The organism is Shewanella fodinae (genome assembly GCF_014651955.1).
Taxonomy (GTDB): Bacteria; Pseudomonadota; Gammaproteobacteria; order Enterobacterales; family Shewanellaceae; genus Shewanella; species Shewanella fodinae.
In genome coordinates this window covers 398,594-443,318 of sequence record NZ_BMXW01000001.1, presented here as the reverse complement: position 1 = coordinate 443,318, position 44,725 = coordinate 398,594, and the positions used below count along the sequence as shown (strand labels likewise).

Sequence of the window (44,725 nt, the reverse complement as noted above, 5' to 3'; positions counted from 1 at the left end):
TACTGCGGCAGTGTGATTGCGGCTCACCGAGCCAGCGGAACAAACTAAAACAAGCTAGCTGGAGCGATGACTACCGTGAAAAAGTGTTCTTTGGTTAGAAATTGCTCAAAGTGTGCTCCGACCCTAGAGTAATGAAGCTGTGAAATTGAAAATTGCCGGTTATCCAGGACGAGTCTACTATGGGAAAATAGATCCAGGAAAAACAGATACTATAAGTTTAGACTTTTCTGACCTTTATGAATCAAATGAAGTCCAAGAAATGGAACTTTCAGCTTCTAACTATGCTGAACGGTTATTATCAAAGAGATTTTCTGCATTTGGGGCGGCATTGACCGATTATTTTGATATAACTAACGATACCTCCAAAGAAGAAATGATGAAATTAATGTTTCAAGCATCATTTAATGTGCCAAGAATAATGGGGTATATTCTTCATACATTGTTCTTAGATAAAATATCAAAAGGACAAAAAATAACGTTAGCATCTATTCGTTTAGCATCAAAAAAATATTATGAAAATACAATAGAAAAATATTTTGACCGATTAAATCGTTATGCTTTAGAGCCATTTGAAAATAAATTGGACAGGCACAATCAAAATGAACTATTACGCTGTTTGATTAATGAAGCTAAAGATGTTCGAAAAAAAATAGTAGCAGGTGAAGTCGGGGGCGGTTACTTCAAAGATTTGGTTGGTATTCCTCCCACGAGCCATTTTACAGTTACCCCAGAACTTGAAGATGTATTCTCTTCTTTAGAGTCAAATTTTTTGGTTTCTCGTTATAAAAGTATGCGCGATAAAAATGGTAATGATGTGATTGTTTATGCATTTTTCTTAGGACTATGTGAAAGCGAGAGAATGGCATGGGGTTACCCTCAAGGACGCCCATTTAGACATTATTTTCAACAACGCTGCTTTGAGTTTACGCGTGCGGCGAGGCGTTTTTTATCACAGAATCAAACTATTAGATGCGATACTTGTTTTACTTGCCATCCAATGGATTTAAAACCAAGTCTTGAGCTTTATAAATGGAGATGCCCTGAATGTAATGAAGGAACGTGCTCTATAGTGAATCTTGCCGATGATTTTAAAGAAGAATTCAAAAAATTGGATCAATCTATAATGTTAGAACCTGTTGAACTAGAAATTATTAATGTTCTTAAAGATGAAAATAAGAAGATGAGAGCTGGTGAAATTGGTCTGTTAATAGATGCAACTCATCAACTAGTTGGTCGTAGAACAAGTAAGTTAAGGGATCTTGGTCTCGTTGATAAAGAGGCAGATATTAATGATGGGAAAATGAAAAATGAGCTTACTGATCTCTGCGAACAAACATACTTTTAGTAAGGTTCGCTTTACATCGGCATGACTTGTTAGCAATCCACTGCAATTGACGCAGTTAACACTGGCAGTTGTTGTTCAAAGTAATTTGCACGCTTCACTTCCTGTTAGTGCGCAATTGAGTGGGGCGTTAACCCATAGAAATTTTTATCCGAAAATGTTGAGTTAGAGTTAAGGCTTTAACACGGAAATATGTCCAATAACGTGCGTCGACGTTAAATCCTCACGCACGCTACAATGGCATTGCCGGATTGTTGATCCCACGGCATGATTTTGTCGTAGTCATGTTCAAACATATGCACTTCAAAGTAAGGCTGTAGCAGTGCGATTAAGTCGGCAAAGCAGAATGCCACCATGGGATGTTCGTCATGCCATATCTGGGTTTCGCTGGCGTTAGATTTCTCAATGCTGAGTTTGAGTGACTGCATGTCGCCAGCGCCGCTATAAAACCAACTGGAGCGGAAAGAGAATAAGTCGTCTGCGTGTTTGGTGCTGTGTTTAACAAATAACGCATTGTTTATTTTGTCTTTTGCGACCACATTGAAGCAGAAAATGCCACCGGGGTTTAATGCTTGGTGAACGTGGCTAATACATTGTTGCAGCTTATCGAGGCCGCCGTTGTAGTGGATGGAATAGAGAAAACAAGTAATCAAATCCAGCGGTTTAGCTACTGCAAAACTGCTCATATCCTGCCGGATAAACTCTGCCTCTGGGCAACGCTCTGCCGCAATATCAAGCATTGGCTGGTTAATATCCAGTCCACAACTTTGAAAGCCATAATCGATAAAATGGCGTACGTGCGGGCCGGTACCGCAGGCTAAATCGAGATGGGTATTACCGCCGTTGCCAAAAATTTGGTGGAGCCTGCGAATGCAATGACTTTGGGCTTGATAGTCGATATCGACACACATTAAATCGTAGTAGCCGGAAAGATCGTTATAGAGTGCATTGGCAGACATATTGGCCTAGGTATTTCAGCGGAAATTTTTTGGGGTGGCGCATAGTAGAGCAATCTGCGCGTTTTGCGAAGCAGATATGCAGAACTCACGGTTTAGTTCGCCGAATCGGTGCTATAGCTGGCATAAGATGCCAGCGATTATGTTATTGTCTTGCGCGTGCCAAGTAATGAATGATGCCTGGCATGCTGAAAGCAAAAGAGTGGCCGGCACCACTCTTTTTCGGCACATAAGTGTTAGACAAATCAGCGTATTAACCGGTTAGCCCAGCCAAGCTTTGGCCTGCACATCATCTTTTAAGATAAGTGACACCGTATCTTTGGCGGCGGCTTCGATAGGTAATTCTCCTGTCATCAGCACATCATCGCGGAACCAATGCAGCGTGATGGATGTTCCGGGCTGATAGCGTTGCAATGCTTGCTCAAATTGCGTGCTGACTTGCAGGCCATCGGCCGCAATCAGTAGGTCTTTGGCACTGAGGCCAGCTTTATGAGCAGCGGAGCCATTGCTGATACTGGTCAGGCGGATCCCAATGCTTTCCGCCTTATATTTAGCGCCAAAACCGACGGTGAGTCCGTCGATGTTGCCACCACCTTGATCGCTATTACCACTGCTGGTACGCAGTTTCAGTTCAACGCCAAATTGCGCGAGCAGCGAGGCCAGTGGTAAATCTTCTGTTTGGTGGAGCCAAGCAAATTCTGCAGTAGCATCACGGCCCAACAACTCGCTGTAAAGTTGCTGGTGGCTGTCATCAGCGGTGCCAAGGGCTTTTTGACCAAAACGTTGCCACAGGAGGCGCATCAGGTCATCCAACGATTTTTTGCCATGAGTTTCTAATCTCAGGGTTAAATCGAGGAATAAGGCAAATAACGCGCCTTTGGTGTAGTAGCTAACAATCGCATTGCCCGCATTTTCATCCTGTTTGTAGAACTTAGTCCAAGCATTAAAACTGGAATCACTCAGGCTCTGTAGTAAGCGGCCACTACCGCGATAAACTCGGGTAAAGGTTTGGCTGAGTAGTTCCAGATAGCCTTGTTTGTCAATACAGCCGCTGCGGTAGGTCATCAAGTCATCATAATAGGAGGTGATGCCTTCATAAGCCCATAACTGGCGGGTGTAACTTTCAGCTTGTAACTGATACGGCATAAAAGCCGCAGGTTTAATGCGTTTGACGTTCCAGCTATGGAAATACTCATGACTGCAGAGTGTTAGATAGTTGCGATAGTCCTTATCCACTGGCGCATCCACTGATTGTGGCAGTTCATGGCGGGAGCAATGCAGGGCCGTGGATGCTCGATGTTCCAAGCCTCCAAAGCCGTCTTTTAGCACTTGGGTCATAAACAGGTAACGGTCAAACGGCGCTGGCGTGCCAAACAGTTGGATCTGGCTTTCACAGATGGCCGTTAAATCAGCCAGCAAACGCGGCATACAGCAGTAATGACGCCCGGTGAGAATAACATCATGACGTACGCCGCAGGCATTAAAAGTACCTATAGTAAAGGTGCCCATCTCTACCGGATGATCGATAAGTTCATCGTAATCCGCTGCACGAAAACGGCCAAACTGCCAGTCGTCGCCACTAACACGAGGTAACATGGTGGCTAGTTGCCAGTCTACTATTCCTTTGGGTGGCAGAATTTCAACTTCATGTGTTTGTTGCTCGCGACCAGCCACCGCCAGAAAGACGCTACTGCCGTTGAAAAAACCGTGAGTTTGATCCAGGTGGGCGGTGCGTACCGATAAATCCCAGGCATAAACCCGGTAACGCAGGTGCAGCACCTCGGCGCTAGAACTCACTTGCCAGCGTTGCTTGTCCAGTTGTTGTAGCGGCAATGGCCGATTGATTTCATCAAATGCACGGATATCGATAAGATTTTTGGCAAAGTCACGCACCATATAACTGCCGGGCAACCAAGCGGGCAGCCACAGCTGTTGCACCGGGGCGGGTTTATCAATACGTAACGCGACTTCAAACAGATGGGCCACCGGATCGATGGCGGTAATCTGATAACGGATCATGGGACGAGAATGTATGTGGGCTTAAGATGATGCCATGCTGCCAAAAATGCCCGCCGCCAGCAATCATCATTGCAGATTTTCAATGTCTTATACTGTCCCGCTATGCTGCCAGTGTCGATGCTGTTGCTGCTGGTTTACAGCGTTTATGCGGCAATTAGCAACTTCGAATCGGGTTTGGGCACTCCATCTGCGATTGCTTCGGTTATAATGGCTAAACAGTGAAAAACTGTGATATTAAGGCTTTGAAAACAACACACCGGAGAGTGGACTATGGCCGAAGAAACCCTATTCAGTAAAATTGTACGGCGTGAAATTCCCGCCGATATCGTGTATCAGGATCATCTGGTCACTGCCTTCAGAGACATAGCGCCTAAGGCCCCAGTGCATCTGCTGATTGTTCCTAATCATGTGATCCCTACCATTAATGATGTGAAGGCATCTGACGAACAGGCGCTGGGACGAATGTTTACCGTGGCTGCCAAATTGGCTGAAGAAGCCGGCATTGCTGAAGATGGTTACCGTCTGATTGTTAACTGTAATGAATATGGTGGTCAGGAAGTATTCCATGTGCATATGCATCTGCTGGGCGGTGAGCCGTTAGGACCGATGCTCAGTTGCAAAAGCACCGACAAGAGCGATAAATGAAGACCAATCCAGAATTTTTTCCAATGACCGGCTTGGCGACCCGGTTTGTTAATCAGTTAGCCCAGTGTCGCCGCCTGGGGTTGCAGGTACATGAGGCCAGCGAACATCATGTGCTATTGGAGTTACCCTATAACGAGGCGTTGATTGGCTATCCCGACACCGGCGTGTTACATGGCGGTGTGATCACCACCTTGATGGATACCGCCAGTGGTTGCGCGGTCGTGTGTGCAATCAAGCAAAAATTTGCTTCATTAGAGATCTCCCCCACGCTGGATCTGCGGGTGGACTATATGAAACCTGCGCAACCTCATAAACCCATATTCGGGTTTGCTGAATGCTACCGTTTATCCTCAAGTGTCGCTTTTACCCGCGGTTTCGCCTACCAGGACAGCATCGATGATCCAATCGCGCACGCCGTGGGCAGTTTTATGCGGATTAGCCCTGAAATGATAGGTGACGCGTTCCGACAAGCATTAATGGGGGATGAGCAGTAGCCATGAGCGAGAACAAACCTCAGATAAGCGATGTCAAAAGTCTGGTAGCCAAAGTTGCTGAAACCAACGATTTTAACTATCTGCTGGAACATGTGCCCTATGCCCGATTTATTGGCATGGAGGTCAATCGTTTTGGAGACGAACTGGTGTTTCGGCTGCCAGCAAAAGATGACAACATCGGTAATCCGGTACTGCCTGCACTGCATGGCGGCGTGATTGCAGGCTTTATGGAAATGTCAGCCATCATCCAGTTGATGGTGTTTATGCAGACCAGCAAGGTGCCCAAAGTGGTCGATTTTTCTATCGATTATTTACGTGCGGGGTATCATAAAGACTCTTTTGCTGAGTGCTATATCACTCGCCAAGGACGACGTGTGGCTAACGTGCATATCAACTGCTGGCAGACTAATCGCAAACAGCTGATTGCCACTGCGAGGGCGCATTTTTTGATCGATTGATGAAGGAGTATCTAGAATGAAAACAGCTGTGCTGATGACAGTGGCGTTGCTGACACTTGGTGCCTGCGCAACCAATACTGCCGGGATTTATGCAAATTCACAGGGCGTTAACCGGGTTGATAATGTCAGCATTGGTCGCAAGGTGAGCCTAGAATCGATAAAAGCCTATCCAGATGGTGGTCAGTTGAGTGGCTATGCTACCTTACGCAGTCATACATCTTATAACCTGAATCTACAATATCGTGTGACCTGGTACGATGCCAATAACAACAGCATAGATGCTGAGAATATGAGTTGGGTACCCGTGACATTACATGGATTTCAGCAGGTACAAGTTAAGTCTACCGCACCTAACGGGCGTGCCAGCTGGTTTGATATTCAGATCAGAGAGATTATTCCTAACTGATCGTGACGCCTAACCCAAAAAACGTGGCCATTGAGCCACGTTTTTTATGCGGTTACTGCGTCCAATAGGAGTTATAACACTAATGTTGCCGGGTGTTGTTCTGTCAGCACTAACTGAGCCGTTGGCACGGCGCGGATAGTAACGCCAAAGCTGGTAATCGCCGGTAGCGTGCAATTGTGATGATGGCGGATACAGGCGGCATCGGCATGGGCTTTATCCAGTGTGGTATGGGCATCGGCTACCAAGTCTACTGAATATCCCAGAGCCGCCGCACGGCGTACCGTGGTGTCTACGCAAAACTCTGTGGCAAAACCACAAATGACCAAGTGATCAATGCCGTGTTGATCCAGCAGCGGTTTTAAAATGGTGTTCTGGAACGAATCCGGTGTGCTTTTCTGAACAAATTGATCACCATGACGCACCAATAAATCCAGTTGCAACTGCCAGCCATCGCCGCCAGGCTCCAGCCCCGCACGCTGATGTTGAATAAACACCACCGGGTAACGTTGCGCGCGCGCCCATTCGGTGACTGCATTGATGTTGTTAATGGTTGCCTTAGCGCGATAGGGCAGTGGTTCTTGCTCGAAAAAAGCGCGCTGTACATCTATAACCAATACCGCTGTTTTCATCTGATGATTTCCTTTCGGTCAGCCACAATGACTTGCCATTGATGGCCAACCTGCTTTGCTGGGGAGATTGTCGGTGCGCTGAGTCGCACACGGTTGTCCAAATTACCCGTATGACCACAGAAAATTTGCGCTACTGGTCAAAAAAACAACTTGGTGGCTGCAGTATTTTGCGCGGCGTGAACTGCAGCCGGATTACTGTAAGTAAAATGTTACCTAAATCACAGTGTCACTTATCATAGTGCGCCGTTCTGGCAGCAACCGCAGTAGCAGCGCTAGTGCGGATACCAACGTGGCAAAGGCTATCACGGCCTGCCAACCCCAGTGGCTAAATAGCTGGCTGGCAACCAGACTGCCGCTGGTCATGCCGATAAATACTCCGGCTAGCAGAATGGCATTGGCTCGACTCATCGCATGGGGGGCGGTGTTGTAGATGATGGTCTGATGGGAGATCAGACACATTTGCACCCCCATATCAAAACTCACCGTCAGCACTGCCAATATTGGCAAATACCACGTGGTGTTAATCGCACTTCCCGCAAACAGCATCAGTAAAAATGATACGCCGGTCAGCAGTGCCCCAATCCGTGTCATGCGCTGTGGTCCAAAACGGTCGGCCGCTTTACCAAAAAAAGGTGCGGTTAATGCGCCAACTGCACCGGCAAGACCAAATAGGCCAGCGGCACTACTGCCTAGATGAAAATTCTGATAGAGCATTAATGCCAATGTGGTCCAGAAGGCACTGAAGGCGGCGTTTAGCAGTCCTTGTGCTACGGCGGCTTTCTGCAATTTGGCATGAGTCGCCAGTAAACTAAACATAGAGCGGTATAACTCACCAACACTCAGCGTACTGGCGGGGGTAAACCGCGGCAAGGCGCGCCATAGTAAAATCGTCACCAGTAACATGGCTGCAGCCGCGGCGAGATAAACACTGCGCCAGCCGAACCATTCACCGATAAAACCACTGATCACCCGTGACAGGAGTATCCCCGTCAATAATCCGGTCATCACTTGTCCTACAACTCGACCACGCTGACTACTGTCCGTCATGGCCGCCGCCGCGGGGATTACATCCTGCGCCATGGTGGCGGTGATCCCTACGATAAAGCTGGCCACTAGCACTAGTGCCAAACCTGGGCTAACTGCGGTAAAGGCCAATGCAGTGGCTAACGCTAGACCTTTAACGAGTATCACGCGGCGCCTGTCAAATTTGTCTCCGAGCGGGATCAACAACATTAGCCCAAGTGCATAACCTGCCTGTGTCAGTGTTGGTAATGTGCCAACCGTAGCGCTGTTCAGGTGAAAATTGTTGCCGAGCAATGCCAGTAATGGTTGACAATAATACAGTGAAGCAACGGCCATCCCTGCGGTCAAAGCCAACATGAAGATCAAATAACCGGGAATAGCCGGTTGTTGGGTGTTATGTGTATCGTGCATGGATTTCATCATGGTATACCTATTGATTTCGATGGATGTGATGATAATCCGGTGATATTTGCTGTGTAGATGGCTGACTGGTAATCTTGATATACGTAATGTGTATAAAACTGCTGGCGTGTTGTCTGACAACAAAAGGAAGTGCAATCATGGTCATTGCTAACGTACCCGACCGCATCGAGCTGATGAAAACCTTTATCCGGATTGTAGAGGCGGGTTCAATGTCTGCTGCCGCCAAACAGATGGCAACCACTCAGCCAACTATCAGTCGCCGTCTCCAAACTTTGGAACAACAGTTAGGCCTGAAACTGCTGCACCGCTCCACTCATCAGTTCCGTTTGACGGAAGTGGGGGAGCGTTATTATGCGGGTGCCAAAGAATTGGTGGAACGGTGGGACAGTTTTGACAGCGAGTTGACTGGGGCCATTAAGGCTCCAGAAGGCATGTTGCGAGTAATTGCGCCGCATGCTTTTGGACAGGATGCACTGGTGGCACCCCTAGCAGATTTTATGCGGCAGTATCCTGATGTCTCGGTACAATGGCTGCTGCATGATGACCGTGCCATCAAGGACTTTATTGCTTCGGATATTGATTGTGCCATCCAGGTGGGGGACGTGAGCGATGCGAACATGGTGGCGATTAAACTGGCCGAAGTTCCGCGCATCCTAGTGGCGTCATCTGCGCTCGCGGCAGACTGGGGGACGCTGACGCATCCGCGACAACTGGAGCAGAAGCCTTGGCTGGCGCTGCAGACATTTTACCGCAATGAACTGATACTCAGTCACCAAAGTGGTGAACAGTACACCTTGAAACTCACGCCCAGATTCTACACCGACAGCCTTTATGCCTTGTGCAGCGCGGCCGTCAACGGGTTGGGTATCGGTGTTGGCTCAGAATGGCTAGTCGCAAAAGATGTGCGTGCGGGACGGTTGCAACAGCTATTGCCCGGCTGGCAGGCGCCGCCATTACCGGTTTATATCATCTATCCTTACGCGCGTTTTTATCCGGCGAAGCTTCGGTTGTTTGTGGAGGAGATGAAACGGCGGATGCCGCATATCATCACCGCCCTGACTGCCAGTGAATAAACGGCAAACGGTGTTCATCACTAGCGTTGATAGCGGGCTTTTCGCTCGGCCGTATAGTGCCACCAAGGGGCGGCATCCTCACCATCCACAAAGCGGGTAATGGCAATAAATACGTCAAGCACACAAGGATCTTGACGTTCCCCGGTCAATTCACATAACGCCAGATATAACGCGTAGGGATCGCGTCCATGCAGTTGTTGCGGCGTGCTAATGCCCAATCGTTGCAGATCGCCCGCCATGGCTTTGCCAATATTGGGCAAGTCGGTCAACTGTTTTACCTGTTCACGCACCACTTTTGTTGGATTCATGTTTCATCTTCACCGTGAGCGGATGACCGCGGTGGTTAGCTTTCTCGGCGTTGCGGCCACTTGAAAATAGCGCCCGCGCTGAGTGCTTATTGCCGCGTCAGCGTATCACATGGAAAAACACTGGCGCTATGGTGAGTTAATGGTCATTTGGGTTAACGCCTGCTGATCTGCTTGCCGCAGATAGTCCTGCAAGGCCGTCAGCAACAATTTCAAGGCTAATGGCTGATGCAAGCGACTGCGATAAATACCATAGATCCCCAGTAATTGTGGCGGGTAGTCGCCAAGCAGCGGAATTAGCTGACCACTTTGGATATAAGGCGCGGCATCTAACGTTGGCAACATCGCAATACCTGCATCATTGAGGATGGCATCCAGTAAAATGGAAGACTCATTGACGCACAAATTCCCTCGAATTGCCGCATCAATGGGCTCGCCATTTGGTGCTGTAAACGACCAGTAACCATCAGAAAAGTTACTATAGTGCAAACAGTTATGGTTGATTAACTGTGCGGGTGTTTGCGGCGAGCCATATTCGGCAAGATAGTTGGCACTGGCACATAGCACCGAACGGCAGTCACCCAATTTTCTGGCAATAATATTGGGATCTAGCTCGTTAGTGATGCGTAGCGCCAAATCGATTCGTTCCGCTACCAAGTTAACGTTTTGATTACTGATCTGTATTTCCACTTTCAGGGCGGGATGTTGCTTGAGAAACTGCTGCAACAGCGGATTCAAAATCCGCTGCGCGGTGAAATGGGCGCAGGAAATACGCAAGGTTCCCGCCACCGTTTGTTGCCGTTCCACTTGACTGATCCCTTCGGCGACTTGCAGCAGCGCTTGGGTTTGTAATAGCAGTTGCTCGCCTGCAGGCGTTAAGCTTAATTTGCGCGAGGAGCGATGCAACAAGCGCGTTCCGGCCCAGTCTTCCATTTCTGCTAAATAGCGACTGATCATCGGTCGCGACATCCCCATCGCCCGCGATGCGGCACTTAAACTACCCAATTCACAAATACGATTAAATACCTGCGCAGCGGTGATCCTGTCCATTCATCTGCTCGATTTAAGAAACAAACTATGTCTTATTATGGGGATTTTGTTGCTGAAAATGAAACTTAAAATAGCAGCATTGATTGAACGCAGGAGATTTCATGATGACTACAGCAACACAATTCACTTTGCACTGGATAATTGACCCGCTCTGTGGCTGGAGTTATGGCGCTTTACCGCTGCTACAAGCCACAGCCGCTGCATGGCCGAGCCACAATGTTTTGCACTCAGGCGGCTTGTTTATCGGCTATAGCCGCCGTCGAATCAATGCCGACTGGCATCAGCATGTCAGTGAACACGATGCCCGCATTGCGGAACTGACCGGGGCCGTTTTTGGTGATAATTATCGTGAGCACTTGTGCCGTGATCAGTCGGTGGTATTGGATTCACTGCCCGCCAGTGCGGCGATGCTAACACTGCAACAGCAAGATGATGGCGATGCGTTAGCGTTTCTGGCGGCAGCGCAGCACGCTTGGTATGTGGAAGGCAAAGATATCACTCAGCCTGCGGTATTGAGCGCCTTGGCTGCAGATTTGGCGATAGACACTGGACGGTGGCAACAAGCCAGCAGTGATGCGGCTAAAAAACAGGCCACGCAAGCAATTGAGCAAACGCGGCAACTGATGGCACAGCACGGTGCACAAGGGTTCCCCAGTCTATTGCTGCAACGCGGTGAACAATTTATCAATGTGCCGGTTAGCCGTTTTTATGGTGAGCCAGCAGCCTTAGTTAAGCAACTGCGCCAATGGTTATCGGCGTGAGCACAGCACCATCGAAAGGAGTAGCAAATGAAACATTTAGTTAAACTGTGGTGTGTCGCCGTTGTCGGATTACTGGCGAGTGTTGCCAGCGCCAATGGCGCGACATTGCAATTACAAACGTACAACCCCCAGCAGAATGGGATATTCCCCATCAGCTCGACTTTGATTAGTGGACCGCATGAAGCCATGCTGGTGGATGCGCAGTTCAGCACCCAAGATGGCGCTGCACTGGTAAAGCTCATTAAAGCAAGTGGCAAGCATTTGACCACCATTTTGATCACTTGTGGCGATCCTGATTTCTATTTTGGTTTGCAGCCGATAGTAGCGGCGTTCCCAGAGGCCAAAGTGGTTGCCACTCAAAAAGTCGTTGACCATATCAATGCCACAAAAGCTGCCAAAATTGCGTATTGGGGGCCGCTGTTAAAAGCCGGGGCTCCAAGCAAAATCATTGTGCCGCAAGCAACAGATGAAACGCAGTTTACGGTTGACGGTGTAACGGTAGAGCTGCACAAAGGCAATGATTATGGTGCATTTTTGTGGATACCGCAGAACCGTACAATTTTAGGTGGCGTTGGGGTGGTGTCTGGTCAACATGTGTGGACCGCAGATACTCAAAGTGTGGCTGCAAGACAAAGCTGGCGTGATGATCTTGATGCCATGTTAGCGCTTAACCCCGTAAAGGTGATCCCTGGACATTATATTCACACTATGCCAGCGGGGGTGAAGGCGCTGGAATTTACTAAACAGTACCTGCAAGATTTTGATGCCGCACTAAAAAGTGAACATGGTTCGGCGGCGGTAGTGGCGGTGATGAAAGCCAAATATCCCACTTTGTCTGGTGAGCAATCGTTGGAACTTAGTGCTAAAGTCAACACTGGCGAAATGCAGTGGTAGTTCAGTGTGGTTGACGGTTGAGACCATTGCTGAGTATGTAAGCAGAAAGCGCACTTAAAGTGCGCTTTCTGCTTGATAACCTATCTTAGGACAAGACGACCACTAGTGCTTAGGTGTTCAGCGCTTGATCCAGATCGGCGATGATGTCATCGATATGTTCAATACCAATGGACAGGCGGATCATCTCTGGTTTAACGCCAGCCTGTAATTGCTCATTTGGTGCCATCTGGCGATGAGTGGTTGACGCCGGGTGACAGGCCAACGTCTTGGCATCACCAATGTTCACCAAACGTTTAATCATCTTTAACGCATCATAGAATCGTACCCCGGCCTCGTAGCCATCTTTTAACCCAAACGACAAAATGGCGGACGGGGTGCCGTGCATATATTTTTGCGCCAGCGGATAGTAAGGCGACTCTTGTAATCCGGCGTAGCTTACCCAACTGACTTTAGCGTGATCTTTAAGAAACTGTGCAACTTTGGCGGCGTTGTAGCAATGGCGCTCCATCCGCAGTGGCAGGGTTTCCAATCCTTGCAACAGTAAAAAGGCATTCATGGGCGATAGCGTTGAGCCAGTGTTGCGCAAAGGTACGGTACGGGCGCGGCCAATAAAGGCGGCGGCACCGAACGCTTCAGTATAAATCACTCCATGGTAAGACGGCTCTGGTTGATTGAACACCGGGAAACGGGCTTTGTGTTCCGCCCACGGGAATTTGCCTGAATCGACAATCACGCCACCTAAGGAGGTGCCATGACCGCCAACGTATTTGGTGATGGAATGCACAACGATATCGGCGCCAAATTGGATGGGTTTGCACAGTACCGGGCTGGCAACCGTGTTATCGACTATCACGGGCACGCCTTGTGCGTGCGCCAGTTTGGCAATGTTTTCCAGATCGGCAATATTACCAGCAGGATTACCGATGGATTCACAATACACGGCTTTAGTCTGGTCATCGATAAGCGCCGCGAGGCTCTCAGGCTTATCGTCTTTGGCAAATTTTACCTTGATACCAAGGCTGGGCAGCATATGGGCAAACAGGGTGTAGGTGCCACCGTATAACTGTGGTGTGGAAACAATGTTATCGCCGGCCTGAGCCAAGGTCAGAATGGCATAGTTGATTGCCGCCGCGCCAGCACTAACCACCAGTGCGCCGATACCGCCCTCTAGCGCTGCCAGGCGTTGCTCTAGCACATCATTGGTTGGGTTCATCAAGCGCGTGTAAATATTGCCAGGAACCGCCAGATTGAACAGATCGGCGCCGTGTTGGGCATTATCAAATTCGTAAGCGACAGTTTGGAAAATCGGCACCGCCACCGATTTGGTGGTGGGGTCAGTGTGATAGCCATAATGGATGGCAATGGTTTCATCTTTCATGAGGCAATTCCGTTAGCTATGAAGCTGTTATAAAAGCACATTAGCTGTATGCCGGAAAGAGGCCCATGTGCAAAAATCAGCAGGTTATCCTGAGAGGAAAGATCAAGGCTTAAAATATTGTCCCGGCGTTTTGCCAAACTGCTCGCGAAAAGCTGACACGAAGGCTGATACTGAGTCATAGCCACAATCCAGCGCGACGGTGGTGACTGCTTTGCCTTCCCGCAGCGCTTCTAGTGCTTTAAATAGCCGTAATGCTCGACGCCACTGCCGGAAGGTCATGCCGGTTTCTGCTTTGAACAAGCGACTGACGCTGCGGTCGCTCAGTCCTAGTTGCGATGCCAGTTGCGCCAGAGGAATTTGTTCATCTGCCGTTTGCAATTGCTGACACAGTGCCTGTAAACGGCGATCTTCCGGCATCGGCAGTTGCAATGGCGCTGATGGCAGTTGCGCCAATTGATCCAATAGCACTTGTGCTAAGCGGGCCGCCGGGGTGTCTGGCGCATATTCGGCGGGACTGGCGCTGAATTGAATTATCAGTTCACGCACCAACGGGGTAATTTCACATACCAGCGGTTGCTGCCAGCGCGGTTGTGCCAGTTGGCTGCTGTCAACATAGAGACTGCGCATCACCGCCGCGCCACCTGAGACCACTTCGTGCTGTTCCTGCGCGGGTAACCAAATCGCGTATTGTGGCGGTGCTACATAACGGCCGCGACGGGTATTGACCACTAAAATGCCGGACAAAGCATAAGACAGTTGCCCCCAGGGATGACTGTGCCATTCTGTCTGACTGCCGTTGTCGCTCCAAGATTCGGCTCGTGCATAAATGGGACGCGGCAACTCAGATAAAGTCGGGATCAAACGTTTTTGTCTTATTTTCGACATTCTATTGGTTTTTACCGTTAGCCGGAAAATAACAGCAGTTTACCCTATGGCGAGTGATTGTGCCTCACCCGTGGCATATGCGTTAGACGTTCTGTTTGGACAATGATTATGAAACAGCTTGATGCGTTGTTGAAAACACTAAAGAAAGAATGGTTCCTGTTAGGAATGGTGGTGGCGATTGCCATAGCCGCCATGTTACCTGTGCCTGGTCACTCCGGTGGGGTGTTGCATCTGGAAAAGGTGACGGCTGTGGGCATTGGTATTATCTTTTTCCTGCACGGCATTGGTCTGTCGCCAGCGGCTATTCGCGCCGGGCTTAGTAACTGGCGTCTGCATCTTTTGACTCAAAGCACCACTTTTATCCTGTATCCGGTGCTATGGCTGTGCTTCGCTTGGTTGTTTAACCTGTTGTTACCTGCGGCCTTGGCGTTGGGATTCTGTTATCTGCTGGTGCTGCCGAGCACTATTTCTTCATCCGTTGCCATGACTAGCGTGGCTCACGGCAATGTGCCAGGAGCGATTTTTAATGCCTCGCTGTCAAATGTTATCGGCATTTTCATTACGCCATTGTTGGTTAGCTGGTTTATGGATGTTGCGGGTGGTTCATTGGATCTGACCCACACCATTATCAGCATCGCCGAAATGCTGCTATTGCCGATGTTGGCTGGGCAACTGTTGCGGCCCAAACTGCTGGGCTGGGTCCAACAACATAAATCCTTTACCGGTAAAGTTGACAAGCTAGTGATCCTGCTGATTATCTACAACGCGTTTTGTGATTCGGTGATGCAAGGCATTTGGCATGATTTCTCCGTGCCGATGCTTGCCACCACTATAGTTTTGTGTGTGCTGATCCTGCTGCTGGTGGTATTTCTGTTACAGCGGCTGACTAAAGGTCTGGGGTTCCCGGTGGAAGATGAAATCGCTGCGCTATTTTGCGGTACTAAGAAGACCTTGGCGGCTGGCGTGCCGATGGCTAAAGTGATTTTTGGTGCCGATCCACGGTTGGGAATGTTGTTATTGCCAATTATGTTATATCACCCGCTGCAGATTTTTTACTGTGCGATTTTGGCCAACCGTTATGCCAAGCGGCCACAGTTGGCAGTCGCATAAAATTGTTGAATATCAGTAGCAACATAGTTGAATAACACTAACTTTGAGGTAAGTATTGGTGCGCTATGCGCCAGTCGCTAGACTGCTCCCGCTTCTTTTAAGAAGGTAATCAACAAAGGATTATTGTATTCATGAAACTTTACTTCGCTCCTGGTGCTTGTTCTCTGGTACCGCATATTCTGCTCGAAGAACTGAATCTAACTCACGAGTTGGAACAGGTGGATTTGAAAGCCAAACTCACTAAAAGTGGGGCAGATTTTTTAGCCATTAACAGTAAGGGATATGTCCCAGCATTAGCGCTGGATAACGGCCATGTGCTGACGGAAGTTTCAGTCCTAGCCCAATACCTATGTGATCAGCGGCCAGAGGCTGGGCTAATTCCGGCCAGTGGTGAAGCGCGTTATCAACTATTGAGTCTGCTGGTGTATATCTCTACCGAAATTCACAAGCCTATGGGTTCTTTATTTAATCCTAATGCCAGTGAGGATGCCAGAAAGGCGACTCAGGCATTGTTGACCCGTCGCCTTAACTGGATTGCTGCCGAACTCGGTGATAAAAACTATCTCACCGGAAGTTATAGTGCTGCCGATGCTTATTTGTTTACCGTGCTCAATTGGGCGCGACTGGTGCACTTTGATATGACGCCATGGCCAACGCTTCAGGCGCTCGGTGCTCGTGTTGCACAGCGTCCCGCGGTACAACGGGCGATGCAAGCGGAAGGTTTGCTGTGAGTTGACGCCGTCACGCGTAATGCCTGACAGTGGTGGCTATGATGAAAGCAGTGGCAGTTTCCACTGCTTTTTCATTATTTATTACACAGTTTTTTGTTGTATGAGAATAATCTAATTGTATGATTCTTGTTACAATTATCTAAAATACGACAGTATGTAATCGTGTTAGCTTAAAGCTTTAGGGTCATTTTAAGCAGGAAGGAACTATGCTGCGCATCCAATCTTTAAGCAAAACCTACAGCAACGGTGTTAAAGCCCTAGACAATGTCACACTGGACATTCCCAAAGGGATGTTTGGCCTGCTGGGCCCCAACGGCGCGGGGAAATCCTCCTTGATGCGCACTATTGCAGCGCTACAGCCCGCCGACAGTGGTAGTGTCTTTTTCGATGATATTGATGTCCTGCATGAGCCGCAGCGGCTGCGGCAAACACTCGGATATCTGCCACAAGACTTTAATGTTTATCCGCGTATCAGCGCCTGGGATTTACTGGAACATCTGGCACTGCTTAAAGGTATCAATCATAAAGCCGAGCGCCGGGAAGTGGTTGCAGGCTTGCTGGCGCATACCAATCTGTATCAACATCGAAATAAAGCCGTGAGTGGTTTTTCCGGTGGTATGCGGCAGCGTTTCGGAATTGCTCAAGCCTTGCTCGGCGATCCTAAACTGCTGATTGTGGATGAGCCCACCGCGGGGCTGGATCCAGAAGAGAGGAACCGCTTTCATAATCTGTTGGTGAGCCTTGGTGAAGATAAAGTGGTGATCCTGTCGACCCATATTGTCGATGATGTCTCGGAGCTATGTGCCAACATGGCGGTGTTGGCTGGGGGGCAGATCCTGCTGCAAGGGGAGCCTCATCAATTGCTGGAATCGTTGCAGAGCCGTATATGGACCAGAACTGTGACCCAGGCCGAAGCAGCTGAGCTGGAACAACATCTGCAAGTTATCTCTAAACGGTTACACGGTGGCCGCACCGTACTCAATGTACTGGCCGAGCAAGCGCCTGCAGGTTTTGCGGCGGCTACTCCCGGGTTGGAAGATCTGTATTTCTCAACACTGCATCGTCATCGCAGTGCTGATAAAGCCGCCTGAGGAGGTACATATGTTGCTCGCTCTGTTACGCTTTGAGTGGCGCTATTACCTGCGTCAGCCTTCTTTCTATGTGGTAGCTCTGCTACTGTTTTTTGTCAGCTTCTTTGCGGTTGTTTCAGAAAATGTTCGTATTGGCGGCGGTGGCGAGGTACTGAAAAACAGCCCGTTTGCCATATCCCAGACACTGCTGATCATGGGCATTATTGGGATGTTCGCGGTAGTGAATTTCGTCGGCACTACCGCCGTGCGCAATCAACAGTATCAGATGGAGGAGATCCTCTACAGTAAACCGCTACGGCCGTTGGCATATCATCTTGGACGCTTTATCGGCAGTTATCTGGTGGTATTGGCCGTCTTCGCCTTTGTGCCATTGGCTATGTGGCTCGGCAGTTATATGCCGTGGGTTGATGTCAGCCGTTTTGGCCCAAACCATTTGCAGTACTATCTGGTGCCGTTTTTGACCTTATCCATGCCGACGCTGTTGCTGCTATCGGCACTGTTTTATGCCATGGCTAGCCGTTTTCGCTCGTTGATGGGGCTGTATCTGACGGCGGTTATCTTGTTTGTGCTGTACAACCTCAGCGGTGAAATGGCCAGCCAACCACAGTATCGCAACATCGCGGCGATTCTTGATCCCTTCGGCTTGCGCGCTTTTTCTGATGTCGCCCGATATTGGACCATGAGTGAAAAAAACACGCTAGTAGCCGGATTACATGGTGTATTGCTGTTAAACCGAGTGCTATGGCTGGTGGTGGCGCTGGCGTTGTTGTTGCTAAGCGGAATTTGGCGCTATCCGCAGTTGGCGCAGAAAAAAGAGCGCAAATCCAAAAAGATGGATACCGTCCCCACACTACAACCTTTGGCGCAATTGCTGCGGCCTACCGCACCTTCGGCGCTCTTACAGTTCAATACCCGCGTTAAGTTTGAGATCCGTCAGGTGTTGCTCAGTGCTTCTTTTATGGTGTTAGGTGCCATAACCGTGTTTACCCTCGGTAGCCAACTGCTGGGTGACTATGGTTGGTACGGCACCTCGGACTGGCCAGTCACCCAGATCATGGTGGATAACATCACCGGCGCAACCAGTATGCTAATGGTGTTGGTGCTCATTTATTACAGCGCTGAAATTGTCTGGCGTGAGCGCAGCTCCGGTATGGGCGATATTATCGACGCGCTGCCGGTGCCTAACTTGGTATTTTGGGGCTCTAAACTGTTGTCCACTTTGCTGGTAATGGTGTTGCTGTACGTGTTGGCAACCGCTACCACCATCGTATTCCAGCTACTTAAAGGACAGTACACGCTGGAATTGGCGCAATATGCTATCCGTCTCGGCTATTTCAACCTGTTGCCGCTGTTTCTGTCGGTAATCTTAGCGTTTTTCCTGCAAGTGGTGAGTCCTAATAAGTACGCGGGAATGGGGCTGTTTATTGCCTATTTTATGACAACTCTGGTGATGGCAAATTGGGGGCTAGGACATTCACTGTATAACTTCGCGCTGTCACCTTTTATGCGCTATTCCGACATGAATGGTTATGGCTGGAGCCTTAAAACTCACACCCTGTACATGATTTATTGGGGCGCATTTAGCCTGATCCTGTTTGTGGTGGGATATGGGTTATACCATCGAGGCCCGCAGCAAAGTCTGCGTTATCGATTGGCAATGTTGGGCCGACAACTGGGAACCACGGGTAAACTGGCTATCGCTACGGCGGCGGTGCTGTTTGTGTTAATGGGCAGCTATCTTTTTTATCAGACCAAAGTTGTCAACGATTACATTACCTCGGAAACGCAGATGGATCTGCAGGCCGACTATGAAAAACACTATAAACAATATGAATCAATGCCAATGCTAACAACTACGGCAGTGAATGCGGCAATTGATATTTTCCCTGAGCAACGGACGATCAAAGCCGATATGTCGATACACTGGCAGAATCGTTCTGATGCGGAAATCTCCCGTATTCTGATAAATTTGCCCTCACACACCAAAGCGACCGATCTGCAAATTGATATTCCAGGTGCCACACTGGGTCAGTTTGACGATAAATACCGGGTCGCCTGGTTAACATTTGCTAAGCCGGTGGCCCCCGCCAGTACTATCGATGGTCATATTCGATTGCTGCGTAAAACGGTGGGGATTGAAGAAAGCGACTTCGATTACGAAGTGGTGCATAACGGTACCTTTATCAATAACTGGAGCTTGCTGCCACGTTTCGGCTACAACGCCGGTTATGAGCTGGATGATCGCCATGAGCGTGAAAAACGCGGGCTACAAGATAGACCGCGAGCACATAAACTGGAAGATAGCCGTTTCTATACCCAGAACTTCTTTGGTGTTGATGGCGGTTTTATCGATTTTCAGGCAACGGTTTCTACCTCCGCCGACCAGTTTGCAATAGTGCCAGGATATCTGCAAAAAGAGTGGCAAGAAGACGGTCGCCGTTACTTCCATTATCAGATGGATAATCCAATGGTGAATTTCTACTCGATTCTGTCAGGGCACTATGCACTGAAAAAACAGGATTACAAAGGGATTGCCATTGAAGTCTATTATCATCCGGCTCATGGGTGGAACGTTGACCGAATGATGGAAGCCGTGCGTGATGCTATCGATTATTACAGCCAGGCATTTGGCCCGTATCAGCATCGGCAACTGCGGATTATTGAGTTTCCGGGGTACCGCTCTTTTGCTCAGAGTTTTGCCAACACCGTGCCTTATTCCGAAAAAATTGGGTTTGTTACCGATTTGCGCGATAAGGAAAAAATTGACCCAGTGTATTATGTGACCGCCCACGAAGTGGCCCATCAATGGTGGGGACATCAACTAGGGGCTGCCGATGTACAGGGCAGTGCGGTATTGTCCGAAAGTCTGTCGCAGTACTCGGCACTGATGGTGCTGCAGCATAAATATGGCGCAGAGATCCTGCGTAAATTCCTCAAATATGAGCTGGATCGATACCTGCGTGGTCGTTCTGCCGAGCAGAAAGAGGAGTTGCCGTTATTGCGCACAGAAGGGCAGGATTACATCCATTACCAGAAAGGCTCGGTGATTATGATGGCGCTGGAAGATCACCTGGGTGAGCAGCATCTTAATGACAATCTAAAGGCATTTTTGGAGCGCTATCGCTATCGTAACGATCCTTATCCGACCACGCTGGATCTGCTGACATATCTGAAACGTGATACCACCGCAGAGCAGTCACAGTTCATCGATGAATCTTTCCGCGATATCACCTTGTATGATCTGCGCTTAACCAAGGCCACTGTTGCGCCGTTGGATAATGGTAAGTTTAAGGTGACTATGAATATTTTTGCTCAACGTAAAGTGGCTGATGGACAGGGTAAAGAGACCGAAAAGCCGCTGAATGAAGCGATTGATATTGGTGCCTTCAGTGCTAATCCAGACAAACTGCAAACACCGCAACAGGTGTTGCTGTTACAGAAATATCCACTGCACAGTGGTGACAATCATCTGGAGATTGTGCTCGATAGCAAGCCAGCGTATGTGGGCGTTGATCCCTATGTGAAGCTGGTGGATCGCGATGCGGCAGACAATATTTACAAGCTCTAACTGCTGAGTGTGGTTACACGTTAAATCCCGGTAACTCAACGGTTACTGGGATTTTTATTGATATGGATAACGCGCAATATCGTGTTGAAGGCGCTTGAGCTACGCGCACAATTTGCCTAAGGTGGTGCATCTGAATTGCCATTAATGGGGATGAAAATGGATAGTCGATTGGCAATGCAACTCAACGCCTGGCTGGAGATGGACCCGGATCCAGAGACTCGTAATGAATTGCAACAGCTAGCGCAGCAGGGCAATAACAACGAACTAGCCGCGCGCTTTGCTGGACGTTTGGCCTTTGGTACCGCCGGACTTAGAGGCGAGGTGGGCGCTGGCCCTAGCAGAATGAATCAGCTAGTGATCCGTCAAACCGCGGCGGGGCTTGGACAGTATCTGTTGCGGCAGGTAGCAGATGCTAAAAGTCGTGGAGTGATTATCGGCTATGATGGTCGCTTGGATTCAGCACGCTTTGCGCAAGATACTGCCATGGTGCTGACTGCCTTAGGTATTTTGGTGCGGCTTACCCGCCATGTTTGCCCAACGCCATTGGTTGCTTATGGCGTTAAACACTTCAATGCGGCGGCTGGCGTGGTGGTGACTGCCAGCCATAACCCGCCACAATACAACGGATTCAAAGTGTACTGGGGCAACGGTGCCCAGATTATTCCGCCGCACGATGCTGGGATCGCGGCGTGTATCGAATACGCTGCTCACCAGCAAGTGACGGTACAATCATTGCTGGATGCCGAACAGAACGGGCAACTGCAATGGCTGGATGGTGATTTTTTCGAGAGTTATCGCGAGGCTATTTTGAACGCGCCATTATTGCAGTCCCAGATGGCGGACCACAATATTGGAATTGCTTACACGGCGATGCATGGCGTGGGGGCTAAGATGGCTAAAACTCTGTTAGCGGATGCGGGGTTCCGTCAGGTATTTTCCGTGGCGGCGCAGGAGCAGCCTGACGGCCATTTTCCCACGGTGAATTTTCCCAACCCAGAAGAACCGGGCGCTATGGATTTGGTGATCACCGAAGCGCATAAACATCAGGCGCTCCTGGCCTGCGCTAATGACCCCGACGCCGACAGGTTTGCTGTGGCCGTGCGCCGAGCCGACAGCTACCAGATGTTATCCGGCGATCAGGTGGGCATATTGCTGGGACATTATCTGCTTAACAAAGCCCCCGCCTATCAACGCTTGGTGGGCACTACCATCGTGTCTTCGGCACTGCTTGAGCAGATTGCTAAGGCAGCCGGTGGCGTTTGTTATACCACGTTGACTGGCTTTAAATGGCTCGCTAATGAAGGCATGAAACAGCAACGCCAAGAGCAGCAATTCCTGTTCGCTTATGAAGAAGCCCTCGGTTATACCGTGGGTAGTCTGGTGTGGGACAAAGATGGATTATCCGCGCTGCTGGCTTTTGTGCAGATGACGGCCGAGCTGACGGCGCAGGGAATGAGCATCTGGCAGCAGTTAGAAGCCATTTATCGTGAACATGGCATGTATCTCAGCCGTCAGGTGAGCATCGCCTTAAAACCAGACACCCCGGATATTGGTGCTTGGTTGCGGCAACATCCACCTGCTTCTGTGGCAGGAATGACTGTATTATCAATAGCCGACTTAAAAAGTCGCCAGCACACTTTTGCCGATGGTCGGGTGGAATCTATCGCGTTACCTGCCAGTGATGTGCTGATTTATCATCTGGAAAATGGTGGCCGAGTGATCGTGCGTCCCTCTGGCACCGAACCCAAAATTAAATGTTATTACCAATTAGTAGAGCAATTGGTGGCACAGGATGATATGACCGCCGCTGAATTGCGTGGCAACGCACGCATGGAGGCTTTTGTGCAGTTGCATCAGGCGTCATTGCCCCAATAAAGGGCGTATTGCGCAAGCACTAAAACGCCGACATAACGTCGGCGTTGGTTAGCAAAGGTCAGATTATTTTTTACAGCTGGAAATACCAAACGGTACATAGAGTGGACACCAGCCAATAGCCGCTGTCATTAAGGGAATGATACCGATAATTCCCCACCAGGATTGGTAATAATAGCCCGCTGCCATAATGGCCAGACCGATAATCACCCGAATGATTTTGTCAGTTGTCCCCACATTACACTGCATAGCGATTCACCTCTTAGCTCATGGCTCATTCTATGAATGGGCAATTGTTGGAAATCTTTGACTAAGAGTCATTATGCGACCTGCAACAGTAAGTTACCATCACTTGATGCAGATAACCTACAGCACTTTCACACAGTTTCGGCCCTGTTCTTTGGCCTGATACAGCGCCTTGTCTGCTGCCTTGATGATCTGTTCTGCTTGCTCTCGGCCTTGGGCTTTTTCTGAGACACCAATGCTGACGGTGATCTGCACTTTTTTCTGTCCAGCGCTTGCACTCTTGCCGCGTTGTTCGGCTGTGGCTGTTTTGCGGCGGGAGCGGTCTCTAACGATAAATGGGGTATTGGCAATTAATTCTCTGATTTCATTCAGGTATTCTGCCGCCTCTTTCTTACCCATACCGTGAAAGATGAAGGTAAATTCTTCGCCGCCATAACGGAACACTTCACCGCCACCACCTACCTGGGCGATTTTGCTGGCCACCATTGCCAGGACATCATCGCCCACATCATGACCGAAGGTGTCATTGAATTTCTTGAAGTGGTCAATATCCAGCATTGCCAGTGAGTAGTGGCGAGACAACCCGGCTAGGCGTTCAAACAGCTTTCGGCGACCATGCAGCCCAGTCAACTGATCTCGATAGGCCAAGTCATGGGAGGTTTTGATGCCGGTCAATAGCGCAATGCTCAGGGCCGCTGTCGCGAAAATACTGGAAATATAGAGAATATCTAGGCAATACAATGGTACGGTGTTAGCCAGCATAACAAAGAATAGGCCGATTTGAATCGTGCCCTTACGCCACAGGCATAATCCTAGGCTTAGTATCAACATCGTCAGTGAAAACAGCAGTCCATTGACGCTGACCACTATTTGCGCATAACTGCGGGGTGCAAAATAGCGATCCAGCCACGCAACGATATTGGCTCCCTCCAGCACGTAAAATGCAGCGGCTAATCCGGCCACCATTAGCGCCAAGCTGCAAAGCACAAAGGTATTGGGATGGGTGAGCCCACGCTCGGTAACCAGTTGATTGCACAGCATCATTAACGGCATGCTGAGCACCAGCAATGTATACACGTAGCGAACCAGCTCAGACGTGATAGGGGCCTGTAGATAGCTGCGGATCAGCAGATAATTGGCTACGGTCAGCAGTATACTCAGTAGTAACTGACGTTTGGAAAACTGCAGTGCAATCAAGGTTCCAATTGCGCCTAGGGCGTAAGGCAACCACAGCAATGCTGTCAGCCATTCACCGGTAATTCTGTCATTAAACAATACCGCAATGGTCGCAGCGACCAAGATAAGCAACGGCGGAAAAAAGCCGTTGATTAGGTGATTCTGTGCCATTGATATGTCATTAATTTGTGCATGAATAATTATCGGAATTTACCGTATGAGCCTCGGCATTGTATCCGACCCAGATGTTTTTACTACTTTTAATCCTTGAAAGCATGGGCTAAATCCGATAAATCACAGGCGGCAGGTCGTTAAACGCTGCCGCCTGAGCTCCGAACATCAGAGAATGAACTTATTGACCTCTCGGTTAATGTCGGTACCAAGCTCCTTGAGGGTAATCGCCGCGGCGGAAGCGGTTTCGCTGCTACGGGACATCTCATCGCCCACTTCGCGAATGGTTTCTGTGTTGCGGTTGATTTCTATAGTCACAGACGCTTGCTCTTCGGCGGCAGAGGCAATTTGTGCCGCCATATCATTAATATGGCTGACGGCTTCATTGATCTGCTGCAGGATATGACTGGCAGCTTTGGCATCATTGACACTTTCCGAGGCCATATCGCCGGCATGGGTCATCGCAGTTACCGCTTTCGCTGTGGTTTGCTGCAGGATTTCAATGGTGGCTTCAATCTCTTTGGTGGAGTCGTGGGTACGTTTTGACAATACCCGTACCTCATCTGCAACCACAGCGAAGCCTCGCCCATGTTCTCCGGCGCGGGCCGCTTCAATCGCTGCATTCAACGCCAACAGATTAGTCTGATCGGCTATGCCTGCAATGGTTGACAGAATCGAACTGATCTCTTGTGAGTGGCGGTGTAATTCATTGATGATACTGCCGGTGTTGCCAAGATCATCCGCTAGCGCTGAAACCGAATGCTGACTTTTATCCACCTGCTGCCGCCCCTGTTCGCTGAGCGAAACGGTATCCATTGCCTGATGCGACGTCGATTCGGCATTGCTGGAAATTTCCTGCGTTGCAGATGCCATCTCGGTGATGGCAGTGGCCACCATGTGTAGTTCAGATTGATGCTTCTGTACCCGCTGGTGCTGCTGGTGGGCAGTAGTGGCGGAGGATTCTGCTTCCTGTTGCAGTGAGGTCGCCGTCTGTCGCAGGTTGGAGATGATACCGTGTAATTGCGCGATGAAGCGGTTAAAACTGCCGGCCAACTGACCGATTTCGTCATTAGCATTGATGGGAAGACGTTTGGTGAGATCACCGTTGCCTTCCGCAATGGCGTTAAGGTTGCTACGGATTTGCTCCAGATCGCGGAACAATACGCGGGTCATCAGCACCATGATGATTATTGCGAGTAACAGCATGCCGATGCCAATAGCCACCTGTGTTATAAACTGCTGGTGCACTGGTGCCAGTATCTCATCCCGATCCATCACCATGACAAACGTCCAGCGAGTCCCCGGAATTTTCACGGCATACAGCAGACTGTCCTGAGCGTTAATGTCAGCGCGGACAATCGCGTGCCCTTGTATTAATGCTTGGATTTTATTCGGAGACAGCTCTGTAGAAAACTCTGAAGCCGGTTTGCGGCGCCACTTAGCGTCAGGGTGGGCAATCAGTTGGTCGCTGTCATCAATAAGTAAGGCGTAACCTTTGCCGGGGATTGCCAACTTGCCGATGGTTTCGGTGAGCGTATCCAATGTCAGATTGCCCCCAATAATACCGATTAACTGATTATCACGGTGTACCGGATAGGCAATCGTCACCACAAATTTGCCGGAGGTCAGGGAGGTGTATGGGTCGCTGATGAATAAATCATTATCTCTCACCGCACCTTCATACCAGCTGCGTTTACGGGGATCGTAGTTTTGCAAGATGACGTTGGGGTCATTTTGTAACATCTGACCATCGGTCGTCCCGAGGTAAGTGATAATAAAACCAAGTGCTTGTTTTGTTTGATGAAGGATAATGTGTGGCGCAATTTCCGGGTGTTCACTCAATGTGGTTGCTGTTTTTTCTATCGCCTGGACTCGGTCATTCATCCAGCTGCTTAGATTGACAGAAACTGACTGTGCAAACCCGTCAATATCGGTGTTGAGCGTATTGTTAATGGTCTGATCGAGTGACGCCATACTTTGCCAAATCAAAGCAAAACTCATGACTGCCAGAAGCAGTGCCGAGGTCAGCGTTATTTTGATCCTTAAAGGCCAGTTATTGATGAAGGACAGCATACAACTCCTTAATCCTGCTGAATGATGGGATGCGACATAAAAAAGATTTCAGTAATGCAAGGAATACCAAGTGATGTTGTAACCGGGTTTCGGTCGGATATTCGAAATCTATGTCATTAAGATAAGGCGACTATCATAGCAGTTAACTTTAGAAAGTTATGATAAATAACTGGTAAGCATTAGCTGATGGCTCTGGAATTGGTTAATTATTCAGCGAAACGTGCCATGTGCTACTAGCATTGGGATGGCGCTGGTTTCCCTCAGCGTCTTTGCTGCTGGCCGCTGATTGCTGGCGGCGGAGGCTTAATTGCTCCGCCACTGATGACCACGGCAATCGCTGGCAACAGCTCGATAACCGCTGGCGTAGCTAGATACTGGTCGCTCAGTTAATCAGCCACCAGTAAGTTGCAGTTGTTGCAGGATCTCTTGTTGTTGTTCCGCCAGTTGCTGTTGTTCTGTCAGCACGTCGCGGAGGATTTGCTCCGTGGTCAACGGGTTCGCCAGTACTACGCGGAAAACTGTTACCGTTTGACGCTGGTAACGCGCAGGCTGCAACCGGGTTCGGGAAACAAAAGATTTCCCCTGTTCACGTTGGTTTTTCTGTACTAATTGTGTCAGATCGTTTAGCAAGTTGTTGAGCAACGCCACTTTATCCCATTCACCCTTGGTTACTGCAGCACTGAGCGCAACTTGTAGCTGTCTTGGTACATAGCGATACGTCAGCAGGCACAATTCCGGGGCACTTATCAATTCAAAATCTGGATGCGCAGTAATTAATCCGGCAAAGAAACGGGCCTTTTCCAGAGAGTTATTGATCAAAATCTCATAGCCGTGGCGGCCGATAATATTCAAGCAGGCGTGCACTAGCATTGCCATACCAGGCCGGGAACCTTCCAACGTTTGTGAGCCAAGATCTTTGGAACCACGGCGCAGGATATATTCGGCATGGTGCACAATGGCACGGGCGAGTCTGGGATCTCGAAATAGCACCATGCCAGCGCCCATTGGCACATACAGCTGCTTGTGCGCATCAATGGTGACTGAGTCCGCGCGCTCAATCCCATCCAGTAAGTATCGATATTTGGACGACATCAAACTGGCGCCGCCCCAAGCCGCATCGACATGAAAGTGGCACTGGTATTCGGCAGCAAGGTCAGCCAACTGGTGCAGCGGGTCGATATTCCCGGTTTCTGTGGTACCGGCAACACCAACAATTGCCATGATGCGCACGCCTTGTGCCGTCAGCCGTTCGGCGGCTGCGCGCATTTGCGCTACATCCACTTTGTTGTCCGCATCGGTTGGGATTGACACAATATTCTGGCGGCCAATGCCCAGCAAGTCAGCGGCTTTGCCGAGGGAGTAGTGACCGCGTTCAGAAACTAGAATGGCCAGATCCTGCCAACCATAATGGCGCAGAGCCGCCATCAGTCCGGCGCTGGTAACCCCGGGAAATTCGCCATCGGCTTGCAGTAATTGGTTACGGGCAATCCATAACGCGGTGATATTGGCAACCGTGCCGCCGGAGCAAAACGCCCCTAGCGCGTGCGTAGCGCTATGCATCCATTGACGGTAAAACGCGGTATTTTCACCATAGACCAAGTGGTGCATCATCCCCAGCACCTGACGTTCTAGGGGGGTAAACGCCTTAGATGTTTCGATTTTGACCAGATTCTGGTTGAGTCCCACCATAACTTTGGACAGTGGCAAGACAAAGTAAGGCATTGCTGACGTCATATGGCCGATAAAGCTAGGTGCGGCAGTATGTACCGAATGTGCCACCAGGTTTTGCATCATCTCTTCGGTATAATCAGACACAAACGTGGGTTCAGTCGGGATGTTGTAAGCCTGAAAATCCTCTTCAATCTCGCTCAGCGGTTTCTCCAGTGCCACAATGCTCTGGGTCAGAAATCCCGCTAAATCCTCAGATAGCGCGTGTTCAATCTTACTTAAAGTCGATTCTGGCGCTTCTGGAACGGTAAAGATGCGCATCATGCTCTGCGCTGAGGCGGTTGCCTTGCGAGGCTTGTCAGTCATGGATGGTCCAGATCTCACATTACAAGAGCCAGCCAACGGCAGGCGATATCTACTTGGGGTGCTCACTTTACTGCAAGCAGCATAAGGCGACAAGTTCTGGCTGTCAGTGCCATAAACACAAGCGCCTCTAGCCGATGCTTACTAAGCCGCCGTTGCCTATGCCGTTTGCCTTCACGAGCTCATTTTTTCGACCAGATAATCCACGAATACACGGATGCGGGCGGGCACATTGTTACCGCCGATAAACACGGCGTGAATCGCCTCTCTGTCCTGCGGGTTGTAGTCTTCAAGCAGTGCAACCAGTTGGCCGCTGGCCAGCGCCTGTTGCACATGAAAGCGGCCAACGCGGGTAATACCGATACCTTGTTGCGCCAGTTCTACTAAGGTTTCGCCGTTGTTTGCAATAACGTTACCTCTGACGGCGAGCATAAAATCCTTACCGTTCTGGCGAAACGGCCAGCCCGGCTCGATCCGGCGAAAGTTAAAATCGAGGCAGTTGTGCTTGGCCAAATCGGCTGGCGTTTGTGGCTCGCCAGCTTTAGCCAGATATTCGGGGGAGGCCAGTACTACGCGGCCGGTATCGCCTAAACGGCGGGCATGTAAACCGCTGTCTGGCAACTGGCCAAAGCGGATAGCCACGTCAACCTGACCGGATGCGACATCCCGGAGTTGGTCTGATACATCAATCTCCAGCGTAATATCGGGATAGCGCTGCAAAAACTCTTTTAACAGTGGCACGATTGTCAGGCGGCTATGTGCGGTCGCTGTGGTGACTTTGATCTTGCCACTGGGGCTGCCACGGTTAGCGATGGTTAGCTCGGTATCATCCAAATCTTTTAAAATCCGCCGCGCAGCTAACGCGTAAGATTCGCCTTCGCTGGTTAAATGCAGGCTGCGGGTGCTGCGCACGATAAGGCGCACGCCAAGGCGTTTTTCTAGCCTCGTCATCATGCGGCTGACGGCTGAGGGCGTAAGCTGCAGTTCACGTGCTGCCGCACTTAAACTGCCTGTACAGGCAACCGATAAAAAGGTTTCCATTTCTGCTGTTCTGTCGGTTTTTATTACGCTCATAAGAAACCCGCTGATAGTGATTAGCCTATTTGTGTACTGCTTATTTGTGATTCAGGCACAAAGCTGAATGTCTCTGACGCTGCTTTTTCTCGGTTTTTAACATGAGTATATTCTGCTGCATCACAAATTAGCGAGATTTAATTCACGAGACACAGTATGAAAATCAATTTTCCTTTATTCGCGCTAGCGCTAGGGGCCTTTGGCATCGGCGTTACCGAGTTTTCCCCTATGGGTATGCTGCCGGTGATTGCTACTGACCTTGGCGTATCTATTCCAACCGCCGGTATGCTGATCAGCGCTTATGCTTTTGGTGTATTGCTGGGAGCCCCTTTAATGACGCTGGCATTTGCCAATATGGCACGGCGTAATCTACTGCTGTTGTCGATGGCGATATTTACCGCTGGTAACCTGATTTCGGCAATGGCCGACAATTATAATGTGCTGCTGTTGGGGCGAATTATTACATCGTTTAACCACGGCGCTTTTTTTGGTGTCGGGGCGATCGTTGCGATGAATGTGGTGCCGCCAGAAAAACGCGCCGGGGCTGTAGCCGCGATGTTTTCTGGTTTGACAATAGCGACCATCGGTGGCGTGCCGTTGGCCTCTTATATTGGTGAAGTGATTGGTTGGCGCCCGGCTTTTTATGGTATGGCTGTTATTGGCCTGATGACCATGTTGGCGCTGCGACTGTCGTTACCGCCTATGGCCAATAAACAAAAAGCCAATGTGCGTAATGAGCTGCGGGTGCTGGGTAAAAAGTCGGTGCTGGTTGCCCTGTTGCTAACCGTAGTTAGCTCCAGTGCGATGTTCACCGTGTTTACTTATATCGTGCCTATTTTGCAGCAGGAGACTCAAGCTTCTACCTTTTTTATGACGGCAATGTTGGTGCTGTACGGTATTGGCTTGGCAGTGGGCAATCTTCTTGGCGGTCGCTTTGCGGATCGTTCAATGGATTTAACGCTTATCGTGTCGTTAGTGGCGGTTATGCTGCTGTTGGTTGTGTTGGCTATCACTGTTGCCGTGCCATTAATGGTTGTGCCGCTGATTTTTCTGTGGGGTATTGCCAGTTTTGCGTTGGTGCCACCACTGCAGGCTATGGTAGTGCAGGAGGCAGCAGAAGCGCCCAGCCTGGCATCCGCGATGAATATAGGTGCATTTAACTTGGGTAACGCATTAGGCGCGGTATTGGGTGCGCTGATGATAAGTGCTGGCTTTGGCTTGAGCGCCGTGCCACTGGCCGGTGCGGCTACCGCAGCGGTGGGGTTGGTAATGGTATTGTGGTTCAGGTATGGCCGGCGACAAGGGCCAGCAGTTGTTACAGCAGAGCAAAGCGCCGCAGGCTAACAATATTGTTTAAAAAGTAAAAAGCCTGAAAAACAGGCTTTTTAGACGTTTGACGTGGCTTAATCTTAATTGCCGCTATGTGCGTGAACTTGAATGGCAAACCTAACGATGATGAACCATCTCTGCCCAACTGGTGTATATCGAAAAGGTAATCTTAGTTTTTGTCTTGTAGGCCAAGCACCCACATAGCAGCAATATTACTGGCGGCCCTATGCAGGTTGGGGCGGGCATTGCGTAATGCATGTTCCAGATCTGTGGCGGCCGGGATGATATCGAAAATGGCTGCCATGCCTTTCTCTAGCACTTTTTCTGCGCCGTCGCCTAGACAACCCGCTATGCCTATCACCGGCAGTTGCCTAGCTTGTGCCAGCCGCAACACACCCATGGGGGTTTTGCCGAAAATTGTCTGGCCGTCAATGCGTCCTTCACCGGTGATCACCAAATTGGCGCCCGCCAGCTTCTCATCCAGTTTGACGGCTTCCATGACGATATCGATGCCTGGGCGCAACTTGCCACCAAGAAACGCCATCACCCCCAGTCCCATACCTCCCGCGGCTCCTGCGCCAGGTTGTTGCCGCAGATCGGCAAAACCGCTGCGAGCCAGAACATCGGCATAATGGCTCAACGCTTGATCCAAAGTGTTTACCATGGCTGGCGTCGCGCCTTTTTGTGGACCAAATACTGCGGAGGCGCCGCGTTCACCACACAGCGGATTATCAACGTCACAGGCGACTTCAACAGTACACTCGGCCAGCAAAGGTTGCAGCTGTGACAAGTCAATGCTGGCAAGCTGCGCCAGTGCACCACCGCCAACGGCTAAGTCGTTGCCTGCTTTATCTAGCAAGCGGACACCCAGCGCCTGAGCCATGCCGGCACCACCATCATTGGTAGCACTGCCTCCCAGCCCCAAAATGATATGACGAATGCCGCGGGCAAGGGCATCGTTGATCAGCTCACCAGTACCATAGGTGGTGGTGATCAGTGGGTTACGGTCGGCAGCTTTCACGTGATGCAAACCCGAAGCCGCAGCCATTTCGATCACGGCAGTCAGCGGTGTTCCCGCAATCTGCCCCAGAATACCGTAGTGGGCACTGACTTTGTTGCCTAGTGGGCCGGTGACTGACAATTCAATGATGCTGCCATTGGTGGCATCCACCATAGACTGCACCGTGCCTTCACCGCCATCGGCAACCGGCACTTTTAGATATTCGGCATGGGGTAAGTGCAGTTTAAACGCCGTTTCAATCTCGGCGGCGACTTCCATAGCACTCAGACTTTCTTTAAAGGAATCCGGAGCGATGACTATTTTCATTGAGTGTTCCTGTTACAGCAGACTGCCGCCCTGATGGACGGCAGCAAATCGGAATATTTACAGCAGTACTAAGCTGAGCAACCAGACAAAAATAATGGTTACAATGCCCTGTACTAAGGTGGCCATGGTCTGAGCCTTGTAGGCTTGTGACACGCTCATGCGACTGAACTGAGTAACCACCCAGAAGAAACTGTCATTAGCATGAGACACTGTCATGGCCCCAGCACCAATGGCCATCACAGTCAGCACATGGCCCATTTGCGAACCTAAGCCAATGGATTCTAGCATTGGCGCAACCATCGCAGAGGTAGTCACCAGCGCCACAGTGGAAGAACCCTGCGCGGATTTCAGTGCCGCCGCCACAATAAATGGCATAAAGATGCCAATCCCCAATGCCGACAGGGTAGTACCCAGATAATCACCAATTGGCGTGGCTTTGATAACAGCACCAAAGGCGCCGCCAGCACCGGTGATCAACAGAATGGGGGCTGCACTGGTAAGACCTTCAGAAATCCGTTGTGAGAACTCTTTCATACGGTTTTCTGGTTTGAGCAGCAACAGCGACAACAGCAGACCTATCATCAAAGCATTCAACGGTTGTCCCAAAAAGTGCAGCAGCGCAAATACATTACCAGTACCAAAAGGCTTGGATGGAAAGGCGGCAATTGAACCGATACAAATCAACAGAATCGGCACAAAAATAGGGGCAAAGGAAGCCAGCGCGCTGGGCAGTTTGCCGTAAGCAGCTTTTACTTTCTCAAACTCTTCTGCCTGATGCACCAGTTCTTCGGCACCTTCGCCCTCTGGTTCATCTTTCATAAACCGGTTAGCCCATAGCAATCCCGCAAGTGCAGCGACAACGGCGACTACTAGGCCAACACCGATAACCAATCCCAAACTGTCTTCCAGTCCTAGGTTTCCCGCTGCTGCGATAGGCCCAGGTGTTGGTGGCACAAAGGTGTGGGTTGCATACAAACCGGTTGCCAGTGCCACGCTCATGGCGACACTGGACACCTTCATGCGACTCGCCATCGATTGTTTAAGACTGTTCAAAATAACGAACCCGGAGTCACAGAATACCGGGATTGACACCATGTAACCAATGATGGACATAGTGAGGGTCGGGAAGCGGTTACCCAGCAATTTGATCACCGAGTCGGCCATAGTGATGGCGGCACCGCTTTTTTCCAGAATAGTGCCGATGATTGTCCCCAATACAATCACCAGACCGATATACCCTAGAATACCGCCGAAACCTGTACCTATGGTTTTGGCAATATCCTTGAGTGGCAGACCGAAGCACAGTGCAGCGATAAACGTTGCCAGCAACAGCGTTAGAAACGGATGAAGCTTAAGTTTGGATGTAGCGATCACAATGAAGATGATCACTCCCAGTAATATCAATACCAGGTTCATGATGGTCCCTTAATTTTTTGTTATTCGGGTTTATCTTTAGGCGTTTATATCCTGGCGGCCAACAGGCACAAGGACTCCGCCATTATGCGGGACTTGGGGCTGACAAGGCTTTGGAAATGATCACGGAAATTATTGTCACAAACGACATTTTTTTGGTCATTTGCACAAAATACTAGGATTGTAGGCGTTCCAGTACTTCGCCAAGATAGAGCTGTAATAGCCCATCCAGTGAGTTGAGATCAATACCGGTAATCTGGGTGATTTTTTCGAGGCGGTAACGCAAAGTATTGCGATGAATATACAGTGCATCGGCACAACGCTGCTGGTCACCAAAATGCTGCAGATAGACTTGCAGTGTCTTGGTCAAAACACCGCGCCGATCGCGTTTTTGCAGCAAGCGGAATGGAGCCGCTAGCTCTTGACCCCGCCAGTCATCGCCCAGTCCAGAGAGCAGCACTGGCAACGCATGATCTTGATAAAGATATTTAGTTTGCTCCGGTGCCCGCCGTTTGCCGAGTGCCAAGGTTTCACAGGCGGTGCGATAGGATCTGACAATACCGCCAGCGCCGGGAAAATAATGCCCCAAGGCAATTTTTAGTCTGCCCTTGGTGTCCGCTGGGAGCCGAGCCAGTAACTTCTCAATACGAATGTCTTCCAGTGACGGGTCCCAACTGCAACCATCGAGAAATGCAGGTTTAAGAATGACTAACTGATCCAATGCCGTCAGCGCCACCAGATTGTTGCGTTGTGGATATTCCAGCAGTAATTGAATATCGCGCAGACTAGTGTGCTGCAGTTCATGTGCTTGCAGCTCAATAACCGCAGCTACCCGTGGCACAGTTAAATCAATCTGCAGCTGTTTGGCCCAGGTTTGCATCTCCTCGGGGTAGCTGCCCTCATGACGGATCAGCTGCAAAATAAACTCTTCGCGCTGGCGTTTACGCCACTGCTCCACTTCCAGGGAGTTGGCTTGTTCCACCATCATCTCCGCGGTCATTTTCAGCAGTTCCCCGAATTGCATTAGTTGCGCTGGTGCGCCGGTAATCCCCACTACGCCAATGATTTGTCCGTGATAATGCAAGGGCAGATTGATACCGGGTTTGACGCCATGAAGACTGTGTACACCGCCATCATCGATAACCACTGTGCGATTCTGGCTGATGGCCAGTAATGCGCCTTCGTGAACGGTATTGATACGGCTGCTGTCACCAGAGCCGAGGATCACTCCCTGACTGTTCATCACATTGATGTTGTGATCAATGATCCGCATGGTGCGATCGACAATCTGTTGCGCGGTTGCAGCATCAAGGAAATACATGGGGCTATCCGTTTATCAGCGCAGCTACCCGCTGCTGCAATAAAGGTAACAGGGTTTGCTCAAACAGTGGATGCTGTTTCAGCCACAAACGATTTCTGGGGCTGGGATGGGGCAGTACCAGCATCTGTGGCCACAACGATTGCCAAGCAGCAACCGCCTGTGACAAGTTAGCTTTTGCTAGCGGATTGCCGGCCAAGTGCCAGGCCATGGCATACTTCCCCAGCAGTAATGTCAGTTGAATATTGGGCAATGACGCGAGTAGTGGCTGCCGCCACGCCGCGGCGCACTCAGGTCGTGGTGGTAAATCACCTTGCCGTCGACCATTTTTTTCTTGGGTACCAGGATAGCAGAAACCCATCGGCACCAGTGCGAACAAGTCGGGATTGTAAAACTGCTCACGCGTGACACCTAACCACTGTCGTAATCTATCACCGCTGACGTCGTCGAACGGCCGTCCCCGCTCATGGGTAATCCGCCCGGGGGCCTGGCCTGCGATGAGAATTCTAGCGGGAGCCGCAGCCTGCAAAATGGGTTTCGGGGGCAGTGGCAGATGTGACTGGCATAAACGACAATCATTAATCTGTTGCAGTAAAATCGCCGATGCGGCTATAACCATTGTGGATTTAGCTTCCTAGCAGCAATTGCCACAAATGATAGAGGTTGTAGAGGCACCAACCTACACTTAGTAGCAACAATATCCAACGCATAACATGAAACAATATTGATGGTTTTGGCTGTTGATTAAGTGAAAACCAACCGATTAACAACGTCAAAATAACTAGCGGCCAGGCGAGCAAAGACAGCAATAACAAAAAGACACTGGCGCTCAGTAACACCCAGCCCGCATGATTACCACTACGACGAGCCGAATTCTGCAACTGTAATGGCAATAAGGCCAATGAGGCCGCAATAATAATTAACCCCAAATTCAGCGTGAGGTAGGCCGTTGAGCTGTTATCTTCTAGGACCATCACCGCGGCCAGTATCGGCATTAGCAATGACAGCGTGGTATGAGTGGTAACAAAACGTCGGCTGCTGTATTGACCATTGAAGTAAAACAGCAACTGCAAAGCCAAATTCACAAGTGTGAATCCGCCAAGCCCCAAGATGACAAAGACACTGGCTAAAACGCCATTGGTGGAGTCTGCAAAAACTGGCAGTGTTATGGTTGCCAGTGAGGCTCCTATTGCCAAGCGTCCACATAAAGAAGAGCTGAAATTCATACCGTAAGGTGTTTGTTATAAATGATCCGCCATACCATGTCGTAAACGGACGCGAGTTGCAAGGGCTGTTTGAAAGTGTCGAACACGAATACCACTAATTAACTAAAAAAATTGGGCGGGTCCCTCCGCCTGAGTATCACAAGGTAAAGTGGCATCGGTATCTGTCGTTGGAACAGATAGTAGATATAATGTTAATAAAATGTAATTTACTTTGGTTGCGGTGGCGAAGCAAGTGAAATCTGCTGTTACTGTGAACTGACAAGTGAAAGGGATAGGTGAGATGCCACCATAGAAAAAGCCCGCATTAAGCGGGCTTCAATCATTGTGGTTGCTTGGGACTAAAGCTTGTAGTTTACGCTCAACATGACTAAATGCGCGGTGTAGTCGTGGCTGAGATCGCCAAAGCTTATCAGATTCCAGATCCCATCAACGGCCAGATCGTTAGCGGCATCGTTGTCTTCATACTTCACCATCTTGTAATCAAGGCGCAGTGCAACTTTCTCAGTGGCTTGATACTGGGCGTAGGCATTGACATCCTGCTCTTTAGCAAAGTAGTCGCCATAATCCCCGGTCACACCCTGACGTACTTTGGTTGTTGAATCAGATTTTGAGTAAGTGTAATCCAATCCCAGGCGCAGTTTTTTCTCTAACAGATTGTCGTAATAGACTCCTGCACCCACAACATCCACCTTGTCTTCAGTATTAGCAAACCAGGTCGCAACAGTGCTGAAGTTGGCGGCACCCGCTTGTTCATTCTTGATGGTCTGATGGTTGTAGAACAGATTCAGATTAAGGTCTTCCAGTATCTGATAGTTCACGCTGGCGTCATAACTGACTTCACGGGATTCTGTCAGCCCGATAACGGTGTCACTGTAATCATCCAATGCATAACGACCACCAAAATCGATAGTCAGGTTATCCAAGGGTGAATGTGTTACCCGCGCTTCCACCATTTTACGGTCACGATTTGCCAGATAATACTTACGCAGTAATGGATTGGTTTCAGAGGATGTCCATTGTGAGGCTTCATAATCGGAGCCATCACGCTTGCCATAGCTGCCTTTGAGCGACATATTCCAGTGTTCCAAGGCACTAACAGCCAAGCGCGCCCACACGCTGTTCTCATCGGTGACTTCACGATCGCTGTAATTGCGTTCGTCACGGCGATAATCATAACCACCGGTCAGTTTTACCCCAGAAATAATCCGGTAATCAGCGGCCAATTTGCCTTTCTGAACAGTAGAGTCATAAGGTGTATTGTAAACGGCGTTACCGGTGACGTTATTAACGCTAATCTGTGTCCATTCATAAACATCAGTCTGATTGTCACGGTCATAATAGTTGTAACTACCGGAAATCCGCAGATCATTGCTGATACGTTTTACCGCACGGATATCCATACCTGTGATGTCCACTTCAGCATCCAGATTTGTCTCAGGTAATGCGTAGTTATAACCAGAAGTAACAAAATCCTGATCCTGAGTCATGCGGCCCATCATCAGCCGTCCACTCACAACACTGCCATCGGCGCTATACTGACCACTTAGCGACACAGTATGGGCATTATTATCGGGATCAAGCGACTTATAACCTGCCGTTGCACCGCCAAAGGTTGGGGTGTAGGCGCTGTCAAAGCCCAAGCTCTGATCATCGTTACGGAAAAACGAGCCGTTGTAGGTTAGGGCGGTAAACCAGTGATCGCCTTTGAGCTTGATACCAGCTTCAACGGTGTCGGTACTGTAATCTACCGGCTCGGGGAGCATGGCTGATTGATTGAAGATAGTGCCGGAGGTAGTTTTTACCCCCGATTTGTCTTCACGCTGATAATGCACAAAAGTGCTCCACAGCTGATCGGCCTGATACTCAAAACCGAGTCCGTAACGTTTGCGTTTCAGTGACAGTTCAAAGGGTGACAAGCTGGATGGTAATGCGGTCATGCTGTCACTCGCACCAGCGGTTACCCAGTTGCTTGGCAGTGACAGATAATCAGTACCAATGCCAGAGTAGGGGGTCAGTGCAGTTTCGCTGCTGTAGGTCGCAATCTGACGATAATTGGCAGAGACTTTGTACTTGCCAATTTTGCCAGAAGTGATTTCAGCTCGGCCGTTTTCCATCCCTAGGTTAGTGGCTTTGATTTCTGCCTGATAGCCATCTTTACCACGGTAACGAATATCTGCATCAACTTTCCCAACAACGTCATTCTCTGCTGCGAGAGCATTGGCAGAATGAATATCATCGCTGTCGTTGTAACCAACACCTACACCAACCTGGCCGCTAGCGCCGGTTTCAATTTTACAGGCGCTGCATTTCCAGTTTTTCATATTGATGCTGCCAGTATTGGCATCGGCGATACCATAACCGTCAGCCGCCATTGCTGCACCAGCGTTTGCCAGTAAAGCAATAGTGATCAAATTAATATTAAATTTCATCTTCCTGCTCCCTTAACGCTGCAGCAACTTGCCGGATGGGTTGTTGGAACCATGTACTTGGCTGTGGCAGTTCAGACAACTTCTTCCGCCAGTAAAGGCACTGCCATTTACAGTAGATCCAAGGCCGGTATTGCCTAAATAGGCGTTACTGGTGTGGCCATCGCTGGCGTGGCACTGTTGACATAATTGTGGTGCACGGGCCTTCAACATGGCTTCATTGACTGAACCGTGAGGGTTATGACATGTCACGCAATTTTCGGTCACTGGCGCATGTTCCCACAACTTAGGTCCACGTTTTTCAGCATGGCAGCTGTAGCAGGTTTCGTTAATGGATGGCTTTACCAGGTCAGATTCTGTGCTGGTACCATGTGGATTGTGGCAATCGGTACAGGTCATCTGGTTCCACTTCAGCGGATGTGCAGAGCGTTTGTTCATGTCTGCTTTTTGCTTGGTGTGGCAACTGGTACACACTTCTACTTCTGTGGCTTTTGATAGCACCGGATCTTTGGCGGCATGGATTGTGTGGCAAGAGGCGCAAGCGACATCCGCATTATCATGATGACTGCCATCCCAGTTCATCCGTTTGTCATCTTTATGGCAACTCAAACACACGCTGTTCTGCTTCTGTGCCGACAGCGTTGAGCCTTTACCAAAGGTGATCATCGGTTCATTACCACCACGGTTATGGTTGCCCAGTGGACCGTGACAAGCTTCACACTGTAAACCAGCCATAGGACTCTTGCTGGAGTCAACAGCACCATGAACTCCTTCAAAAATGTCCATAACATGTTCAGTTTTACGGTGACACATCAGACAGGTGTCAGCACCTTTAGGGGAATATTTGCCTTCGGCAAACTTCTTATCAAGCGTTGCTTCCACTTCGGCGGGTGTCATTTTGGCATCCCATTTTGCTGCATGAGCAGTGTGGGTCAGCCCGAAAGACAACACTGCTGCCATCAGCGTGGTGCTCAGCATTGTCTGTATCTTTTGGTTTGTATTCATTGTTTGCATCCTTGATTTGTCCAAACTTGGCTGAAGGCAGGGAGGCAACGCCTCCCTGCGGGTCCGGGCAAATTACATATTGACCACTGTATGATCTGCTGCTGTTGGTTTGTGGCAGAAGAAACAGGTTTCTGACTGCGCGGCCTGGTTGGCGGCGGTGTAATCACCGTTAACAACTGCACCGTAGCTTTCAAGCGTTGCTTGAGAGTGCAAACCATCAGACCCCAGTGCATGACAGGAAGTACAAACGGCAGTGATTGGTGTGGTGTACTGGCCCGCAGCGGTTGCCAGTGCGCCTTTGTTTTTGAAGGCATCCAGATTCAGGTCATTATGGCACTGGGTACATTGGGTGATCACCCCAACTTCGTTGTGAAGCAGATGGACTTTCATCTCAAATGCGCCTCTCATGGCTCCACCAGTGTAAGTACCATCAGGAGTGTGACAAGCTACGCAGCCGTCCAGTCCTACGGTCATCTTGCCATTGACTTCGCGTCCCAGCTGTTCACTGAGCACAAAACCTGCGTGATGGCCTTTGTGTAACTGGAAGGTTTCACCGTGACAGTTTTGGCAACCTGCGAAGCTCACTGAGTCAGTGTGGCGATGAGTCGGTGCACTGCCTGATTTTGTACCAAAAGCTAACTGCGCTTTCATGCTAGTGGTTTCGCTGTCAGCAGTACAGTTCACCAAGTTTGCGCCACTGGTGCACATTTCCAAGCCGATAAAGCTGAAAGCAGTATCAGCCGCACCACTACCAAATGGCAGAACCTGTGTGGTGTAAACCAGTTTTCCGTCAACAATGCTAACATCACTTTGCAGTGCGTTGTCGGCAATCAGGTCTTTGCTGTCATGGGCCTTGCCTGAGCCAGGGCTAGCGATGTAGCCCATTACTGGGAATTCAGGATCGACGTTAGTAACGGCTTCCAAGCGTTTGATCTTGCTCAGTTCAGTGCTGGCATCCAGCGGCTTTCCTTCACTGTCGAGCAATGTCACACTCAGGGTGGCAGAGTCATCAGTGTTCGCAACCAGTGTCGCTGACATACCTACTTTGGCGATGACAGCTTTTCTGTTCTGATAGTCAGTAGAGTGAACTTGCTCGGTCCATTCACTGTTATGGCAGGCAACACAGTTGGAGTTATCAGACTGTTGGCTATGTCCCTGACCTTTAGCAAAATCGATATTGCTATGGCAACTGCCACATGCTTGGGCTGTTGGTACTTTAGACCAGTTACCCCAGTCTGGTGTCAGCTCACCCTGATCACTATGGCAAGTGCTGCAGGTTTTCAGTGCATCAGTTTCATACACTGGGGCCGGTACACCTTCGTCACCCAAAGTAAAATGTTTGGCATGGATCAACATGCTGAATTGATCGTCTGAGTTACTCAAACGGTTCGGTGTATGACAGCTGGCGCACATGTTAACGTCATTGTATGAACCACTGTGGTGAGCGGTACTGACGTCACCATGACACTTGTTACAGCTGGCGGTGGCCACTATTTTGCGGGAATATCCGGGTTCATTACCTGCAATAGTGTAATCAACAAAAGCATTGCTGTTAGGAACCGCAGTGCCATCTGGCAGAGGCGTATTATACGCACGGATCATAAAGCGCTGGGCCAGTTCTGGATTAAATGTGGTGCGGGTGCCAGCACTATCTAAAAAGTTGGTGGCGAAAGAGTAGGTGTAAACCCCATTTTTCTTATCAACCAAAGTACCTGGACAGCTGCTGCTAAGATCACAGGTCTCATCGACGATATATTGCCACTGACTGGCATTACCGACACCAGTTGCCCCCTGAGGCAACAGCTGCAGGGCGTAAAAACGCATTTTCTGCAAACCAACCACAGCTTTATCGTCCTGGTTGGTCACCTGAAAACGAAGGCTGGCAACTCCATCCTGAACGGTAGTGTCATAAAAAGTAAAATTCAGATTGTTGATGGTCATGGCGGGGCTGCCTCCGGCAGCACCATCAGAACCGCTTGCACCATCTGCGCCGTCGCTGCCGCCACAGCCGCTAAGGGCCATGGATAACGCACCGGCAACCAGCAGTAGCGCATATTTCGATTTACTTGCGTTCATCATTATTTTTTCCCTGCAATGTGGAAGCACTCGGTCAACATTCTGCCGGTTTATTACCGATAGATAGGTGTTGTAATCAGCTTGTTGACCCATGCTGGATAAAGTATCTCCCACGAAAAGGCTAACTCAGAATATCAATAAATGCTTCTAAACAGACGTTAATGTGTGACTTGGATCCTTCTATTTAAAAAGGGTTATTTGTGCTGTTCTAGTTGTACTACAGCTTTTGCTGAATAACCTGTTAAACTATATAACTTACTGTTTACAAAAAATGAAGGAGGCATATTGCCTCCTTCGTTTGTCATGCAGTTAAGTATTAGCTTAATTGCCGTGAACTTTCAGCAACTGTGCTGGTGTGTGGCAAGTATTACAGGTTTCAGCGGCTCGCTGTTTCACATCGTCGGCACTGGTGCCATCAAGGATGCCGCCGTTGGTTTCGATATGAGATTTACCTGAGTCGGTCAGATACTGTTGGTGGCAGCTCAAACAGGCCCCGGCATCGGAAGACACCCATATTTCTGCTCCGCCGTTGGTAGTATCACCGTAGCGCCATACACGCTGTGCATCTCGTCCCAACGCAATGCCATCAGCGGTATGACAGGTCTGACAATCCGTTTTCAGCACGGTGCCTGACCCCAGACCGGCATACTTCAGATAGTGACCTGGCTGTTCATGCACTTTGAAGGCAAAACTGGTTGGCACTTTACCGCCTGGGTAGCTGTTATCTGTTGTCAGCGTTTTATCAGGGGTATGACATGCCTGACAGTTAACACCGTTGTCGTTGTGCACAATTGCCTTACCATGACAGCCCAGACACTTGTTGGCATCAATGATAGGCCGACGGGTTGCGACTGTGCCTGAGTCATCCACTCCGGTATCGCCCCATACAAAACGATAAGGATCCTGTTTGATATATACGGTGCGGACTCCATCGGCACTGCAGGCTGTAAGTTGTACGTCGTCTACCCCGTAACCGCCGTTATTGAAGCAAGCTTGCAGCGTTGACCAGATTTCAAAGGTTTTGCCTTTGGCATCTGTTGGCATGTTCATGTTATTCAATGTCAGTGTGTAGGTCTTGGTAGCCTCATCATAGCTACCTTCGCTCAGACGTGTGCGGCGGTTGCTGTAGGATGCGTCATTGTATGCCGGGAAGTCTTTGTCGATATCCCAACCGACCACCATGCGACTGCTCTGACTGACGAAACTCTGATCTACGGCATTGCCGTTGGCATCCAACACTTGTACTTTGAAGGTCAGTTTGCTGTTGGCGTCTAGCCCAATATCAGTCACCTTGACTCCCATCTGCTGTGCCAGCGTATAGGCTTTTAACACATCGCCATGACGTTTAACCGCGCTGCCAGTGCCAGCATATGGTGACTCGGCATTGTGGCAAGACATACAGTCGGTACTGCTGTGGTGTGCAGAGGGTTTTTCAGAATGACAGGCGATACATGCGGTATTGCTTTTCTCTTGGGTAAACAGTGCCGCATCACTAGGGGCGTTGCTCCCTTGGACATGACATACTGCACAATTTGCTGCGGGGGTTTGCGGGAAGTTGACTTCACCAAAATCCTCTAGAGCACCGTGATATCCCACTATTTTATAAGGATCTGCCACTTCGTTGCCATCTGCGTCATAGGTATGGCGCTCGCTACCGCGGTGAATGGCATGGATCATATAAGTGAAGTCGATACTGTTACCTGATTCAGGATCGCCAGAAGTGGCGGTATGGCAAGCTTCACAGTTTTCAAGATCCAGACGACGACCGCCATGAGCTTTAAGGCTGTCAGGCTGATGGCAGGTATAACAAGCGTTGATTGATACCACGTTGCGGCTTTGGATCCCCGTTGTCATCCCGCTTGAAGGTTGCCAGTCGAAATGGGCATTGACGGCAAGCGATGTCAGTTTGAGTTCAAGCGTGGCACGTTGAGTATCTTCGGCATGGTAGGTAACGGTCAGCGGCGTAGTGACGTTGGCAACATTGGTTTGGTAGGTATAGGTGTAGGTGCCATCACCATTATCCTTCAGACAATCATCGCAACTTTTAGCCACTTCAACATCGGCCTGATACTGCGCAGAAGGATGAAGATTGTCTACGTTGGTTGGTACATCGGTCGGTTGCTTGACCACATTAATATAGGATTGCCATTGGTAACCATGGTCAAAACCGGCACTGGTGTCAGTGGCCGCATCAACCACATGAGTTAACTGGGCGATACCAAAGCGCAGATCGTAATCCTTGGTGAGTCCCACCACTGCAACGCCGTTGGCGTTGGTCAGAGAGAAGGTAACGCTTACGCTGCCATCAGAAATCGAGGCGTCGGTAAAATTGGCATTCAGCGTAGTGGCGTTGTCGATGTTGATTGTGGTTAATCCGGGTTCACCGGGGGCACCGTCCTGACCGTCTTTGCCGTCGCTTCCGCAACCGGCGAGCATTAAAGACAATAGACCGGCTCCCAACAGCGCTTTGCTCGCGGCATTGAAATTAAACCGTTTCATCATTATGTATCCCTGCAAGGTTTGTTGTTCTCACTGTAACGGGCATTGATTTTAGAATTGTCGCTGCAGTGAGTGGAGTGAGATTTCCATACATAAGGCTATCCAAATGTAAGGCAATACGCAGTTATTTTAGCCGGGTTATGTGATTGAGATCTGACTATTTATAAAGGAGTAACTTGGTTTCTGGACAAATGTTTAAAGCCGGTATTCGTGGCTACGGAT

Annotated in this window: 37 protein-coding genes; 15 read left to right on the top strand and 22 right to left on the bottom strand. The window is 49.6% G+C overall.

The genetic code is table 11. The annotated features are described in order from the left end of the window. The first annotated feature begins 139 nt into the window (after positions 1-139). Positions 140-1,345, top strand: a complete 1,206-nt coding sequence (locus IE064_RS02150) for a hypothetical protein (protein ID WP_189615966.1) — start codon at positions 140-142, stop codon at positions 1,343-1,345. A gap of 212 nt (positions 1,346-1,557) precedes the next feature. Here the strand turns inward: IE064_RS02150 and IE064_RS02145 are convergent, their stop codons facing one another. Both IE064_RS02145 and IE064_RS02140 read right to left on the bottom strand, forming a co-directional pair. After that, a complete protein-coding gene (locus IE064_RS02145) occupies positions 1,558-2,301 on the bottom strand; it encodes a class I SAM-dependent DNA methyltransferase (protein WP_189615964.1) in 744 nt (247 codons plus the stop codon). A 258-nt stretch (positions 2,302-2,559) separates the two neighbouring features. Beyond that, on the bottom strand, positions 2,560-4,317 hold the full coding sequence (locus tag IE064_RS02140) for a M61 family metallopeptidase (protein ID WP_189615962.1): 1,758 nt from the start codon (positions 4,315-4,317) through the stop codon (positions 2,560-2,562). Between the two features lie 270 nt (positions 4,318-4,587). Here IE064_RS02140 and hinT point away from each other — a divergent pair, with 270 nt between their 5' ends. Genes hinT through IE064_RS02120 form a run of 4 tightly spaced genes read left to right on the top strand, consistent with a single transcriptional unit; the run spans position 4,588 to position 6,320 of the window. Beyond that, entirely contained in the window at positions 4,588-4,962 is a 375-nt protein-coding gene (hinT, locus tag IE064_RS02135; RefSeq protein ID WP_133037761.1) for a purine nucleoside phosphoramidase, read from the top strand. After that, a complete protein-coding gene (locus tag IE064_RS02130) occupies positions 4,959-5,456 on the top strand; it encodes a PaaI family thioesterase (protein ID WP_133037760.1) in 498 nt (165 codons plus the stop codon). The genes hinT and IE064_RS02130 overlap by 4 nt, the downstream gene beginning before the upstream one ends. Before the next feature lie 2 nt (positions 5,457-5,458). After that, positions 5,459-5,914: a PaaI family thioesterase gene (locus tag IE064_RS02125; protein WP_189615960.1), complete on the top strand. Its 456-nt coding sequence runs from the start codon at positions 5,459-5,461 to the stop codon at positions 5,912-5,914. Between the two features lie 16 nt (positions 5,915-5,930). After that, the gene (locus tag IE064_RS02120; protein WP_189615958.1) at positions 5,931-6,320 is read left to right on the top strand and encodes a YcfL family putative periplasmic lipoprotein; all 390 of its coding nucleotides are present in this window, start codon (positions 5,931-5,933) and stop codon (positions 6,318-6,320) included. A gap of 71 nt (positions 6,321-6,391) precedes the next feature. Here IE064_RS02120 and IE064_RS02115 read toward each other — a convergent pair whose 3' ends face one another. After that, on the bottom strand, positions 6,392-6,949 hold the full coding sequence (locus IE064_RS02115) for a cysteine hydrolase family protein (protein WP_189615956.1): 558 nt from the start codon (positions 6,947-6,949) through the stop codon (positions 6,392-6,394). A 213-nt stretch (positions 6,950-7,162) separates the two neighbouring features. Further along, positions 7,163-8,395, bottom strand: coding sequence for an MFS transporter (locus tag IE064_RS02110; protein ID WP_229799831.1), 1,233 nt, complete (start codon positions 8,393-8,395; stop codon positions 7,163-7,165). Between the two features lie 137 nt (positions 8,396-8,532). Between IE064_RS02110 and IE064_RS02105 the strand changes: the two genes are divergently transcribed. Then, entirely contained in the window at positions 8,533-9,468 is a 936-nt protein-coding gene (locus IE064_RS02105; RefSeq protein ID WP_189615955.1) for a LysR family transcriptional regulator, read from the top strand. 20 nt (positions 9,469-9,488) lie between these two features. Here the strand turns inward: IE064_RS02105 and IE064_RS02100 are convergent, their stop codons facing one another. Continuing rightward, positions 9,489-9,776 (bottom strand): helix-hairpin-helix domain-containing protein, encoded by a 288-nt coding sequence (locus IE064_RS02100; RefSeq protein WP_189615953.1) that lies wholly within the window; start codon positions 9,774-9,776, stop codon positions 9,489-9,491. A gap of 126 nt (positions 9,777-9,902) precedes the next feature. Further along, the gene (locus tag IE064_RS02095; protein ID WP_189615951.1) at positions 9,903-10,823 is read right to left on the bottom strand and encodes a LysR family transcriptional regulator; all 921 of its coding nucleotides are present in this window, start codon (positions 10,821-10,823) and stop codon (positions 9,903-9,905) included. A 101-nt stretch (positions 10,824-10,924) separates the two neighbouring features. Here IE064_RS02095 and IE064_RS02090 point away from each other — a divergent pair, with 101 nt between their 5' ends. Continuing rightward, positions 10,925-11,584, top strand: a complete 660-nt coding sequence (locus IE064_RS02090; protein ID WP_189615948.1) for a DsbA family protein — start codon at positions 10,925-10,927, stop codon at positions 11,582-11,584. Positions 11,585-11,611: 27 nt separating this feature from the next. Further along, positions 11,612-12,478 carry a Vmh family MBL fold metallo-hydrolase gene (locus IE064_RS02085; protein WP_189615942.1) on the top strand — a complete coding sequence of 289 codons (867 nt, stop codon included), beginning with the start codon at positions 11,612-11,614 and terminating at the stop codon, positions 12,476-12,478. A 109-nt stretch (positions 12,479-12,587) separates the two neighbouring features. On the opposite strand, the gene IE064_RS02080 is transcribed toward IE064_RS02085, so the two are convergent. Together IE064_RS02080 and IE064_RS02075 are read right to left on the bottom strand one after the other, a co-directional pair. Next, a complete protein-coding gene (locus tag IE064_RS02080; protein WP_189615941.1) occupies positions 12,588-13,856 on the bottom strand; it encodes an O-acetylhomoserine aminocarboxypropyltransferase/cysteine synthase family protein in 1,269 nt (422 codons plus the stop codon). A 102-nt stretch (positions 13,857-13,958) separates the two neighbouring features. Beyond that, positions 13,959-14,741: an AraC family transcriptional regulator gene (locus tag IE064_RS02075; RefSeq protein ID WP_189615939.1), complete on the bottom strand. Its 783-nt coding sequence runs from the start codon at positions 14,739-14,741 to the stop codon at positions 13,959-13,961. A gap of 108 nt (positions 14,742-14,849) precedes the next feature. Between IE064_RS02075 and IE064_RS02070 the strand changes: the two genes are divergently transcribed. From IE064_RS02070 to IE064_RS02050, 5 genes are all read left to right on the top strand, one after another. Next, positions 14,850-15,851: a bile acid:sodium symporter family protein gene (locus IE064_RS02070; protein WP_189615937.1), complete on the top strand. Its 1,002-nt coding sequence runs from the start codon at positions 14,850-14,852 to the stop codon at positions 15,849-15,851. Between the two features lie 131 nt (positions 15,852-15,982). After that, positions 15,983-16,582: a glutathione transferase GstA gene (gene gstA / locus IE064_RS02065; RefSeq protein WP_133037751.1), complete on the top strand. Its 600-nt coding sequence runs from the start codon at positions 15,983-15,985 to the stop codon at positions 16,580-16,582. A 206-nt stretch (positions 16,583-16,788) separates the two neighbouring features. Further along, complete coding sequence (locus IE064_RS02060; RefSeq protein WP_189615934.1) at positions 16,789-17,673, top strand: ABC transporter ATP-binding protein; 885 nt, start codon at positions 16,789-16,791, stop codon at positions 17,671-17,673. A gap of 10 nt (positions 17,674-17,683) precedes the next feature. Next, complete coding sequence (locus IE064_RS02055; RefSeq protein ID WP_189615932.1) at positions 17,684-21,241, top strand: M1 family aminopeptidase; 3,558 nt, start codon at positions 17,684-17,686, stop codon at positions 21,239-21,241. A gap of 156 nt (positions 21,242-21,397) precedes the next feature. Further along, on the top strand, positions 21,398-23,116 hold the full coding sequence (locus IE064_RS02050) for a phospho-sugar mutase (RefSeq protein ID WP_189615930.1): 1,719 nt from the start codon (positions 21,398-21,400) through the stop codon (positions 23,114-23,116). Between the two features lie 63 nt (positions 23,117-23,179). On the opposite strand, the gene IE064_RS02045 is transcribed toward IE064_RS02050, so the two are convergent. The 5 genes from IE064_RS02045 to IE064_RS02025 form a co-directional block, all read right to left on the bottom strand. Then, positions 23,180-23,362 carry a YgaP family membrane protein gene (locus IE064_RS02045; protein WP_133037747.1) on the bottom strand — a complete coding sequence of 61 codons (183 nt, stop codon included), beginning with the start codon at positions 23,360-23,362 and terminating at the stop codon, positions 23,180-23,182. A 117-nt stretch (positions 23,363-23,479) separates the two neighbouring features. Beyond that, positions 23,480-24,706 (bottom strand): GGDEF domain-containing protein, encoded by a 1,227-nt coding sequence (locus IE064_RS02040; RefSeq protein WP_189615928.1) that lies wholly within the window; start codon positions 24,704-24,706, stop codon positions 23,480-23,482. Positions 24,707-24,874: 168 nt separating this feature from the next. Next, a complete protein-coding gene (locus IE064_RS02035) occupies positions 24,875-26,779 on the bottom strand; it encodes a methyl-accepting chemotaxis protein (RefSeq protein ID WP_189615927.1) in 1,905 nt (634 codons plus the stop codon). Positions 26,780-27,169: 390 nt separating this feature from the next. Beyond that, positions 27,170-28,813: a pyridoxal-dependent aspartate 1-decarboxylase PanP gene (panP, locus tag IE064_RS02030; RefSeq protein WP_189615926.1), complete on the bottom strand. Its 1,644-nt coding sequence runs from the start codon at positions 28,811-28,813 to the stop codon at positions 27,170-27,172. 171 nt (positions 28,814-28,984) lie between these two features. Then, complete coding sequence (locus IE064_RS02025; RefSeq protein ID WP_189615925.1) at positions 28,985-29,884, bottom strand: LysR family transcriptional regulator; 900 nt, start codon at positions 29,882-29,884, stop codon at positions 28,985-28,987. Positions 29,885-30,040: 156 nt separating this feature from the next. On the opposite strand from IE064_RS02025, the gene IE064_RS02020 reads away from it, so the two are divergent. Next, positions 30,041-31,228, top strand: a complete 1,188-nt coding sequence (locus IE064_RS02020; protein WP_189615924.1) for an MFS transporter — start codon at positions 30,041-30,043, stop codon at positions 31,226-31,228. Between the two features lie 154 nt (positions 31,229-31,382). Here IE064_RS02020 and IE064_RS02015 read toward each other — a convergent pair whose 3' ends face one another. The 5 genes from IE064_RS02015 to IE064_RS01995 form a co-directional block, all read right to left on the bottom strand. After that, a complete protein-coding gene (locus IE064_RS02015; RefSeq protein ID WP_189615923.1) occupies positions 31,383-32,540 on the bottom strand; it encodes a glycerate kinase in 1,158 nt (385 codons plus the stop codon). A 57-nt stretch (positions 32,541-32,597) separates the two neighbouring features. Further along, entirely contained in the window at positions 32,598-33,956 is a 1,359-nt protein-coding gene (locus tag IE064_RS02010; protein ID WP_133037742.1) for a GntP family permease, read from the bottom strand. A 172-nt stretch (positions 33,957-34,128) separates the two neighbouring features. Next, complete coding sequence (locus IE064_RS02005) at positions 34,129-35,274, bottom strand: sugar diacid recognition domain-containing protein (RefSeq protein WP_133037741.1); 1,146 nt, start codon at positions 35,272-35,274, stop codon at positions 34,129-34,131. A 4-nt stretch (positions 35,275-35,278) separates the two neighbouring features. Continuing rightward, the gene (locus IE064_RS02000; RefSeq protein WP_189615922.1) at positions 35,279-35,890 is read right to left on the bottom strand and encodes a uracil-DNA glycosylase family protein; all 612 of its coding nucleotides are present in this window, start codon (positions 35,888-35,890) and stop codon (positions 35,279-35,281) included. Positions 35,891-35,897: 7 nt separating this feature from the next. Next, the gene (locus tag IE064_RS01995) at positions 35,898-36,356 is read right to left on the bottom strand and encodes a hypothetical protein (protein WP_165900068.1); all 459 of its coding nucleotides are present in this window, start codon (positions 36,354-36,356) and stop codon (positions 35,898-35,900) included. Positions 36,357-36,381: 25 nt separating this feature from the next. On the opposite strand from IE064_RS01995, the gene IE064_RS18220 reads away from it, so the two are divergent. Further along, the gene (locus IE064_RS18220) at positions 36,382-36,504 is read left to right on the top strand and encodes a hypothetical protein (protein ID WP_268244722.1); all 123 of its coding nucleotides are present in this window, start codon (positions 36,382-36,384) and stop codon (positions 36,502-36,504) included. 331 nt (positions 36,505-36,835) lie between these two features. Here the strand turns inward: IE064_RS18220 and IE064_RS01990 are convergent, their stop codons facing one another. The 4 genes from IE064_RS01990 to IE064_RS01975 form a co-directional block, all read right to left on the bottom strand. After that, positions 36,836-38,926: an MtrB/PioB family decaheme-associated outer membrane protein gene (locus tag IE064_RS01990; RefSeq protein ID WP_189615921.1), complete on the bottom strand. Its 2,091-nt coding sequence runs from the start codon at positions 38,924-38,926 to the stop codon at positions 36,836-36,838. A gap of 12 nt (positions 38,927-38,938) precedes the next feature. Beyond that, positions 38,939-39,901: a DmsE family decaheme c-type cytochrome gene (locus IE064_RS01985; protein ID WP_373295242.1), complete on the bottom strand. Its 963-nt coding sequence runs from the start codon at positions 39,899-39,901 to the stop codon at positions 38,939-38,941. Positions 39,902-40,000: 99 nt separating this feature from the next. After that, a complete protein-coding gene (locus IE064_RS01980) occupies positions 40,001-42,007 on the bottom strand; it encodes an OmcA/MtrC family decaheme c-type cytochrome (protein WP_189615916.1) in 2,007 nt (668 codons plus the stop codon). Positions 42,008-42,325: 318 nt separating this feature from the next. Continuing rightward, positions 42,326-44,506 (bottom strand): OmcA/MtrC family decaheme c-type cytochrome, encoded by a 2,181-nt coding sequence (locus IE064_RS01975; protein WP_189615913.1) that lies wholly within the window; start codon positions 44,504-44,506, stop codon positions 42,326-42,328. Positions 44,507-44,725 lie beyond the last annotated feature (219 nt).

What these genes read in the sequence shown, in the direction of transcription:
- IE064_RS02000 (WP_189615922.1), bottom strand. Translation starts at nt 35,890, where the DNA reads ATGGTTATAGCCGCATCGGCGATTTTACTGCAACAGATTAATGATTGT.
- IE064_RS01980 (WP_189615916.1), bottom strand. Translation starts at nt 42,007, where the DNA reads ATGATGAACGCAAGTAAATCGAAATATGCGCTACTGCTGGTTGCCGGT.
- IE064_RS02060 (WP_189615934.1), top strand. Translation starts at nt 16,789, where the DNA reads ATGCTGCGCATCCAATCTTTAAGCAAAACCTACAGCAACGGTGTTAAA.
- IE064_RS02120 (WP_189615958.1), top strand. Translation starts at nt 5,931, where the DNA reads ATGAAAACAGCTGTGCTGATGACAGTGGCGTTGCTGACACTTGGTGCC.
- IE064_RS01985 (WP_373295242.1), bottom strand. Translation starts at nt 39,901, where the DNA reads ATGCTGAGCACCACGCTGATGGCAGCAGTGTTGTCTTTCGGGCTGACC.
- IE064_RS02100 (WP_189615953.1), bottom strand. Translation starts at nt 9,776, where the DNA reads ATGAATCCAACAAAAGTGGTGCGTGAACAGGTAAAACAGTTGACCGAC.
- IE064_RS02125 (WP_189615960.1), top strand. Translation starts at nt 5,459, where the DNA reads ATGAGCGAGAACAAACCTCAGATAAGCGATGTCAAAAGTCTGGTAGCC.
- IE064_RS02075 (WP_189615939.1), bottom strand. Translation starts at nt 14,741, where the DNA reads ATGTCGAAAATAAGACAAAAACGTTTGATCCCGACTTTATCTGAGTTG.
- IE064_RS02055 (WP_189615932.1), top strand. Translation starts at nt 17,684, where the DNA reads ATGTTGCTCGCTCTGTTACGCTTTGAGTGGCGCTATTACCTGCGTCAG.
- IE064_RS02080 (WP_189615941.1), bottom strand. Translation starts at nt 13,856, where the DNA reads ATGAAAGATGAAACCATTGCCATCCATTATGGCTATCACACTGACCCC.
- IE064_RS02110 (WP_229799831.1), bottom strand. Translation starts at nt 8,395, where the DNA reads ATGATGAAATCCATGCACGATACACATAACACCCAACAACCGGCTATT.
- hinT (WP_133037761.1), top strand. Translation starts at nt 4,588, where the DNA reads ATGGCCGAAGAAACCCTATTCAGTAAAATTGTACGGCGTGAAATTCCC.
- panP (WP_189615926.1), bottom strand. Translation starts at nt 28,813, where the DNA reads ATGACTGACAAGCCTCGCAAGGCAACCGCCTCAGCGCAGAGCATGATG.
- IE064_RS02130 (WP_133037760.1), top strand. Translation starts at nt 4,959, where the DNA reads ATGAAGACCAATCCAGAATTTTTTCCAATGACCGGCTTGGCGACCCGG.
- IE064_RS02005 (WP_133037741.1), bottom strand. Translation starts at nt 35,274, where the DNA reads ATGTATTTCCTTGATGCTGCAACCGCGCAACAGATTGTCGATCGCACC.
- IE064_RS02105 (WP_189615955.1), top strand. Translation starts at nt 8,533, where the DNA reads ATGGTCATTGCTAACGTACCCGACCGCATCGAGCTGATGAAAACCTTT.
- gstA (WP_133037751.1), top strand. Translation starts at nt 15,983, where the DNA reads ATGAAACTTTACTTCGCTCCTGGTGCTTGTTCTCTGGTACCGCATATT.
- IE064_RS02025 (WP_189615925.1), bottom strand. Translation starts at nt 29,884, where the DNA reads ATGAGCGTAATAAAAACCGACAGAACAGCAGAAATGGAAACCTTTTTA.
- IE064_RS02010 (WP_133037742.1), bottom strand. Translation starts at nt 33,956, where the DNA reads ATGAACCTGGTATTGATATTACTGGGAGTGATCATCTTCATTGTGATC.
- IE064_RS02090 (WP_189615948.1), top strand. Translation starts at nt 10,925, where the DNA reads ATGATGACTACAGCAACACAATTCACTTTGCACTGGATAATTGACCCG.
- IE064_RS02085 (WP_189615942.1), top strand. Translation starts at nt 11,612, where the DNA reads ATGAAACATTTAGTTAAACTGTGGTGTGTCGCCGTTGTCGGATTACTG.
- IE064_RS02145 (WP_189615964.1), bottom strand. Translation starts at nt 2,301, where the DNA reads ATGTCTGCCAATGCACTCTATAACGATCTTTCCGGCTACTACGATTTA.
- IE064_RS02035 (WP_189615927.1), bottom strand. Translation starts at nt 26,779, where the DNA reads ATGCTGTCCTTCATCAATAACTGGCCTTTAAGGATCAAAATAACGCTG.
- IE064_RS02015 (WP_189615923.1), bottom strand. Translation starts at nt 32,540, where the DNA reads ATGAAAATAGTCATCGCTCCGGATTCCTTTAAAGAAAGTCTGAGTGCT.
- IE064_RS02050 (WP_189615930.1), top strand. Translation starts at nt 21,398, where the DNA reads ATGGATAGTCGATTGGCAATGCAACTCAACGCCTGGCTGGAGATGGAC.
- IE064_RS02040 (WP_189615928.1), bottom strand. Translation starts at nt 24,706, where the DNA reads ATGGCACAGAATCACCTAATCAACGGCTTTTTTCCGCCGTTGCTTATC.
- IE064_RS02115 (WP_189615956.1), bottom strand. Translation starts at nt 6,949, where the DNA reads ATGAAAACAGCGGTATTGGTTATAGATGTACAGCGCGCTTTTTTCGAG.
- IE064_RS18220 (WP_268244722.1), top strand. Translation starts at nt 36,382, where the DNA reads ATGACAAAGACACTGGCTAAAACGCCATTGGTGGAGTCTGCAAAAACT.
- IE064_RS02045 (WP_133037747.1), bottom strand. Translation starts at nt 23,362, where the DNA reads ATGCAGTGTAATGTGGGGACAACTGACAAAATCATTCGGGTGATTATC.
- IE064_RS01990 (WP_189615921.1), bottom strand. Translation starts at nt 38,926, where the DNA reads ATGAAATTTAATATTAATTTGATCACTATTGCTTTACTGGCAAACGCT.
- IE064_RS02095 (WP_189615951.1), bottom strand. Translation starts at nt 10,823, where the DNA reads ATGGACAGGATCACCGCTGCGCAGGTATTTAATCGTATTTGTGAATTG.
- IE064_RS02140 (WP_189615962.1), bottom strand. Translation starts at nt 4,317, where the DNA reads ATGATCCGTTATCAGATTACCGCCATCGATCCGGTGGCCCATCTGTTT.
- IE064_RS02020 (WP_189615924.1), top strand. Translation starts at nt 30,041, where the DNA reads ATGAAAATCAATTTTCCTTTATTCGCGCTAGCGCTAGGGGCCTTTGGC.
- IE064_RS02070 (WP_189615937.1), top strand. Translation starts at nt 14,850, where the DNA reads ATGAAACAGCTTGATGCGTTGTTGAAAACACTAAAGAAAGAATGGTTC.
- IE064_RS01975 (WP_189615913.1), bottom strand. Translation starts at nt 44,506, where the DNA reads ATGATGAAACGGTTTAATTTCAATGCCGCGAGCAAAGCGCTGTTGGGA.